Source organism: Nocardiopsis sp. M1B1 (assembly GCF_052466615.1).
Genome location: NZ_CP196194.1, coordinates 1,259,395 through 1,317,065 on the forward strand (window position 1 = coordinate 1,259,395; position 57,671 = coordinate 1,317,065).

Annotated in this window: 45 protein-coding genes and 3 rRNA genes (1 of these 48 running past the window's edge); 35 read left to right on the forward strand and 13 right to left on the reverse strand. The window is 71.3% G+C overall.

The features are described 5' to 3' along the window. Both ACSTA4_RS05650 and ACSTA4_RS05655 read right to left on the reverse strand, forming a co-directional pair. Positions 1-1,071: the 5' portion of a glycosyl hydrolase family 18 protein gene (locus ACSTA4_RS05650; RefSeq protein ID WP_444962661.1), read on the reverse strand. It extends 888 nt beyond the left edge of the window; 1,071 of the gene's 1,959 nt are visible here — the first part of the coding sequence; its start codon is at positions 1,069-1,071; its stop codon lies beyond the left edge, outside the window. Between the two features lie 420 nt (positions 1,072-1,491). Beyond that, positions 1,492-3,171, reverse strand: coding sequence for a glycosyl hydrolase family 18 protein (locus ACSTA4_RS05655; protein WP_444962662.1), 1,680 nt, complete (start codon positions 3,169-3,171; stop codon positions 1,492-1,494). Positions 3,172-3,857: 686 nt separating this feature from the next. On the opposite strand from ACSTA4_RS05655, the gene ACSTA4_RS05660 reads away from it, so the two are divergent. The 7 genes from ACSTA4_RS05660 to ACSTA4_RS05690 all read left to right on the forward strand — a co-directional run bounded on the left by ACSTA4_RS05660 (position 3,858) and on the right by ACSTA4_RS05690 (position 10,829). Continuing rightward, positions 3,858-4,379 carry a MarR family winged helix-turn-helix transcriptional regulator gene (locus ACSTA4_RS05660; RefSeq protein ID WP_041552213.1) on the forward strand — a complete coding sequence of 174 codons (522 nt, stop codon included), beginning with the start codon at positions 3,858-3,860 and terminating at the stop codon, positions 4,377-4,379. Positions 4,380-4,450: 71 nt separating this feature from the next. Beyond that, positions 4,451-6,178: an acyl-CoA mutase large subunit family protein gene (locus ACSTA4_RS05665; protein WP_444962663.1), complete on the forward strand. Its 1,728-nt coding sequence runs from the start codon at positions 4,451-4,453 to the stop codon at positions 6,176-6,178. 181 nt (positions 6,179-6,359) lie between these two features. Next, positions 6,360-7,322 (forward strand): tetratricopeptide repeat protein, encoded by a 963-nt coding sequence (locus ACSTA4_RS05670; protein WP_248773745.1) that lies wholly within the window; start codon positions 6,360-6,362, stop codon positions 7,320-7,322. A 131-nt stretch (positions 7,323-7,453) separates the two neighbouring features. Continuing rightward, on the forward strand, positions 7,454-8,182 hold the full coding sequence (locus ACSTA4_RS05675) for a cytidylate kinase-like family protein (RefSeq protein ID WP_444962664.1): 729 nt from the start codon (positions 7,454-7,456) through the stop codon (positions 8,180-8,182). A 302-nt stretch (positions 8,183-8,484) separates the two neighbouring features. After that, positions 8,485-9,891 (forward strand): NAD-dependent malic enzyme, encoded by a 1,407-nt coding sequence (locus tag ACSTA4_RS05680; protein WP_212641280.1) that lies wholly within the window; start codon positions 8,485-8,487, stop codon positions 9,889-9,891. 52 nt (positions 9,892-9,943) lie between these two features. Next, positions 9,944-10,522 (forward strand): YqgE/AlgH family protein, encoded by a 579-nt coding sequence (locus ACSTA4_RS05685; protein WP_444962665.1) that lies wholly within the window; start codon positions 9,944-9,946, stop codon positions 10,520-10,522. A gap of 64 nt (positions 10,523-10,586) precedes the next feature. Continuing rightward, entirely contained in the window at positions 10,587-10,829 is a 243-nt protein-coding gene (locus tag ACSTA4_RS05690) for a DUF3039 domain-containing protein (protein WP_019611444.1), read from the forward strand. A 220-nt stretch (positions 10,830-11,049) separates the two neighbouring features. Here the strand turns inward: ACSTA4_RS05690 and ACSTA4_RS05695 are convergent, their stop codons facing one another. Together ACSTA4_RS05695 and ACSTA4_RS05700 are read right to left on the reverse strand one after the other, a co-directional pair. Continuing rightward, complete coding sequence (locus ACSTA4_RS05695; protein ID WP_444962666.1) at positions 11,050-12,948, reverse strand: HtaA domain-containing protein; 1,899 nt, start codon at positions 12,946-12,948, stop codon at positions 11,050-11,052. 252 nt (positions 12,949-13,200) lie between these two features. Further along, positions 13,201-14,706 carry a cell wall protein gene (locus ACSTA4_RS05700; RefSeq protein WP_444962667.1) on the reverse strand — a complete coding sequence of 502 codons (1,506 nt, stop codon included), beginning with the start codon at positions 14,704-14,706 and terminating at the stop codon, positions 13,201-13,203. A 248-nt stretch (positions 14,707-14,954) separates the two neighbouring features. Between ACSTA4_RS05700 and ACSTA4_RS05705 the strand changes: the two genes are divergently transcribed. From ACSTA4_RS05705 to ACSTA4_RS05740, 8 genes are all read left to right on the forward strand, one after another. After that, positions 14,955-16,097, forward strand: coding sequence for a heme/hemin ABC transporter substrate-binding protein (locus ACSTA4_RS05705; RefSeq protein WP_444962668.1), 1,143 nt, complete (start codon positions 14,955-14,957; stop codon positions 16,095-16,097). Next, positions 16,094-17,392 carry a FecCD family ABC transporter permease gene (locus tag ACSTA4_RS05710; RefSeq protein WP_444962669.1) on the forward strand — a complete coding sequence of 433 codons (1,299 nt, stop codon included), beginning with the start codon at positions 16,094-16,096 and terminating at the stop codon, positions 17,390-17,392. Before ACSTA4_RS05705 ends, ACSTA4_RS05710 begins: the two co-directional genes overlap by 4 nt. Then, on the forward strand, positions 17,389-18,270 hold the full coding sequence (locus ACSTA4_RS05715) for a heme ABC transporter ATP-binding protein (protein ID WP_444962670.1): 882 nt from the start codon (positions 17,389-17,391) through the stop codon (positions 18,268-18,270). The genes ACSTA4_RS05710 and ACSTA4_RS05715 overlap by 4 nt, the downstream gene beginning before the upstream one ends. 41 nt (positions 18,271-18,311) lie before the next feature. Continuing rightward, positions 18,312-19,121, forward strand: a complete 810-nt coding sequence (locus ACSTA4_RS05720) for a class E sortase (RefSeq protein ID WP_248773750.1) — start codon at positions 18,312-18,314, stop codon at positions 19,119-19,121. A 9-nt stretch (positions 19,122-19,130) separates the two neighbouring features. After that, positions 19,131-19,361, forward strand: coding sequence for a hypothetical protein (locus ACSTA4_RS05725; RefSeq protein WP_248773751.1), 231 nt, complete (start codon positions 19,131-19,133; stop codon positions 19,359-19,361). Positions 19,362-19,519: 158 nt separating this feature from the next. Next, the gene (locus ACSTA4_RS05730) at positions 19,520-21,244 is read left to right on the forward strand and encodes a DEAD/DEAH box helicase (RefSeq protein ID WP_248773752.1); all 1,725 of its coding nucleotides are present in this window, start codon (positions 19,520-19,522) and stop codon (positions 21,242-21,244) included. 135 nt (positions 21,245-21,379) lie between these two features. Next, entirely contained in the window at positions 21,380-22,366 is a 987-nt protein-coding gene (locus tag ACSTA4_RS05735; protein WP_444964105.1) for a zinc metalloprotease, read from the forward strand. Positions 22,367-22,433: 67 nt separating this feature from the next. Then, on the forward strand, positions 22,434-23,441 hold the full coding sequence (locus tag ACSTA4_RS05740; RefSeq protein ID WP_444962671.1) for a tryptophan--tRNA ligase: 1,008 nt from the start codon (positions 22,434-22,436) through the stop codon (positions 23,439-23,441). Between the two features lie 50 nt (positions 23,442-23,491). Here ACSTA4_RS05740 and ACSTA4_RS05745 read toward each other — a convergent pair whose 3' ends face one another. Next, positions 23,492-24,061: a nicotinamidase gene (locus tag ACSTA4_RS05745; RefSeq protein ID WP_212641270.1), complete on the reverse strand. Its 570-nt coding sequence runs from the start codon at positions 24,059-24,061 to the stop codon at positions 23,492-23,494. Between the two features lie 133 nt (positions 24,062-24,194). Then, positions 24,195-25,496 (reverse strand): nicotinate phosphoribosyltransferase, encoded by a 1,302-nt coding sequence (locus tag ACSTA4_RS05750; protein ID WP_444962672.1) that lies wholly within the window; start codon positions 25,494-25,496, stop codon positions 24,195-24,197. A gap of 133 nt (positions 25,497-25,629) precedes the next feature. Between ACSTA4_RS05750 and ACSTA4_RS05755 the strand changes: the two genes are divergently transcribed. From ACSTA4_RS05755 to ACSTA4_RS05805, 11 genes are all read left to right on the forward strand, one after another. Beyond that, the gene (locus ACSTA4_RS05755) at positions 25,630-26,064 is read left to right on the forward strand and encodes a Mov34/MPN/PAD-1 family protein (protein WP_017567443.1); all 435 of its coding nucleotides are present in this window, start codon (positions 25,630-25,632) and stop codon (positions 26,062-26,064) included. Between the two features lie 95 nt (positions 26,065-26,159). Further along, positions 26,160-26,438: a MoaD family protein gene (locus tag ACSTA4_RS05760; RefSeq protein ID WP_248773757.1), complete on the forward strand. Its 279-nt coding sequence runs from the start codon at positions 26,160-26,162 to the stop codon at positions 26,436-26,438. A 7-nt stretch (positions 26,439-26,445) separates the two neighbouring features. Then, positions 26,446-27,393, forward strand: coding sequence for a PLP-dependent cysteine synthase family protein (locus ACSTA4_RS05765; protein ID WP_047868524.1), 948 nt, complete (start codon positions 26,446-26,448; stop codon positions 27,391-27,393). Between the two features lie 347 nt (positions 27,394-27,740). After that, positions 27,741-28,493, forward strand: coding sequence for an MBL fold metallo-hydrolase (locus tag ACSTA4_RS05770; protein ID WP_444962673.1), 753 nt, complete (start codon positions 27,741-27,743; stop codon positions 28,491-28,493). A 74-nt stretch (positions 28,494-28,567) separates the two neighbouring features. Continuing rightward, positions 28,568-29,287, forward strand: a complete 720-nt coding sequence (rph, locus tag ACSTA4_RS05775) for a ribonuclease PH (protein ID WP_013151440.1) — start codon at positions 28,568-28,570, stop codon at positions 29,285-29,287. A gap of 56 nt (positions 29,288-29,343) precedes the next feature. After that, positions 29,344-29,949 (forward strand): RdgB/HAM1 family non-canonical purine NTP pyrophosphatase, encoded by a 606-nt coding sequence (gene rdgB / locus ACSTA4_RS05780; RefSeq protein WP_444962674.1) that lies wholly within the window; start codon positions 29,344-29,346, stop codon positions 29,947-29,949. A 696-nt stretch (positions 29,950-30,645) separates the two neighbouring features. Next, a 16S ribosomal RNA gene (locus tag ACSTA4_RS05785) occupies positions 30,646-32,178 on the forward strand. A 318-nt stretch (positions 32,179-32,496) separates the two neighbouring features. Next, positions 32,497-35,594, forward strand: a 23S ribosomal RNA gene (locus tag ACSTA4_RS05790). A 94-nt stretch (positions 35,595-35,688) separates the two neighbouring features. Further along, a 5S ribosomal RNA gene (gene rrf, locus ACSTA4_RS05795) occupies positions 35,689-35,804 on the forward strand. The 16S, 23S and 5S rRNA genes sit together here, the layout of an rRNA operon. Positions 35,805-36,059: 255 nt before the next feature. Then, positions 36,060-36,698 (forward strand): class I SAM-dependent methyltransferase, encoded by a 639-nt coding sequence (locus tag ACSTA4_RS05800; protein WP_444962675.1) that lies wholly within the window; start codon positions 36,060-36,062, stop codon positions 36,696-36,698. A 215-nt stretch (positions 36,699-36,913) separates the two neighbouring features. After that, complete coding sequence (locus tag ACSTA4_RS05805; RefSeq protein WP_444964106.1) at positions 36,914-40,267, forward strand: transglycosylase domain-containing protein; 3,354 nt, start codon at positions 36,914-36,916, stop codon at positions 40,265-40,267. A 204-nt stretch (positions 40,268-40,471) separates the two neighbouring features. On the opposite strand, the gene ACSTA4_RS05810 is transcribed toward ACSTA4_RS05805, so the two are convergent. The 3 genes from ACSTA4_RS05810 to ACSTA4_RS05820 all read right to left on the reverse strand — a co-directional run bounded on the left by ACSTA4_RS05810 (position 40,472) and on the right by ACSTA4_RS05820 (position 43,768). Next, on the reverse strand, positions 40,472-41,563 hold the full coding sequence (locus tag ACSTA4_RS05810) for a prenyltransferase (protein WP_444962676.1): 1,092 nt from the start codon (positions 41,561-41,563) through the stop codon (positions 40,472-40,474). After that, positions 41,563-42,282 (reverse strand): class I SAM-dependent methyltransferase, encoded by a 720-nt coding sequence (locus ACSTA4_RS05815; RefSeq protein WP_026338750.1) that lies wholly within the window; start codon positions 42,280-42,282, stop codon positions 41,563-41,565. The genes ACSTA4_RS05810 and ACSTA4_RS05815 overlap by 1 nt, the downstream gene beginning before the upstream one ends. Positions 42,283-42,394: 112 nt before the next feature. Further along, a complete protein-coding gene (locus ACSTA4_RS05820; RefSeq protein ID WP_444962677.1) occupies positions 42,395-43,768 on the reverse strand; it encodes a glycosyltransferase family 4 protein in 1,374 nt (457 codons plus the stop codon). 480 nt (positions 43,769-44,248) lie between these two features. On the opposite strand from ACSTA4_RS05820, the gene ACSTA4_RS05825 reads away from it, so the two are divergent. After that, positions 44,249-44,860, forward strand: a complete 612-nt coding sequence (locus tag ACSTA4_RS05825; RefSeq protein ID WP_274976482.1) for a TetR family transcriptional regulator — start codon at positions 44,249-44,251, stop codon at positions 44,858-44,860. Between the two features lie 34 nt (positions 44,861-44,894). Here the strand turns inward: ACSTA4_RS05825 and ACSTA4_RS05830 are convergent, their stop codons facing one another. Further along, positions 44,895-46,349, reverse strand: coding sequence for a sigma-70 family RNA polymerase sigma factor (locus ACSTA4_RS05830; RefSeq protein ID WP_444962678.1), 1,455 nt, complete (start codon positions 46,347-46,349; stop codon positions 44,895-44,897). 133 nt (positions 46,350-46,482) lie between these two features. Continuing rightward, positions 46,483-47,481 (reverse strand): quinolinate synthase NadA, encoded by a 999-nt coding sequence (nadA, locus tag ACSTA4_RS05835; protein ID WP_444962679.1) that lies wholly within the window; start codon positions 47,479-47,481, stop codon positions 46,483-46,485. Between the two features lie 139 nt (positions 47,482-47,620). Between nadA and ACSTA4_RS05840 the strand changes: the two genes are divergently transcribed. The 6 genes from ACSTA4_RS05840 (at position 47,621) to ACSTA4_RS05865 (ending at position 53,042) form a co-directional block, all read left to right on the forward strand. Next, positions 47,621-48,352, forward strand: coding sequence for an NUDIX hydrolase (locus ACSTA4_RS05840; RefSeq protein WP_047869876.1), 732 nt, complete (start codon positions 47,621-47,623; stop codon positions 48,350-48,352). Between the two features lie 180 nt (positions 48,353-48,532). Next, positions 48,533-49,204 carry an HAD family hydrolase gene (locus ACSTA4_RS05845; protein ID WP_248773766.1) on the forward strand — a complete coding sequence of 224 codons (672 nt, stop codon included), beginning with the start codon at positions 48,533-48,535 and terminating at the stop codon, positions 49,202-49,204. A gap of 191 nt (positions 49,205-49,395) precedes the next feature. Continuing rightward, positions 49,396-50,505 carry an ABC transporter ATP-binding protein gene (locus ACSTA4_RS05850; protein ID WP_274978060.1) on the forward strand — a complete coding sequence of 370 codons (1,110 nt, stop codon included), beginning with the start codon at positions 49,396-49,398 and terminating at the stop codon, positions 50,503-50,505. Beyond that, the gene (locus tag ACSTA4_RS05855; RefSeq protein WP_274978061.1) at positions 50,502-51,395 is read left to right on the forward strand and encodes an ABC transporter permease; all 894 of its coding nucleotides are present in this window, start codon (positions 50,502-50,504) and stop codon (positions 51,393-51,395) included. The genes ACSTA4_RS05850 and ACSTA4_RS05855 overlap by 4 nt, the downstream gene beginning before the upstream one ends. A gap of 2 nt (positions 51,396-51,397) precedes the next feature. Next, on the forward strand, positions 51,398-52,075 hold the full coding sequence (locus ACSTA4_RS05860) for an ABC transporter permease (RefSeq protein WP_444962680.1): 678 nt from the start codon (positions 51,398-51,400) through the stop codon (positions 52,073-52,075). 64 nt (positions 52,076-52,139) lie between these two features. After that, complete coding sequence (locus ACSTA4_RS05865) at positions 52,140-53,042, forward strand: ABC transporter substrate-binding protein (protein WP_444962681.1); 903 nt, start codon at positions 52,140-52,142, stop codon at positions 53,040-53,042. A 172-nt stretch (positions 53,043-53,214) separates the two neighbouring features. Here ACSTA4_RS05865 and ACSTA4_RS05870 read toward each other — a convergent pair whose 3' ends face one another. Together ACSTA4_RS05870 and sppA are read right to left on the reverse strand one after the other, a co-directional pair. Continuing rightward, the gene (locus tag ACSTA4_RS05870) at positions 53,215-53,673 is read right to left on the reverse strand and encodes a flavin reductase family protein (protein WP_444964107.1); all 459 of its coding nucleotides are present in this window, start codon (positions 53,671-53,673) and stop codon (positions 53,215-53,217) included. 14 nt (positions 53,674-53,687) lie between these two features. Next, positions 53,688-55,376, reverse strand: coding sequence for a signal peptide peptidase SppA (gene sppA, locus ACSTA4_RS05875; protein ID WP_444962682.1), 1,689 nt, complete (start codon positions 55,374-55,376; stop codon positions 53,688-53,690). 125 nt (positions 55,377-55,501) lie between these two features. Between sppA and ACSTA4_RS05880 the strand changes: the two genes are divergently transcribed. Together ACSTA4_RS05880 and ACSTA4_RS05885 are read left to right on the forward strand one after the other, a co-directional pair. Further along, a complete protein-coding gene (locus tag ACSTA4_RS05880) occupies positions 55,502-56,170 on the forward strand; it encodes a hypothetical protein (protein WP_444962683.1) in 669 nt (222 codons plus the stop codon). A 153-nt stretch (positions 56,171-56,323) separates the two neighbouring features. Further along, positions 56,324-57,652: a M16 family metallopeptidase gene (locus tag ACSTA4_RS05885; protein WP_248773771.1), complete on the forward strand. Its 1,329-nt coding sequence runs from the start codon at positions 56,324-56,326 to the stop codon at positions 57,650-57,652. The last annotated feature ends 19 nt before the right edge of the window (positions 57,653-57,671 follow it).

Sequence of the window (57,671 nt, forward strand, 5' to 3'; positions counted from 1 at the left end):
GTGCTCGGACCAGGTCCAGCCGCCCAGGGAGATGTTGACCTTGAGGTCGGGGTACATCTCCTTGAGCTCGCGCAGCTGGTTGAAGTTGCCGCGCAGGTCCTGGTCCCAGGTGTCGCCGACCCCGTCGACGCTGTCGGCGGCCCCGAAGGAGCGGCCGTAGTCGGCCCAGGCGTCGCCCTGGCCGAGCTGGTTGGCCATGAAGCACTCGCCGTTCGCGTTGATGTTGCCGAAGGCGTAGTTGATGTGGGTGAGCTTCTCGGCGGTGCCCGAGGTGACCATGTCGTTCACCAGGTAGTCGCGGCCGTAGATGCCCCACTGGGTGAAGTAGGCGACCCGGCGTTCCTGGGGCGGGTCGGTGGGGCCGCCGCCGTCCGCGTCGGTGGTGGCGGTGACGGCGCCGCTCTCAGGACCCCTGTTGTTGGAGGTGTCGTAGGCGCGCACGGTGAACGTGTGCTCGGTCTGGGGCGCCAGCCCGGTGACGGTGGCGGTGGTGCCGGTGACCGCGCGGACGACCTCCCCGCCGGAGAGGACCTCGTAGCCCGCAACCCCCGCGTTGTCGCCCGCCGCGCCCCACTCCAGGGCCACGGTGGTCGAGGTGGTGCCGGTGACGGCCAGGCCGGTCGGCGCGGTGGGCGGCTCGGTGTCCTCCTCGCCGGGCTCGCCCGAGCAGCTGCCGCCGTTGACCGTGCAGTCCACGGGAGCGGTGTCGCCGCCGCCGTGGGTGCCGTTGAACCCGATGGAGTAGCTGCCGCCCGCCGGGACGGAGGCGCCCCACGAGGGCGGGGTGATGGTGTAGGCGTCACCGGAGCGGCTGAGGGTGGCGTTCCACAGGCTGGTGATCGCGGTGCCGGAGGGGAGCCGGAAGCCGACGCTCCAGTCGGTCAGCGCCGAGCCCGAGCCGTTGGCGATGGTCAGCTGCCCGCCGTAGCCGGTCTCCCAGCGGCTGGTCTCCACGTAGGTGACGGTGACGCCCGCGGTGTCGGCCGACGCGGCCGGGACGGGTGCCAGTGCGAGGGGTAGGACGACCGCGGCGGCCAGTGCCGCGATTCGTTGGCGAAGTCGTGCTCTCACGGTTGCTCCTGGTGCGTGAGCGGTGTGGGGGTTGGCCTTCCGCCGCTGGGGCGGAGGGCTGCGGGGTGTGCGCCCAGGGAGTGCGGTGTCGCGAGCTGACCGGTGGCGGGCTCGGTGGCGCGCGTGAGAGGTGGCGTGTGCGCGGCAGGGGCATGGCGGGCCTCCGACCTGGGGGAGGAAGGGGGAGGGCGGTGTGGTGGCCGGTGCGGACCGTCGCACATCGGTCCGCACCGGCCGTGGCGGCGGTGCTCCCCGGATCAGAGCACCGACGCCGCTCGGTCCCGGTCCGGGATCGCCGGACCGGAAGTCTGTCGGCTGCGGTAGCGGGGCGCGTTCCGGGTGCCCGGGTCGCGCACGGAGCCCGTCCCCGCCGCTCCCGCGCCCCCGGAGGGCGCGCGGTCGCGGCGGGGCGGACGGCTCCTAGTCGCTCAGCGCCGTGTCGATGGCGGCCATGAGGCTGCCCTCGGCGTCGTCGCCGTCGATGGACCAGACCATGACCCCGCCGAGGCCGTTGTCCTGGGCCCAGTCGGTCTTCTGCGTCATGGCGGTCTCGTCGTCGTAGTTCCAGAGCGTGCTGCCGTCGTAGATCCAGGCGGTACCGGCCTCGTCGTTGCGGAAGAGCTCGAACTCGCCGGACGCGACCTTCTCCTCAAGGACCTTCCAGTCCTCGGTGCCCGCCGCGTACGTCCCCTGCGCGGGGCCCGTCGCGGTCTGGAAGAGGCCGTCGCCGTCGGGGCCGGGCTCCACGCCCGTCCACCCCTGTCCGTAGAACGGCACGCCCAGGACGAGCTTGCCGGGGTCCACGCCCCGGTCCAGGTAGGCCTGGACGATGAGCTCGGTGGAGATCACCGGCTGGGGGTCGCGGGCGTCCACGACCAGGTTGGACTGGTGGTTGGTCGTGCTCTCCCAGGTGCCGTGGTAGTCGTAGCCCTGCACCGTGACGAAGTCGAAGTCGGTCATGAGCTCGTCCAGCTCGTACCCGGCGTCCAGGCGCCAGCCTCCCGCAGGCATGAACGCGGTCAGCTCGTAGTGGCGGTCGGTCTCCTCGCCGAGCGCGTCCAGCTGGTCGCGGAACTCCTGCACCAGGGCGGTGAAGTTCTCCTTGTCCTCGGGCCGGACGGTGTTGTGCGGGTGGCCGCCGGAGCCGGGCCACTCCCAGTCCAGGTCGATGCCGTCGAAGACCCCGTAGGCGGCGCCCTCGCCGCCCGCGCCGTCGACCTCGGGCAGGTCACCGCGCAGGTACAGGTCGACGCAGGAGCTGACCAGCCTCTCGCGGGACTCCTCGGTCAGGGCCGCGTCGGAGAAGTACCGGGACCACTCCCAGCCGCCGAGGGAGATGTTGACCTTGAGGTCGGGGTACATCTCCTTGAGTTCACGCAGCTGGTTGAAGTTGCCGCGCAGCTCCTGGCCGGGGTCGTCGGCGGTTCCGTCGACGCTCTCCGCGGCGGGAACTGGGTGCGCGTAGTCGGCGACGGCGCCCTCCTGGCTGGTCCCCTCGTCCGTGGCGCACACGCCCTCGGCGGTGACGTTGCCGAACGCGTAGTTGATGTGCGTGAGCTTCTCCGCGCTGTCGCTGTCGACCAGGTCGCGGACGTGGTAGTCGCGCTCCCCGGCGCTCCACTGGGTGTAGTAGGCGACGCTGTAGCTGTCGTGGGAGGGGCCGCTTCCGTCGTCCCCGGCGCAGGGGGAGCCGTTGACCAGGCAGTCCACGAGGTCGGTGGCGCCGTCGGAGTGCAGCCCGTTGAAGCCGAACGAGTAGCTGCCGCCCGCCGGAACGCTGGCGCCCCAGTGCGGCGGGGTGATCGTGTATCCGCCGGGGGTGCCCGCGAGGGTGGCGTTCCACAACTCGTGGATGCGGCTGCCGTCGGGGAGCGAGAACTCGACGGCCCAGTCGTCGACGGGGGCGTCCGAGGCGTTGTGGACGGTGATCTGGCCGGTGTAGCCGGTGTTCCACCGGGCCGACTCCGTGTAGGTGACCGTCAGGCCGGCGGGGGCGGTCTCCTCGGCGGCCGCGGCCGGGACCGCGGTCGCCGCGAGCGGGGCGAGCAGCACGGCGGCCGCGGCGGCCGCGAGGCGGGTACTGAAACGTCGTGCTCTCACGTCGTGGCATCTCCTGGTGCGGGGGCGGGGGTCGGGGGGACGGACGACCGTGCTCCTGGAGCGGATGACCCTGCTCTCGAAGCGCGTGGACTCTGCTCTCAGAGCGCGTGGGATGGGCTGCGGTCGTGTGCGGGGGATCGCGGGGAGAGCCGCGGTCCGTCAGCGGGGTTCGGCGGCCTCCCTGGGGGTGGTCCACGGGCCAAGTGAGGACAGGTCGTCACCTTGAGCCTCTGACGTGGGGGGATAAATTTTTAGGAAACTTAACTAATAATTCCGCGCTCCGTCAAGACCCGGTGGGGACTCTCCGCTCGCCCCCGCGTGCGCGGCGGCGGGCTCCACGCGCCCTCCGCCGGAGGACCGGCGGATTTGCCGAGTTGGCGGGGTGGACCAGTTCCGGGCGCGGAACCTGTCCCTTTGTGGCCACGGAAAAGTCTTGTCTTCTTTCCTGTCCGCTGTTATGTGCTCTGTGTGATTCTTGCTCCGGGCCTTCTCCCGGTCCCGTGAACCCCCCATGTCACGCCCGCCTCGGAGTGCCGGTTCCGTCACTTCGGTTGGCCGGGGCGGACGCCCGGGCCGTGCTCGGGGCGGCGTCCGGCGGCCGGGCCGCGCGGGAGTGGGGGCGGGCCCCCTTCCGGTCGGGCGGGCGGGCCCTTCCCGCTGGCTAGAGTGAACCCGTGGGTAACCCGTTGAATCTCCCGTTCGACCCGATCGAGCGGGCACACGACAACTGGACGCGCAGATGGGGGCCCTCGCCCGCCATGGCGGCGGTCACCTCGGTCATGCGCGCGCAGCAGATCCTGATCGGGGAGCTGGACGGCGCCCTCAAGCCGTTCGGCCTGACCTTCGCCCGCTACGAGGCGCTCGTCCTGCTCACCTTCAGCGGTTCCGGCTCGCTGCCCCTGGGCAAGATCGGTGAGCGCCTCATGGTGCACCCGACCAGCGTCACCAACACCATCGACCGGCTGGAGGGGCAGGGCTTCGTGCGCCGCCGCCCCAACCCGAGCGACGGTCGCGGCGTGCTGGCCGAGATCACCGACGCCGGGCGCCGGGTCACCGAGGAGGCGACCGGGGCGCTGCTGTCCATGGACTTCGGCCTGGGCTGTTACTCCGACGAGGAGCTGTGGCGCATGCACGAGATGTTCACCCGGCTCAGGGTGGACTTCGGCGACTTCCCCGAGCCCGTCGCGGAGGCCGCCGAGGGCCGCTGACCGCCCGCCGCGCCCCGGCGCCGCGGGTGCCCTCCCTGTACATCATTAGTTGGACGTCCTACTATCTCGGTATGGCGAACACCACGAGCGGCCCCAGCGGCGGCGGGGCCCAGGAGATCGAGGCCGGACGCGAGCGCTGGCAGCGCCGCTACGACTCGGCGCGCACGCGCGACGCCGACTTCACCTCCCTGTCCGGGCGCACCCTGGAACCCGTCTACGGCCCCCGTCCCGGCGCCGAGGTCCCCGGTTTCGAGCGCATCGGCTGGCCGGGGGAGTACCCCTACACCCGCGGCCTCCACGCCACCGGCTACCGGGGGCGGGCGTGGACCATCCGCCAGTTCGCCGGGTTCGGCAACGCGCGCCAGACCAACGAGCGCTACAAGATGATCCTGGCCTCGGGCGGGGGCGGGCTCTCGGTCGCCTTCGACATGCCCACCCTCATGGGCCACGACTCCGACTCCCCCCACGCGCTGGGCGAGGTCGGCCACTGCGGCGTGGCCATCGACTCCGTCGCCGACATGGACCTGCTCTTCGACGGGATCCCGCTCGGCGAGACCACCACCTCCATGACCATCAGCGGTCCGGCCGTCCCGGCCTTCTGCATGTACCTGGTGGCGGCCGAGCGCCAGGGGGTGGACATCCGCACCCTCAACGGCACGCTCCAGACCGACATCTTCAAGGAGTACATCGCCCAGAAGGAGTGGCTCTACCCGCCGGAGCCCCAGCTGCGGCTGATCGGCGACCTCATGGAGTACTGCGCGGCCGAAATCCCCGCGTACAAGCCGCTGTCGGTGTCGGGCTACCACATCCGCGAGGCCGGGGCCACGGCCGCCCAGGAGCTCGCCTTCACCCTCGCCGACGGCTTCGGCTACGTCGAACTCGGCCTCTCCCGCGGACTGGACGTCGACACCTTCGCGCCGGGGCTGTCCTTCTTCTTCGACGCGCACATCGACTTCTTCGAGGAGATCGCCAAGTTCCGCGCCGCCCGCCGCATCTGGGCGCGCTGGCTCCGGGACGTCTACGGCGCCAGGACCGAGAAGGCGCAGTGGCTGCGGTTCCACACCCAGACCGCCGGGGTCTCCCTGACCGCCCAGCAGCCCTACAACAACGTCGTGCGCACCGCCGTGGAGGCGCTCTCGGCGGTCCTGGGCGGTACGAACTCGCTGCACACCAACGCCCTGGACGAGACCCTGGCGCTGCCGACCGAGCAGTCCGCCGAGATCGCCCTGCGCACCCAGCAGGTCCTCATGGAGGAGACCGGGATCGTCAACGTCGCCGACCCGCTCGGCGGGTCCTGGTACCTGGAGTCGCTCACCGACGAACTGGAGGCCGAGGCGGAGCGGATCTTCGCGCACGTCCTGAGCATGGGCGGGGGCGAGGGCGCCGAGCACGCGATCGGCCCGATGACCTCCGGCATCCTCGCCGGGATCGAGAACGGCTACTTCAGCTCCGAGATCGCCGAGTCCGCCTTCCAGTACCAGCAGGCGCTGGAGAAGGGCGACAAGAGGATCGTGGGCGTCAACTGCCACACCAACACCGTCTCCGGTGAACTGGACATCCTCCGGATCAGCCACGAGGTCGAGCACGAGCAGAAGCGCGCGCTCGCCGAGCGCCGCGCCGCCCGCGACGGCGCTGCCGTGGACCGGGCCCTGGCCGCCCTGCTGGCGGGCGTGCGCTCGGACGGGGGCAACCTCATCCCGCTGATCATGGACGCGGCCCGCGCCGAGGCCACGCTCGGCGAGATCTGCGCGACCATGGGGGAGGAGTTCGGGACCTACACCGAGGACCCGCGCTTCTGACCCGCGTGGGGCGGCCGGGGGCGCGACCCCTGACATGCCTCCCCGGGGCGCCCGGGCGGTGCCCCCTCGGACCCCCGCCCGCGGGCGCCCCGCGACGCGGGGGACCGGAACCCGCGCGCGTCCGCACGGACTCGTCCACAGGCGGTCCACGTCCCGCCCGCGCATACGGCAGGATGGAGGCATGCAGCCTTCGGACTTTTCACCGAACAGTGCCGTGGACCTCGGCGCGCGCAAGGCGGCCATGGAACGCGAGGCCAAACAGCGCGCGGCGGAGTCGGCGGGTCGATCCAACCCCTACGCCGTCAACGTCGACGAGGCCACCTTCCAGGCCCAGGTCCTGGAGCGGTCGATGTCGACCCCGGTCGTGCTGGCCGTCCTCGCGGGCTGGTCCGAGCAGTCCAAGCAGGTCGAGGACGCCCTGGACAGGATCTCCGCGGCCTCCGGCGGCACCTGGTTCCTGGCCAAGGTCGACAGCGAGGCCAGCCCGCAGCTGGTCCAGGCCCTGCGGGTGCCCACCACCCCGATGATCGTCGTGGTGATCCAGGGCCAGCTCCTGCCCGGTCCGGCGGGCCCGGCCACCGAGGAGCAGCTCACCGCCTGGCTGGTCGAGGCGTTCGCCGCCCTCAAGGAACAGGGCGCGCTGCCCCCGGGCCACCCCGGCACCATCACCGGTGAGCCCGGCGCCGAGGGCGCACAGGGCGCGCAGGCGGCCCAGCCCGAGGAGCCCCAGGGCCGCCCCGTGGACGTCGAGGCCCAGGAGGCCCTGGACCGCGGCGACTTCGAGGCCGCCGCGGCCGTCTACGCCAAGGCCGTGGAGGCCGACCCCGGCGACACCGAGTCCAGGGCCAAGCTCGCCCAGGTCCGGCTGGTCGGACGCCTCCAGGAAGTGGACGCGGGCGCCGCCCTCCAAGCCGCGGCCGACCGGCCCGGGGACGTCGCCGCACAGACCACCGCGGCCGACGTCGAGATGTACGGCGGCAGGTTCGAGGACGCCTTCGGCCGCCTCGTCGACACGGTCAGGCGCACCGCCGACGAGGACCGCGACAGGGCGCGCACCCACCTCCTCGGCCTGTTCGAGCTGCTGCCCCCGGGCGACCCGCGGGTCAACGCCGCCCGCCGCAAGCTCACCTCCGCGCTGTTCTAGGGGCCGTGGTCGCTGGGAGGGCCGCCGACCACGGCTCTCCCGCCGGCCACGGGACATAACCCGCGCACAACGGGTACAACCCGGTCAGGAGACGGGCTCACGGCCCGTCGCGGAACTGACAGGTTTACCCCATGGCGACCGACGACACCCCCGACAGACGCGGCGAACCCCTGGTCACGATCTCGGCCACCTACGGCGCGGGAGGCAGCGCGGTGGGCCCCGCCGTCGCCGCCCGGCTCGGCGTGGCCTTCCTCGACCGGGCCGTGCCCAGCGCGGTGGCCGCCCGCATCGGCTGCTCGCTCGACGAGGCGCTCCAACGCGACGACCGCGCCCCCGGCAGGCTCGAACGCCTGCTCTCCAGCGCCGCGCGCCTGCCCACCGTCACCCTCGGCAGCGTGGACACCGCCCTCATCGGCAGCACCGACGAGGAGGGCCGCCTCCTCTACGACCACGAGTTCGTGGAGCAGACCGAACGGGTCCTGGGCGAGGTGGCCCGGCAGGGCGGCGTCGTCCTCGGCCGCGCCGGGGCCGTGGTCCTGCGCGACCGTCCCGGCGCCCTGCACGTGCGCCTGGACGGCGACCCCGACGCCCGCCTGCGCCGGGCGCGCAGGCTGTGGGAGTCCGGCGACCACGGCGAGTGGACGGGAGCCGACTCCGACGAGCCGCCCAACGCGCGCCTGCTCGACGACAACGACCGGGCCCGGGCGGCCTACGTGCGGCGCTTCTACCGCGCCGACCCCGCCGACCCCGGCCACTACCACCTGGTGCTGGACGCGGTGTCGCTGTCGCTGGAGGCCTGCGTGGACCTCGTCGTGCGCGCCGCCCGCGACCGCGCGGCCGCCCCCTCCGAGGGCGCCTGAGCCGCCGCGCATTGCCCGCCGCGACACCCGCGCGCTGGCGTAATTTATGCGATTTTTTACCAGCGCGGTAATTGTCACCTTGTGCTGACGGTTGGGGCTTGACTCAGGTAAGGTAAGGCGACTCGGTCACGGGTCACCCCCCGCCCGGAACCGGGGTCCGAGTGACGGTGCGCGAGCACCGCGCCCACAGGACACACGGCACCCCCCATCCCGCGTACGCGCGCAGGCGGCGCCGTGCACCGGCGAGCGCCCCGGCGGGGCGCCCCGGACGCACCACACCAGCCAGAGCCAAGGAGCAACACGTGGCCACCCTTCCCAGCGTTTCCTACTCCATCACCGTCCGCCTCGAACTGGACGCTGGGGGCAGTGCGGTCGGCAGTCTCACCAACGCCGTCGAGCAGGTGGGCGGCATGATCACCGCGCTGGACGTGGCCGCCGCCGGACACGAGCGCATCCGCATCGACGTCACCTGCGCCGCCCGCGACACCGAGCACGCCCAGGCCATCGTCGACGCCCTGGGCGCCGTCGAGGGCGTGGTCGTGCACAAGGTCAGCGACCGCACCTTCCTCATGCACCTGGGCGGCAAGATCGAGATGAAGTCCAAGGTGCCGCTGCGCAACCGCGACGAGCTCTCCATGGCCTACACCCCCGGCGTCGCCCGCGTCTCCCAGGCCATCGCCGCCAACAAGGACGACGCCCGGCGCCTGACCATCAAGCGCAACAGCGTCGCCGTGGTCACCGACGGCTCCGCGGTCCTCGGCCTGGGCAACATCGGCCCCGAGGCCGCCATGCCCGTCATGGAGGGCAAGGCCGCCCTGTTCAAACGCTTCGCCGACATCGACGCCTGGCCCATCGCCCTGGACACCCAGGACGTGGACGAGATCGTGCGCACCGTGCAGGTGCTGGCCCCCGGGTTCGGCGGCATCAACCTGGAGGACATCTCCGCCCCCCGCTGCTTCGAGGTCGAGGCCCGCCTGCGCGAGCTGCTCGACATCCCCGTCTTCCACGACGACCAGCACGGCACCGCCATCGTCGTGCTCGCCGCCCTGCGCAACGCCCTGCGCGTGGTGGGCAAGAAGCTCGGCGAGGTCCGCATCGCCATGTCCGGCGCGGGCGCGGCCGGAACCGCCATCCTCAAGCTGCTCATGCACGCCGGGGCGCGCGACGTCATCGTCAGCGACGTGCACGGCGCCGTGCACGCCGGGCGCGAGGACCTGGACGCCAACCTGCGGTGGATCGCCGAGCACACCAACCCCGAGGGCTACAGCGGCGACCTGCGCGGCGCCGTGGCCGGGGCGGACGTCTTCATCGGCGTCTCGGCCCCCAACCTCCTCGACGGCGACGACATCGCCGAGATGAACGAGGACGCCATCATCTTCGCGCTGGCCAACCCCGACCCCGAGGTCGACCCGGACGTGGCCCGCCTGCACGCCTCCGTCGTGGCCACCGGCCGCAGCGACTACCCCAACCAGATCAACAACGTGCTGGTCTTCCCCGGCTTCTTCCGCGGTCTGCTGGACGCCCAGAGCCACGACGTCACCTCGGACATGATGGTCGCCGCGGCGGAGGCCCTGGCCGACGTCGTCACCGAGGACGAGCTGGGCCCCAACTACATCATCCCCAGCGTGTTCCACTCCGACCTGTCCACCCACGTGGCCACGGCCGTGCGCGAGGTCGCCCAGCGCGGCCAGGCGGCCGCACAGGCATAACGGCCCGGAAACACCGGCGGTCCGCCCGTCGTTCCGGGGTAGGTGGGAGGGCATGGACCAGCCGATGACCGGGCGCCTCCTGGTGGCCGCCCCCATGCTCCAGGAGGACTCCTTCCGCCGCTCGGTGGTGTTCGTCGTGGACGACGCCGCCGACGGCACCCTCGGGGTGATCCTCAACCGCCCCCTGGGTATGGCCGTGGACGAGGTCGTCACCGACTGGGGCGCCTACGCCAGCGAACCGGCGGTGGTGTTCTCCGGGGGTCCCGTGGGCCTGGGCTCCGGCATCGCCCTGGGGGCGGCCGGTCCCGGCGAGCCCCCGCCCGGCTGGTCCCCGCTGGAGGGCCTGGACCCGGAGCTGGGCCTGGACGGGATCGGCGTGGTCGACCTCGACGGCCCCGCCCGGGTGCTCGGCGGGGCGCTCGGCGCGTTCCGCGTCTTCGCGGGTTACGCGGGGTGGAGCTCGGGCCAGCTGGCCGGGGAGGTCGAGGAGGGGGCCTGGTACGTCGTCGATGCGGTCGCCGACGACGTCTTCACCACCGCGCCCGAGGGGCTGTGGTCGCGGGTGCTGCGCCGCCAGGGCGGGGACATGGCGCTCCTGTCCACCTTCCCTGACGACCCCACCATGAACTGAGCAGCCGGGGCGGGGCGCGGCACCCTATACCGTGGAACGCAGACGTCGAAAGGTGTGAGGCACGATGGCGATGGACATCCTCAACAAGGTCCTCCCGGACAGCGAGACCAAACCGGACATCTCCCACGACGGCGGGGACCGGGAGCGGTTCGCCCACTACGTGCAGAAGGACAAGATCACCGCGAGCGCCGTGACCGGCGACCCCGTGATCGCCCTGTGCGGCAAGGTGTGGGTGCCCAACCGCGACCCCAAGAAGTTCCCCGTGTGCCCCGAGTGCAAGAAGGTCTACGAGGAGATGATGAAGTAGCCCTCCCGCCCGGACGGCCGACGCCCCCCCGGGGAAGCGGCCGCGTGTCCGGCGCGGACCCCGCCGTGCCCGGTCACCGCGCGCGGCGGGCACGACGAAGGCCTTGACACACCGCGTGTGCCAAGGCCCTCGTGTCGCCCGGGGGTCCGACCGGTCCCGAGGCGGACCCCGCGGACCCCGCCCCGCCCCGCGCGGGCGCGCGGGAACCGGTCAGGCGGCCCTAGGCGGCGGACTCCTCGTCCCCGTCGGGGGCGGAACCGCGCCTGCGGGCCGCGTACACCGCCGCGCCGCCCGCGCCGACGGCCACCGCGGCCGCGGTCAGCAGACCGGCCAGCGCGACACCGGTGTTGGGCAGGCCCGGAGTGCCGCCGCCGTCCCCGTCACCGGGACCGGGCGTGGGACCGCCGTCTCCGTCACCGCCTCCGCCCGGAACCTGGACCTCCTCGTCCACGCTCACGGTCAGCGAGACCGGGTCCAACTGCTCCCCGGCGGCGTAGAAGTCCGCGAACGCGGGCACACCCTCGGCGGTCAGGGTCGCGGGGATCGGCTCCCAGCTCAGGACGCCCTCCTCCAGCGCGTAGTCCACACCGGTCAGGTCCAGCTCGGCCAGCGCCACGTCCTCGTAGACCACCGTGTCCTCCCCGCTCAGCGGCTTGCTCGTCACGTCGGCGTACAGCACGCCCGCCGCGCCGTCGATCGTCACGCGCGGGTCGCTGACCGTCATGCTCAGCAGCGGGTCCGCGCCGTCGTGGACGTGGCCCTCGAAGAGCACCGTGCCCTCGAACGCGATGTCGGCGGTGGACGCGGACAGGTCCACCTCACCGCTGCCGTCGGTGAACGCGAAGGTCCCGTCCTCGTTCTGGCTGGCGCCGTCGCTCGGGGTGATCTCGCCCCGGGCGATGTTGCCGGTGATGTAGTCGCGGAAGGACTCCTTGACGCCCCAGTCCGCGCGGCCGTTGTGGACGGTGAGCGGCCCCTCGGCGGGGTCGGTCGGCTCGTCGGTCGGGTCGGTCGGGTCCGTGGGCTCCTCGGTGGGCTCCTCCACGGTGGTGAAGGAGACCGGAGTCCACACGTCCTGGTCGCGGTTGGCGATGTCGGTGTGGTCGTTGAACACCGCCACGTAGCACTGCGTCCGCGCGCAGTCGTGAACGGTGCCGTCCGCCTCGTAGGAGCCGGTCACCTGGAGTTCGGCGCTGAAGGAACCGTCCTCGCCGGGGGCGTCGGCCCCGCGCAGCCACACCGCGCCGGTGTGGTGGGCCGGGTAGGAGCCGGCGGACTGCGGGGCGGCGGTCAGGGCCGCGTAGACGCCCTGGCCGGGGCGGAAGCCCGTGCCCTCGACGGTGACGGTGTCGCCCGCGGGGTCCAGGTCGCTGGCCGGGGCCACCGTGACGCGCGGGTCGTGCACCGGCTCGCCGGGGCCGCCCGGGTCGGTGACGTCGTCGATCCCGGCGGTGAAGGAGAGCGGGTCCATCGGGGCGCCCGCGGCGTAGAAGCCCGCGAACGGCTCCACCGCGTCGGCGTGCAGCGCGCCCGCCGTGGAGGTGAAGGTGATCTCCTCGCCCTCCACGGCCACCTCGGCGCCGGTCAGTTCGGTGACCGCGACCTCGCCGTACTCGACCAGGTCGCCCGGGGGCAGGTTGGGGTTGGCGCCGCCGAACTCGCGGCTGGTGACGTCGGCGAAGACCGTGGCGGTGTCGCCCTCGAACACCACCCGGGGGTCGGAGACGCGCACCTCCAGGACGGGGCCCTGGCCGTAGTCGTGGCCGGTGAAGACGACCGTCCCGGAGAAGCTCACGTCACCGGAGGCGTCCTCCTTGGAGACCGTGCCCCCGGCGGTGGGGAAGTCGACGGTGCCGTCGGCCAGGAGGGTCGCCCCGTCGGAGGCCTCGTAGCCGCCGTGCGCGATCGGGCTGCCCACGTAGTTGCGGAAGGACTCCTTCACGCCCCAGGAGGCGGAGCCCCCGGCGAGGGGGAGCACCTCGTCGGCCGAGGCGGCCGGGGCGGCGGCCACGGCGAACGTGCCGCCCAGGGCGGCCGCGCCCGCATAGGCGGTGAGGAGGCGCAGCGCCCGGCGGAGTCCGCCCGGTGCCGTGCTCCCTCGGGTCGGGGTGGTGGTCATCGTCGGTCCAATCAGTGAGGGGGATGGTGATGGTCGGTCCCCGGCGACTGCCGGGACCTGTGGTGCGGCGGACCCCTGCGGAGCGGGTGCGGTGGGGTGTGCCTGGGGTGCGGGGGGTGGATGGGGCGCCGCGGCGGCGTGCCGAACGGGGGTTCGGCGCGGGCGCCGCGGGTTCCCGCCGTGCCCGCCGGGGGACGGGCGGGCACGGCGGTCTCGGGGGCCGGAAGCCCGTACGGAGGACCGGCCGCGGGTTCAGTCCGTGTCCGCGGGGGCTCCCCGGGCTCGGCGGCGGGTGGCTACCAGTGCCGCCGCGCCGGTCAGGACGGCCACAGCGGCGGCCAGGACCAGGCCGTACAGCGCGCTGCCGGTGCGGGGCAGGGGGGCGGAACCGCTGCCCGGGCCCCCGCCGGCCGCGGCGTCACCGGTACCGCCCGAGCCGCTGCCCGGACTGCCGCCGGACCCGCTGTCTCCCGAGCCCCCGGAGCCCCCGGAGTCTCCTGAGCCGCCGGAGCCCCCTCCGTTCCCGGAGCCGCCGCCGAAGGAGACGGGGACGAACACGTCCTGACCGCGGTCGCTGGAGCGGGTGTGGTCGTTGCGCGTGACCACCGCGCACTCGGTTCCGGGGTCGGCGCAGTCGGTGTTCTCGTCGCTGGCCCTGACCCTCAGTTCGACGCTGAACCCCCCGTCGGCGCCGCCGCCGCTGTAGGGGACGGCCAGCCCCTCCCCGTAGGGCGGCGGGTTGCTGGAGACCCAGACCGAGGCGCCGCTCGACCCCTCCATGTCCACACCGCCGATGCAGGGGCTGGGCGCCTGGTCGGGCCCGGCGCCGCTGGTGTCGCACAGGGCCACGTAGATCCCCTTGGCGGTGTCGTATCCGGAGCCGGTGACCGTGACGGTCTCGCCCTCGGGGTCGAGTCCACTGGTCTTGGAGACGCTCAGGGTCGGGTCGCCCGGCTCACGGGGCACGGGGGCCGCGGGCGCGGCGGGTGCGGCGGCCTGCGGCCGGCTCTGCGGGCCGGTTCGGGGCTCGGTCCGCGGTGCGGGGGCCGAGAAGGCCACCGGGACCCGGCCCACGACCGCGTCGGGGGCCGGTGCCGAGGGCAGCGCCACCGGGGCGCTCCTGCCCGGTCCGGCGAGGACCTCCGGAGCCCGCGGGGAAGTGTCCCCGTCCCGGGGGCCGGCGGCCGTCCCCGCCGGGTCGGCGTCGGTCGCGCCGGTCGTCTCCGCCGGGGCGCGGTCCTCCCCGGAGGACTCCGTGCCCGCGTCGGGCTCCGGAGCCGGGGGAGCGCCCCCGGCGGGGGCCTCGCCGTCCGGCTCGGCGCCGGTCTCCACCAGGCGCACCTCGAAGGGGGCGTCGGAGGCGTCCAGGTCGGCGTCGGCGGCGAACCCGGTGCCGGTGTCCAGGCTGAGGCTGAAGGTGCCGCGCTCGTCGACCTCGACGGTCACCGCGTTCGCGGTGTCGGCGACGGGTTCGCCCTCCGCGTCCGGTACGGCCCAGGTGGCGGCCTCCAGCAGGGAACCGGGCTCGTGCCCGATCCCGGAGACGGTGACGGTGTCACCCCCGGGGTCCAGGCCCCGGGTCCGGTCCACGGTGGTGACGCGTGGACGGACGGGGTCCCGGTCGGGGGAGGGGTCGGGCACGGGCTGGGCGAGCGCCGCCGCCGGGGCGGACAGCACCAGCGCGGCGGTGACGGCCAGGGGCGGGACGAGCCCGCGGCGCCGCCCGTTCCTCGGGCGGAGGGAAAGCGCTGCTTGCATCGGGGGCCTTCGCGTTCGTGCGGGTTCGGTCGGGGTCCACCACCCGCGTGAGGGAAACTTCGGTGAGGTTATGCTTACCTTGGCGAAGTGAGCCTTACCTAACCTGAAGTTCGCGCCGGAACAGTTGAACACCGAACCATCGGGCTTGTCAAGATGATGACGAGGTGTCATAAAAAGCGTTGTCGCATCCCGCTCTCCCGGCGACAGCGCCCGTGCCCCCGGCACACGGAACCCCGAAAGCGACCGCCATGCCCCACACCGTCCCCCGGCCCCTCCCGCGCGAACGCTCCCGTCCCACCGGCCCCCGACCCACCGCCTCGCGAGTCCGCCCCACAGCTCCCCGCGCCCTCGCCGCCGCCTGCGCGCTCGTGCTCGCCCTGGCCGGGTGCACCGGCGGCGCCTCCGCGGACGGGGACCCCGCCGCCTCCGGCGACGCGCCCGGCATCCCCGACCTCGCCGAGAACCGCCTCCAGATCCTGGAGGAACCCGCGGAGCCCCGACTGCCCGTGACCGTCGACTCGGTGGTCCTGGACCCCTACCGCACCAGCTCCGACCCCCTGGAGTACGAGCGGGTCGAGGTCACCGACACCAGCCGCGTCCTCCCGCTCACCGGCAGCCTCGCCGAGATCGTCTTCACCCTGGGTCTGGGCGACGACGTCGTCGGCCGCGACGTCGGCGCCACCTTCGAGGAGGCCGCTCACCTGCCCACGGTCAGCGAGGCGCACGAGGTCTCCGCCGAGAGCGTGCTGTCCCTGGAACCCACGGTGGTTCTCGCCGACACACAGACCGGACCGCCCGAGGCCATCGAGCAGATCCAGAACTCCGGCGTCCCCGTCGTCATCGTGGAGGAGGCCTGGTCCATCGACGAGATGTACCCGCGCTTCGAGCGCGTGGCCGAGGCCCTCGGCGTCCCGGCCAGCGGCACGGCCCTGGCCGAACGCACGCGCGAGCAGATGGCCGAGGTCCGCGCCGACTCCACGGCGGTCAGCGGCGACCCCCTCGTCGCCTTCCTCTACCTGCGCGGCACCGCCGGGGTCTACCTCCTGGGCGGACCCGGCTCGGGCGCCGACGCCATGCTGGCCGAGATCGGCGCCCGCGACGCCGGGGTCGAGATGGGCCTGACCACACCCTTCACCCCCATCACCACCGAGGCTCTCATCGCCGCCCAGCCCGACGTGCTCCTGGTGATGACCAAGGGGCTGGAGTCGGTCGGCGGGATCGAGGGGCTCGTCCAGATCCCCGGCGTCGCCCAGACCCCGGCCGGCGCCGCGCGCGCCGTCGTCGACTTCGAGGACGGCGTCCTGCTCAACTTCGGCCCCCGCACCCCGCAGGTCGTCGCGGCCCTGGCCGACCAACTCGCCTCCGTCAGCGCGGGGGAGGGGGGACGGTGACCGCTCCCGGCAGGCCCGCGGACGGCGTCGCGGGCGACGCCCAGGGCCTCCCCGAAGGGTCCGCCCGAGCGACCGACGGCACGCCCTCCCCCGGGCCGGGCGGAACCAGCGCCTCCGAACCCGCTCCTCCCGCAGCCCCGTCAGGCACATCGTTCACCCCGGCCACCCCGCAGGCCCCTTCCGGAGCAGCCGCTGCCACAACCGCACCGGCCGCCTCGAAGGCCACGACCGCACTGGCCGCCCCGCGGGACCGGCGCACCCTGCGCCGTCTGCGCGCCGTGCTCCTGTTCGCCTCGCTCGCGGGCGGCCTCGTCGCGGTCGCGGTCGTCGCCGCCGGTGCCGGGGCCTACCCCATCCCGCCAGGCCAGGTCGCCGCCTCGCTCCTGCACGCCCTCGGCCTGGAGGCGGGCACCCTGCCCGACCGGATCGGCCACACCGTCCTGTGGGACGTGCGCCTGCCCCGCGTCGTCCTGGCCGTCATGGTCGGCGCCGCCCTGGGCGCGGCGGGCGCCATGATGCAGGGCGTCTTCGGCAACCCCTTGGCCGAACCCGGCGTCATCGGCGTCTCCTCCGGTGCGGCCGTCGGCGCGATCGCCGTCATCTTCACCGGTCTGACCGTCCTCGGCCACTGGACGATCATCGCCTCTTCCTTCGTGTTCGGCCTGGCCACCACCCTGTTCGTGTACGTGTTCGCGCGCTCGCGCGGACGCACCGAGGTCGTCACCCTGCTGCTCACCGGGATCGCCGTCAACGCGATCGCCGGTGCGGCCATCGGCCTGATGACCAACTTCTCCCAGGACGCCGAGATCCAGACCATCACCTTCTGGCAGCTCGGCAGCGTCTCCACCGCCACCTGGGCCAAGGTCGCCGCCATCGCCCCGTGCCTGCTGCTCGGGCTGTCCGTCATCCCCTTCCACGCGCGCCGCCTGGACCTGCTCGCCCTCGGAGAGGGGCCCGCCCGCCACCTGGGCGTGGACGTGGAACGCACCCGCCTGGTCCTGATCTGCGCCATGGCCCTGCTCACCTCGGCCGCCGTCGCCTTCGCCGGGATCGTCTCCTTCGTGGGCCTGGTCGTCCCGCACATCATCCGCATGGTCACCGGGCCCGGGCACCGGGTCCTGCTGCCCGCCAGCGCCCTGGGCGGCGGCCTGCTCCTGCTCGCCGCCGACCTGCTCGCCCGCACCGTCGCGGCCCCCGCCGAGATCCCCCTGGGCGTGGTCACCGCGGCCCTGGGCGGGCCGTTCTTCTTCTACCTGCTGTACCGCACCCGTGCCCGGCAAGGAGGCTGGTCGTGAGCGCCCTCGTCCGACTGCGGCGGCGGGTCGCCGCCGCCGCCTCCCCGCTGTACGGGCCGCCCGCGCGCCCAGCCCCCGTCCCGCCCGGAGAGGAGATTCTCCGGGCCGAGGGCGTCACCGTCCGCCGGGGCGGCCGCGCCCTGCTCGACGGGGTCGGCCTCACCGTGCGGGCCGGGGAGCTGCTGGCCCTGGTCGGGCCCAACGGGGCGGGCAAGTCCACACTGCTCGCCGCCCTCTCGGGGGACGTCACCGGGGCGCCCGGCCGGGGGGATGCCGACGCCGGGACCGTCCGCGTCCACGGCCGCCCGCTCACCGACTGGACGCCCCCCGAGCTGGCGCTGCGCCGCGCGGTCCTGCCCCAGGAGGCGTCGGTCAGCTTCCCGTTCCCCGTCGCGGACATCGTGTCCATGGGCCGCGCCCCCTGGGCGGGGCTGGCCGCCGCGGCCGAGGACGAAGCCCTCACCGCCGCCGCGATGGAGAGCACGGGCGTGTCCGACCTGGCCGAACGGCGCTTCCCCACCCTCTCGGGGGGCGAGCGCGCGCGGGTGATGCTCGCCCGCGTCCTGGCCCAGGACACCCAGCTGCTCCTGCTGGACGAGCCGACCGCCGCCCTGGACATCCGGCACCAGGAACTCGTACTGGATCTGACTTCCCAACTCGCGGAGCGCGGCGGTGCGGTTATCGTGGTCCTGCACGATTTGGGGCTTGCGGCAGCCTACGCCCATCGTGTGGCGATACTCTCCCGAGGGCGGGTCGCCGCTCAGGGCTCCCCCGCCGACGTGTTCACCGCGTCGCTGCTCAGCTCCGTCTACCAGCACGAGGTCGAAGTCCTACCGCACCCGCGTACCGGAGTCCCGCTGGTCGTCCCCCTCAGATAGGGGACGGGTGCACACGGAAGCGTCCACAGGAGTAGGTCGTATTGGTGTCCACAACTGAACGGCAGTTCCACGAGGGTTCCCCCCGGCCCGGACGCGGGGAGGGGCGTGGACGTCGGGCCTCCGGCGGCCGACGGCGCCGCCGCCCCAGGCCCAGGGCCACCCCCGGCGACGTCGTGCGCGGCATCGTCCGGTTCTTCGGCGAGATCATGCTGACCGCCGGACTGCTCATGCTCTTCTACGCCGGATACGAGGTGTACGGCTCCCAGTGGGAGACCGACCGCGAACAGCAGGACCTGGCCCAGGGGCTGGAGGAGGCCTGGTCCGCCGAACAGGCGGCAGCGCAGGCCGGTCCGGACTCCGAGCCCCTGCCGGGCAGCGCCGACAGCCGCCTGTACGTGCCGAGCCTGGACCTGGACTGGGTGGTGGTCAACGGCACCACGCAGGACGACATCCGCTACAGCCCGGGCCACTACACCGAGTACCCCAGCGCCCCCGGCGGCGAGGGCAACTACGCCGTGGCCGCCCACCGCACCCCCGGCCTGTTCTGGGACCTGGACCTGCTCCAGAACGGCGACGTCATGGTTCTGGAGGACGGGGAGAACTTCTACACCTACGAGGTCTTCCGCGACGAGACGGTCCTGCCCACCGACGTGTGGGTGATCGAGCCGGACCCGTTCGACGACGCCACCGACGAGGAGCCGGGCAGGTCCCTGCTCACCCTCACCACGTGCGCGCCCAAGCTGAACAACACGCACCGCCTCATCGTCTGGGCGGAGCTGGTGGAGACCACGCCCAAGTCCGAGGGGATGCCCGACTCGATCGCGCACATGGCTCCCCAGGCCAGCGAGTAAGGAACGCGAATGTACGGTCTGATCTGGCGTGTCCTGCCCGGCCCGTGGGTCTCCAAGCTCATCCTGGCGCTCGGACTGGTGGTGGGCGCCGCCCTGCTGCTGTGGTTCTTCGCCTTCCCGGCGATCTCGCCGCACATGCCCTTCAACGACGGCGCCGTCGACGTGGAGGGCTCCCAGACCGGGAGCGGCGCGGAGTCCGGGGGCGGCGGGGAAGCGGGGACGGACGGGGCGTCCGGGTAATCCGGGACGCGTGTGGACGACGGGGCGACCGGCGGGAACCGGCGGCCTTCCGGGCGGCCGGGACACGCCGTGTGCGCGGCGCCACTGGCCTGCCTCCCGGAACGGTCCACGGTGCCCGCTAACCTCGTGGGGGTGATTAACGGGGGACGGTTCGCAGCATGACGGTGACGCAGACCACGACGGAGGACCGGCTCAGAGGCCTCCGCGCATGGCAGCGGGAGGCGTTCGAGGAGTACTTCCGCCGGGAACCGCGGGACTTCCTCGCCGTGGCCACCCCCGGTGCGGGCAAGACCACCTTCGCCCTCACCCTGGCCAGCGAACTCCTCCAGCGGCATACGGTGCGCGCCATCACCATCGTGTGCCCCACCGACCACCTCAAGAAGCAGTGGGCCGAGGCGGCCGCCCGGTTCGGCATCGCCATCGACCCCGACTTCCGCAACGGGCAGGGCGCCCTGGGCCGCCAGTACGTCGGCGTGGCCGTCACCTACGCCCAGGTCGCCGCCCACCCGATGCTGCACCGCAACCGGACCGAGGCGCGCAAGACCCTCGTCATCTTCGACGAGGTGCACCACGCCGGGGACGCCCTGTCCTGGGGCGACGCGGCCCGTGAGGCCTTCGACCCGGCGGGGCGCCGCCTCTCCCTGACCGGAACCCCGTTCCGGTCCGACATCAACCCCATCCCCTTCGTCGACTACGTCCAGGACAGCGCCGGGGTTCGCCGCTGCTCCTGGGACTACAGCTACGGGTACGGGCCCGCCCTGTCCGACGGGGTCGTGCGCCCCGTCATCTTCATGGCCTACTCCGGTGAGATGCGCTGGCGCACCCGCGCGGGCGACGAGCTCGCCGCCAGGCTGGGCGAACCCCTCACCCAGGACGCGCTCTCCCAGGCGTGGCGGGCCGCCCTGGACCCCAAGGGCGACTGGATCAAGCGGGTGCTCCAGGCCGCCGACCGCCGCCTGACCGAGGTCCGCAAGACCCACCCCGACGCGGGGGCCCTGGTCATCGCCAGCGACCACGAGAACGCCCGCGCCTACTCACGCATCCTGCGCCAGATCACCGGCAAGGGCGCCACGGTCATCCTGTCCGACGACCCCGGGGCCTCCAAGAAGATCTCCCGGTTCGCCGCGGGCGACGACCGCTGGATGGTCGCGGTGCGCATGGTCTCCGAGGGAGTGGACGTGCCCCGGCTGATGGTGGGCGTGTACGCCACCTCCACCAGCACCGCGCTGTTCTTCGCCCAGGCCATCGGCCGTTTCGTGCGCGTGCGCCAGCGCGGCGAGGTCGCCTCGGTCTTCCTGCCCTCCGTGCCCACCCTGTTGGAGTACGCGGGCGAGATGGAGCGCGAGCGCGACCACGTACTCGACCGGACCCCGGGGGAGGGCGACGAGTACCCGGAGGAGGACCTGCTCCGGGAGGCCAACAAGAAGCGGGACACCCCCGACGCCGGGGAGGAACTGCCCTTCGAGACCATGGAGTCGGCGGCGGAGTTCGACCGCGCCCTCTACGACGGGGCCGAGTACGGCGGCGCGCCGGGCTCCACTGAGGAGGAGGACTTCCTGGGCCTGCCCGGCCTGCTCGACCCGCAGCAGGTCTCCCAGCTCCTGCGCAAGCGCAAGGCCGACCTCAAGGCGAGCGAGATCAAGGCCCGCAAGGTGGAGGAGCCCGCCGAGGAGGACGGGCCCACCCACCAGGTCCTGGCCGACCTGCGCCGCGAGCTGAGCGGCCTCGTGGGCGCCTGGCACCACCGCACCGGCAAGCCGCACGGGGTGATCCACAACGAGCTGCGCCGCGCCTGCGGCGGGCCGCCCGTCGCGCAGGCCACCCCGACGCAGATCCGCGAGCGGATCGCCAAGATCCGCGTCTGGGCCGTCGGCGGGCGGTAGACCACCCGAAACGGGCAAACACTTCGCAAGCTCGCGCATGTCCCATAAGCCCTTCGTGTCCGCTTCATTACCTTGTGTGAGATGAGCGGACACAGCCCTCGCGGCGGCTCAGCCGCGCTCTGCACCGGACTGCTGATGTGCGGGTTCGCCCTGGCCGGAATGGTCACGGTCACGGCGCCCGGCAGCGTAGCGACCGACTCCCCGCGCGCCCAGTCGGCGCAGGGGGAGTCCGAACCGCTGGAGCCCTGCCTGCCCGGCGCCGCCAGGGTCACCGACCCGGACGCGGCCGGTCGGCCCACCGGCGGCAGCGAGGTGACGCCGCGTCAGGCGGCCCTGTACGAACAGCAGCTCCAGGAGGCGCTCGTGCCCCTGCGGGGACAGGAGCTCCAGCCGCCCCACACCGTCCCGGTCGTGGTGCACGTCATCTCCGCCGAGGACGGCCGCGGCGAGGTCAGCGACGAACGCGTCCAACGGCAGATCGACGTCCTCAACGCCGCCTACGGCGGCGACACCGCCGCGGACCCGGCCCAGGCCGCCGAGGCGGCCCGCCGGGCAGGGGACGCGGGCACCGCCGCACCCACCGACACCGGCTTCCGCTTCGAGCTCAGCGAGGTCACCCGCACCACCAACGACGAGTGGTTCACCAGCTTCGCCGAACACCGCGACACCGTCCACGCCGAACTGCGCCAGGGTGACGCGGCGACCCTCAACATCTACACCTCGAACCTGGGCACCGGCCTGCTCGGCTACTCCTCCTTCCCCCAGGACTACGAGGACGCGCCCGAACAGGACGGCGTGGTGATCTCCCACGACACCCTGCCCGGCGGCGACCGCGACCGGTTCAACCTCGGCCACACCGGTACCCACGAGGTGGGCCACTGGCTCGGGCTCTTCCACACCTTCCAGAACGGCTGCTCCTCGCCCGGCGACTACGTGGACGACACCGCCTACGAGCGCGAGGCCGCCTCCGGCTGCCCCGAGGGCCGCGACACCTGCCCCGAGCAGGAGGGTGAGGACCCCGTCACCAACTTCATGAACTACAGCGACGACGCCTGCATGACCCACTTCACCGAGGGCCAGGCCGCGCGCATGGTCGAGCACTGGGCGGCCTTCCGCGCCTGACGCGGCGGCGCCCCGCGGCGCGTGGCCGGGACCGTGCGCGGGCCCGGCCGCCGCTAGGCTTGGTCCCATGGCAGCGAACACGTACCTGACCGGGATCAAGCCCACCGGCGACTTCCACCTGGGCAACTACATCGGCGCGATCAAGCCCGCCCTGAGCGCGTCCACGGCCTACGACACCTACTACTTCATCGCCGACTACCACGCGCTCAACACGATCAAGGACGCCGACGAGCTCCGCCACAGCATCCGGTCAGGCGCTGCCACCTGGCTCGCGTGCGGGCTCGACCCCGAGCGGACGATCGTCTACCAGCAGTCCCGGGTGCCCGAGACCTTCGAGCTCACCACCATCCTGAGCGCCCTGACCCCCAAGGGCCTCATGAACCGCGCGCACGCCTACAAGGCCGCCCGCGACCGCAACAACGAGGCCGGGATCACCGACCTGGACGCCGGGATCAACATGGGGCTGTACAACTACCCCATCCTCATGGCCGCCGACATCCTCGTCATGGAGGGCACCCACGTCCCCGTGGGCCGCGACCAGTCCCAGCACATCGAGTACACCGCCGACATCGCCGGGTACTTCAACCACCGCTTCGGCGGGGCCTACAGCTTCCCCGTCCCCAAGGGCGTCATCGACGACAGCGACGCGAGCATCCTGCCCGGCGTCGACGGCCGCAAGATGAGCAAGTCCTACGACAACCACATCCCGCTCTTCCTGCCTGAGAACAAGCTCAAGAAGGCCGTGCGCCGCATCCCCACCGACTCCACGCCGGTCGAGGACCCCAAGGACCCCGACAGCTCGGTGCCCTTCCAGCTGCTCACGCACTTCGCCGACGCCCAGAAGGTCTCCGAGGTGCGCAAGCGCCTGGAGGCGGGCGGCATGGGCTGGGGCGACCTCAAGAACGAGCTGTTCGAGGCGATCAACGCCGAACTGGGCCCCAAGCGGGAGCGCTACGAGGAGCTGATGGCCGACCCGGCCCGGATCGACGCCGTCCTGGCGGCCGGGTCCGAGCGCGCCCGCGAGCGCGCCCGCGCCGTCCTGGAGCGCGTGCGCGCCGCCGTCGGCGTCGTCTGACACGCGGGGGCGGCGGCGCGCGCCGCCGCCCCCGGCCCCCGGACGGGGCCTCAGCCGACCAGCGGCTCGCCCTCCAGCTCCACGCCCGCCTCGCGCAGCCGCTCCAGCGCCGCGTCCACGGTCGGGCGCGACACCCCGGCGGTCAGCCCGAGCAGCACCCGCGTGCGCAGGCCCTCGGCCACCGCGTCCAGGGCGGTCGCCTTCACGCAGTGGTCCATGGCGATGCCCACCACGTCCACCTCGTCCACGCCGCGCTCGCGCAGCCACGAACCCAGCGTGACCCCGCCCTCCCCGGTCACGCCCTCGAAACCGCTGTAGGCGGCCGTGTAGTGCCCCTTGTCGAAGACCTCCTCGGCCAGCGAGGCGTCGAAGCCGGGGTGGAACTCCACCCCGGGCGTGCCCGCCTCGCAGTGGCGCGGCCAGCTGTCCACGAAGTCGGGCTCCTCCGAGAAGTGCTTCCCCGGGTCGATGTGGAAGTCGCGCGTGGCCACCACGTGGTCGTAGTCGCTCGCACGGGCGTACTCGGTGACGGCGGCCGCGGTGCTGGCCCCGCCCGCCACCCCCAGGTTGCCTCCCTCGCAGAAGTCCTTCTGCACGTCCACCACGATGAGCGCCCTCACAGCGGCACCCCTTTCCTTGTCGTCGGATCCGCCCGGGTCCGTGTACCACCGCCGGTCCGACCCGCGCCGACCCCCGTGTCGGAGGTCACCCGGCCGGCCGTTCGCCGGTGCGCGGGCCCTCACGCGTCATCCTCTAGTGGAACACCGTCGGCAGCGCGGCCTCGCCGCGCGACATCCGCAGGGCTTCCTCGGGCAGTTCCGCCACCGCCGCCCGGTGTCGCTCCCGGGCCTCGTGCACGCTCTCGTGGCCCACCACCACGCCGTCGGCGACCAGGGGCCGCAGCAGCGGGCGCGTTCCCACCTGCGGGGACGGAGGGTGGGGGTAGACGTCCTCGGACACGGCCGTCCCCTTGTCGTCCAGCCGCCGCGACGCCCACTTGCGCCCGCCCCGGCTCGGCTTGCCCACCGAGCGCTTGGCCACCGGCTCCAGCGGTGCGTCCTCCTCCAGACCGCGCGCCCGCGCCACCAGCTTGTACACCAGGGACACCGTCGGCGCGCCCGAACCGGTCACCAGGGAGGTACCCACCCCGTAGCCGTCCACCGGCGCCACCGCCAGGGCCTGGATGGAGTGCTCGTCCAGGTCCCCGGTCACCACGATGCGGGTGTCCGTCGCGCCCAGGGAGTCCAGCTGCGCCCGCACGCGCCCGGCGTGGGCGGCCAGGTCGCCCGAGTCGATCCGCACCGCGCCCAGCCCGGGCCCGGCCAGCTCCACGGCGGTGCGCACCGCGCGCTCCACGTCGTAGGTGTCCACCAGCAGGGTCGTCCCCTCGCCCAGGGACTCCAGCTGCGCCTTGAACGCGTGCCGCTCGCTGTCGTGCAGCAGAGTGAACGCGTGCGCGGCCGTTCCACCGGTGGGCACGCCGTGGGAGCGCCCGGCCTCCAGGTTGGAGGAGGTGGCGAACCCCGCGACGTAGGCGGCGCGGGCCGCGGCGACCGCGGACCGCTCGTGCGTGCGCCGCGAACCCATCTCGATCAGCGGCCGACCGCCCGCCGCCACCGCCATCCGCGTCGCGGCCGAGGCGATCGCGCTGTCGTGGTTGTACACCGACAGGGCCAGCGTCTCCAGGAGCACGGCCTCGGCGAAGGAGGCCTCCACCACCAGGATCGGCGAGCCGGGGAAGTAGGCCTCGCCCTCGCCGTAGCCCCACACGTTGCCCGAGAACCGGTAGTCGGCCAGCCACTCCACGGTGCGCTCGTCCACGACCCCGTTGTCGGACAGGAAGTCGAGTTCCTCCGTGCCGAACCGGAACCGCTCCAGCAGCTCCAGGAAGCGGCCCGTTCCGGCCACGACCCCGTACCTGCGCCCCTCCGGCAGCCGTCGGGCGAACATCTCGAACACCGAGTGACGGGCGGCGGCGCCGCTGTGCAGCGCCCCTTGGAGCATCGTCAGTTCGTAGTGGTCGGTGAGCAGCGCGCTGCTGCTGTCCTCGCTCATGCGCACGAGCCTAATCCGTGCCGGGTGGGACGGACGAGGTCGCCCCCACCAGCACCTGGCCGCCGCGGCCTCGGCGTTCGCCAACAATACCCATTTGGTTGGTAGGGAACCAGATGTAGGTACCCTGGTGAGCATGCTGAGGATTGATCGCGCGATCTACGACAGGATCGTCGCACACGCCCGCCGCGACCACCCGGACGAGGCGTGCGGCGTCGTGGCCGGACCCGAGGGCTCCGACAGCCCCGAACGCCTCGTCGAGATGGTCAACGCCGAACGGTCGCCGACCTTCTACCGGTTCGACTCCCTCGAACAGCTCAAGGTCTGGCGGGAGATGGACGACCGCGACGAGGAACCCGTCGTGATCTACCACTCCCACACCGCGACCGAGGCCTACCCCTCGCGCACCGACGTCTCCTACGCGTCCGAGCCGGGCGCCCACTACGTGCTCGTGTCCACGCGCGAGCCCGACACCGTCGAGTTCCGCTCCTACCGGATCGTCGACGGCCAGGTCACCGAGGAACCGGTGGAGGTCACCGGGCCCGGCGACGGCGCCGCGACCGCCCCTTAGGTTCCACACCACACCGGGCGGCGCCCAGGAATGGGCACCGCGCGCCCCCTGTTGGCAATGAACGCACACCAACGACCGCTAACGGAGAAACCCTCATGGCCATCGAGGTCCGCATTCCGACCATCCTGCGCAACCTGACCGGCGACGCCAAGGTCGTCGAGGGGTCCGGCGACACCCTCGGCAAGCTGTTCGCCGACCTGGACAGCCGCTACCCCGGCATCGCCGAGCGCCTGGTGGCCGACGGCAAGCTGCGCCGCTTCGTCAACGTCTACCTCAACGACGAGGACGTGCGCTTCGTCGGCGGTCTGGAGGCCGAGCTCTCCGACGGCGACAACGTGACGATCCTGCCGGCCGTGGCCGGCGGAAGCCGCTAGGCCGCACATGCGCTACGACTCCCTGCTCGACTCCCTCGGCGGCACGCCGCTCGTCGGCCTGCCCCGGCTCTCGCCCTCGCCGCAGGTCCGGCTCTGGGCGAAACTGGAGGACCGCAACCCCACCGGCTCGATCAAGGACCGCGCCGCGTTCTTCATGATCGAACAGGCCGAGAAGGACGGGCTGCTCTCCCCGGGGTGCACCATCCTGGAGCCGACGTCGGGGAACACCGGCATCTCGCTGGCCATGGTCGCCAAGCTGCGCGGCTACCGCATGGTCTGCGTCATGCCGGAGAACACCTCCGCCGAGCGCAAGCAGCTGCTGGCCATGTGGGGCGCCGAGGTCCACTTCTCCGAAGCCGCGGGCGGCTCCAACGAGGCCGTCCGCGTCGCCAAGGAGATGGCCGCGGCCCACCCCGACTGGGTGATGCTCTACCAGTACGGCAACCCGGCCAACGCCCGGGCCCACTACGAGACCACCGGGCCCGAGATCCTCGCCGACCTCCCGGGGATCACCCACTTCGTGGCGGGGCTGGGCACCACCGGCACCCTCATGGGCGTGGGCCGCTACCTGCGGGAACACCGGCCCGACGTGCAGATCGTGGCGGCCGAGCCCCGGTACGGCGAGCTGGTGTACGGGCTGCGCAACCTCGACGAGGGGTTCGTGCCCGAGCTCTACGACGAGTCCGTGCTCACCACCCGCTTCTCCGTGCCCTCCGAAGCCGCCCTCAGGCGGACCCGGGAACTCCTGGACAAGGAGGGCATCTTCGCGGGAGTCTCCACCGGCGGCGCCCTGCACGCCGCGCTGGGCATGGCCCGCAAGGCCGAGAAGGCGGGGGAGAGCGCCGACATCGCGTTCGTCATCGCCGACGCCGGGTGGAAGTACCTGTCCACCGGCGCCTACGAGGGCACGCTGGAGGAGGCCGAGGAACGCCTCGACGGCCAACTCTGGGCCTGAGCTCCGGGGTCTGGACGACCCGCCCGGCGTCCGCCGCGACCCGTACGGGAGCGGCGGTCCGGGCCCGGTGGAGGCCGGCACCTTCGGGTGCCGGCCTCCGCGCCGTTCTGAACACCGTGGAAACACGCCTCGAACAAACAAGACATACGTCGTCAAGCGGTGTGAAAAATTCACACGTGATCGAGGTCGCGTGAGACGCGGGCCACATTTTGTACCACCCGGGCGGGCATTGGGGTACACCCGTAACAACGGGACATCCGCAGAACCAGCCGCCATCCGCACTCCGCACAGACTCTCGGCGGGAGTGCCACGGACGCCGCGCGGCCCATCGAGAAGGCGACGACGACGTGCGACTCACGATTATCGGGTCCTCGGGGAGCTTCCCCGGGCCGGACAGCCCGGCTTCCTCCTACATGCTCGAAGCGGACGGCTACCGCCTCCTGCTCGACATGGGCAACGGCGCGCTCGGAACTCTCCAGCGGCACGTCGACATCTACTCCGTCGACGCCGTCTACCTGAGCCACCTGCACGCCGACCACTGCTTCGACCTGTGCTCGTACTGGGTGGCCAGGGCCTACCACCCTGGCGGCGCCAAACCCCGCATCCCGGTCTACGGGCCCGCGGGCGTGGCCCAGCGGATGGCCGAAGCCTACGGTCTGGAGCCCGACCCGGGCATGACCGAGGTGTTCGAGTTCCACGAGCTCTCCCCCGGCCCGTTCCGGATCGGCCCCTTCCAGGCCCGTGTCGACCACGTCAACCACCCGGTGGAGGCCTTCGGCATCCGCCTGGAGCACGGCGGCGCCTCCATGGCCTACTCCGGCGACACCGGGGTGTGCGACTCCCTGGTGGACCTGGCCGCCGACACCGACCTGTTCCTGTGCGAGGCCGCCTTCCAGGACCACCTCGACCACCCCAAGGACATGCACCTGACGGGCAGCGAGGCGGGCGAACACGCCAGCCGGGCCCGCGCCCGCAGCCTGCTGCTGACCCACCTGGTGCCGTGGAACGACGACGACGTCACCCTCACCGAGGCGCGCTCCACCTACGACGGGCCCATCGGCCTGGCCCGCAGCGGCCAGGTGCACACGGTCGGCGGCTGACCGGGGACGGGGGTCGGCCGCGCGGTCGCGCACTCCAGCACCGCGGGGCACTCCACGGATATACGCTCTTGTCCATGGCCCGACCTGACGGACGCGTTCCGACCCAACTCCGCCCTGTGACCATCACCCGCAACTGGCTCCGCCACGCGGAAGGCTCCGTACTCGTCGAGTTCGGGGACACCCGCGTGCTGTGCGCCGCCAGCGTCGAGGACGGCGTCCCGCGCTGGCGCCGGGGCACCGGCGAGGGGTGGGTCACCGCCGAGTACGCGATGCTGCCCCGCTCCACCGACACCCGCGGCTCCCGCGAGTCGGTCCGCGGCAAGATCGGCGGCCGCACCCACGAGATCTCCCGCCTGGTCGGCCGCTCCCTGCGCGCCGTCGTGGACTTCAAGGCGATGGGCGAGCACACCATCACGCTGGACTGCGACGTGCTCCAGGCCGACGGCGGCACCCGCACCGCCGCGATCACCGGCGCCTACGTGGCGCTCGCCGACGCGATGAAGTGGCTGCGCAAGCGCCGCAAGCTCAAGAACAACCCGCTGACGGGCTCCCTGGCCGCGGTCAGCGTCGGCGTGGTCCAGGGCCAGCCCCGGCTGGACCTGAACTACCTGGAGGACTCGGTCGCCGACACCGACATGAACGTCGTCATCACCGGCGACGGCAAGTTCATCGAGGTGCAGGGCACCGCCGAGGGCGCCCCCTTCGACCGGGACCTGCTCAACCAACTGCTCGACCTCGCGGTCTCCGGCTGCGGGGAACTGACCGCGATCCAGAAGAAGGCACTATCGGAGTGACCGCCACCCCACGGGCCGGTGCCCGTACCGGCGGTGTGCCCCGGGGAGGGGGAACCGTGAAGATCGTCCTGGCCACGCGCAACGCGAAGAAGGTTCCGGAGATGCGGGCCATCCTGGCCGACGCCGGGGTGGAGGCGGAGGTGCTCTCCCTCGACGCCTTCCCGGACGCGCCGGAGGTGCCCGAGACCGAGGCGACCTTCCTGGGCAACGCGCTGCTCAAGGCGCGGGCCATCGCCGAGCACACCGGGCTGCCCGCCGTCGCCGACGACTCCGGCATCGCCGTGGACGAACTGCGCGGGATGCCCGGAGTGCTGTCCGCGCGCTGGGCCGGCCGCTTCGGCGCGGGCGACCAGGACCGGGCCAACCTGGACCTGGTCCTGGACCAGATGGCCGACACCCCGGCCGAGCGCAGGGGCGCCGCGTTCGTGTGCGCGGCGGTGCTGGTGATGCCGGACGGGACCGAGGCCGTCGCCGAGGGCGTGCTGCGCGGCCGTCTGGTGCGCGAGCGCCGCGGGGAGAACGGCTTCGGGTACGACCCGGTGTTCGTCCCCGAGGGGGAGAGCCGCACCACGGCGGAGCTGTCCCCTGAGGAGAAGAACGCGATCAGCCACCGGGGGATCGCCTTCCGCGAGCTCGCCCGGGAGCTGGCGGACATCCTCTGAGGCCCCGGACGTGTTCCGGGGGCCACGTCGGCCCCGTCCCCGGGGCGGCCCCGCCCCGGGGACGGAAAATCTCGACCTCCCATGTTTGGGCCCGCGGGCCCCGGGAAGGGTCAGTGACAGACGACAAGCAAGCCGACGAACGACCAGGCCCCGGACTGGAGTCCCCTCCGAGTCCAGGCGGATTTGACGCCGCCGCTGAGGTTGCCTAAACTCGATCGGGTCGCTGCGGGACGGCGAGACACCCCACGGGGTTGACTCGGAACCGGACCGCTGTCCTGACCTTCTCTCCAGAGCTTCGATGGTTCGAGCATGTGCTCGGGGCATGTAGGCTCGGGGAGTTGCCTCGAAAGAGGAACCGGTCTTCTTGATCCGGTGCAATTTCGCAGAAACCGCCGATTTGGCGGGGCGCGGAACACCTGATAAAGTAAAGACACAACAAAGCGGAAACGCACAACGCCTTCGGCGGAAAAGCGACACTCTCATCGAGTGGGCTTGTAAGCGAAGAGCTGTTGTTTCTTGAGAACTCAACAGCGCGTGTTTGATTTTCTTTAAGCCATGTTTGTTTTGGCCCCGTCACACAGAACCATCCCGGTTCGTGTGCGGAGGTTCCTTTGATTAGCCGGGGTAACCCGGTTGGTCAGGATTACTTCTAGGTTTACCCACCCAGGCCTCACAGCCGGGTTGGGTTGAGTGACCTTTATGGAGAGTTTGATCCTGGCTCAGGACGAACGCTGGCGGCGTGCTTAACACATGCAAGTCGAGCGGTAAGGCCCTTCGGGGTACACGAGCGGCGAACGGGTGAGTAACACGTGAGCAACCTGCCCCTGACTCTGGGATAAGCGGTGGAAACGCCGTCTAATACCGGATACGACCCGCCACCTCATGGTGGAGGGTGGAAAGTTTTTCGGTCAGGGATGGGCTCGCGGCCTATCAGCTTGTTGGTGGGGTAACGGCCTACCAAGGCGATTACGGGTAGCCGGCCTGAGAGGGCGACCGGCCACACTGGGACTGAGACACGGCCCAGACTCCTGCGGGAGGCAGCAGTGGGGAATATTGCGCAATGGGCGAAAGCCTGACGCAGCGACGCCGCGTGGGGGATGACGGCCTTCGGGTTGTAAACCTCTTTTACCACCAACGCAGGCTCGAAGTTCTCTTCGGGTTGACGGTAGGTGGGGAATAAGGACCGGCTAACTACGTGCCAGCAGCCGCGGTAATACGTAGGGTCCGAGCGTTGTCCGGAATTATTGGGCGTAAAGAGCTCGTAGGCGGCGTGTCACGTCTGCTGTGAAAGACCGGGGCTTAACTCCGGTTCTGCAGTGGATACGGGCATGCTAGAGGTAGGTAGGGGAGACTGGAATTCCTGGTGTAGCGGTGAAATGCGCAGATATCAGGAGGAACACCGGTGGCGAAGGCGGGTCTCTGGGCCTTACCTGACGCTGAGGAGCGAAAGCATGGGGAGCGAACAGGATTAGATACCCTGGTAGTCCATGCCGTAAACGTTGGGCGCTAGGTGTGGGGACTTTCCACGGTTTCCGCGCCGTAGCTAACGCATTAAGCGCCCCGCCTGGGGAGTACGGCCGCAAGGCTAAAACTCAAAGGAATTGACGGGGGCCCGCACAAGCGGCGGAGCATGTTGCTTAATTCGACGCAACGCGAAGAACCTTACCAAGGTTTGACATCACCCGTGGACTCGCAGAGATGTGAGGTCATTTAGTTGGCGGGTGACAGGTGGTGCATGGCTGTCGTCAGCTCGTGTCGTGAGATGTTGGGTTAAGTCCCGCAACGAGCGCAACCCTTGTTCCATGTTGCCAGCACGTAATGGTGGGGACTCATGGGAGACTGCCGGGGTCAACTCGGAGGAAGGTGGGGATGACGTCAAGTCATCATGCCCCTTATGTCTTGGGCTGCAAACATGCTACAATGGCCGGTACAATGGGCGTGCGATACCGTAAGGTGGAGCGAATCCCTAAAAGCCGGTCTCAGTTCGGATTGGGGTCTGCAACTCGACCCCATGAAGGTGGAGTCGCTAGTAATCGCGGATCAGCAACGCCGCGGTGAATACGTTCCCGGGCCTTGTACACACCGCCCGTCACGTCATGAAAGTCGGCAACACCCGAAACTTGCGGCCTAACCCCTTGTGGGAGGGAGTGAGTGAAGGTGGGGCTGGCGATTGGGACGAAGTCGTAACAAGGTAGCCGTACCGGAAGGTGCGGCTGGATCACCTCCTTTCTAAGGAGTCTTTACAGGTCGGCATTACTTCTACAGCCGGCCGGACTCGAAAGTGGACCTGGTGCTGCGTGCAGTATCCAGGATGGCTCAAAGACGAATCGAACTTGACCTCGGGCGACTAGAAGCGTCCGGGGGCGCGCTGTTGGGTGTCTGAGGAAACAACCTCTGCTCCGGTTTGGAGTGGGTGTTGGTTCCCGCGGACCGCCTCTGAGAACTCTCGGTTCCTTGCCGTTGTGGCTGAGGATGTGAGTGGTGTTGGGGTATGCGGTTGGTGTTTTGATTTGTGAATAGTGTGCGCGAGCATCTTATTATCTGTAGTGGCCAAGTGATAGTGGCACACGGTGGATGCCTTGGCACCAGGCGCCGATGAAGGACGTGGGAGGCCGCGATAGGCCACGGGGAGCTGTCAACCGAGCTGTGATCCGTGGGTGTCCGAATGGGGAAACCTAGCCCGAGTTGTGTCGGGTTGCCGCCATCTGAATGTATAGGGTGGTTGGTGGTGACGCGGGGAAGTGAAACATCTCAGTACCCGTAGGAAGAGTAAACAACAGTGATTCTCCTAGTAGTGGTGAGCGAACGGGGAAGAGGCTAAACCGTAGGCGTGTGATAGACGGCAGTCGTTGCGTTTGCGGGGTTGTGGGATGCGTCTGTCTGGGTCTGCCGATCCAGAGCGCTGAGTGGTTCTTGTAGCTGAAACCGTTGGGAAGCGGTACCGGAGTGGGTGAGAGTCCCGTAGGTGTAGGAAGAACCTAGGTGTTGGATGTATTCCCGAGTAGCGCGGAGCCCGTGAAAGTCCGTGTGAATCTGGCAGGACCACCTGCTAAGCCAAAATACGTCCTGGTGACCGATAGTGCACTAGTACCGTGAGGGAAAGGTGAAAAGTGCCCCGGTGAGGGGTCGTGAAATAGTACCTGAAACCGTGTGCTGTCAAGCCGTCAGAGCTGAACTTCGTGTTTGGTGATGGCGTGCCTTTTGAAGAATGAGCCTGCGAGTCATGGTGTGTGGCGAGGTTAACCCGGGTGGGGTAGCCGTAGGGAAACCGAGTCTGAATAGGGCGTTTGAGTCGCATGCTGTGGACCCGAAGCGGAGTGATCTACCCATGTCCAGGGTGAAGCGGGGGTAAGACCTCGTGGAGGCCCGAACCCACCAGGGTTGAAAACCTGGGGGATGAGGTGTGGGTAGGGGTGAAAGGCCAATCAAACTCCGTGATAGCTGGTTCTCCCCGAAATGCATTTAGGTGCAGCGTCGCGTGTTTCTTGCTGGAGGTAGAGCTACTGTTTGGCTGATGGGCCCGACAAGGTTACTGACGTCAGACAAACTCCGAATGCCGGTGAAGTGAAGCGCGGCAGTGAGACTGCGGGGGATAAGCTTCGTAGTCGAGAGGGAAACAGCCCAGATCATCAGCTAAGGCCCCTAAGCGTGTGCTAAGTGGGAAAGGTTGTGGAGTTGCTGAGACAACCAGGAGGTTGGCTTAGAAGCAGCCATCCTTTAAAGAGTGCGTAATAGCTCACTGGTCAAGTGGTTCTGCGCCGATAATGTAGCGGGGCTAAAGCACACCGCCGAAGCTGTGAAGCTCAAGACTAGATTCTTGGGTTGGTAGGGGAGCGTCGTGCGTCCGGTGAAGCTGCCGAGTGATCGTGTGGTGGAGGGCGTGCGAGTGAGAATGCAGGCATGAGTAGCGAAAGCAACGTGAGAAACGTTGCCGCCGATTGACTAAGGGTTCCTGGGGCAGGTTAATCCGCCCAGGGTGAGTCTGGACCTAAGGCGAGGCCGACAGGCGTAGTCGATGGATAACGGGTTGATATTCCCGTACCCGTGCACGAGCGTCCAGTACTGAATCAGGTGATGCTAACCACGCTGACTCCTTCTTCGACCTTCGGGTTGAGGTTGGTTGTTGGTCTGGGAACCGAGCTTGTAGTAGGTAAGTGATGGGGTGACGCAGGAGGGTAGCTCTACCCGGCGGTGGTTGTCCGGGGGTAAGCGTGTAGGCCGGTGTGTTGGCAAATCCGCACACCATGAAGGTTGAGACGTGATGCCGAGCCGTTTTTGGTGAAGTGAGTGATCCCATGCTGTCGAGAAAAGCCTCTAGCGAGTTCGTGTGTGGCCAGTACCCTAAACCGACGCAGGTGGTCAGGTAGAGAATACCGAGGCGTTCGGGTGAACCATGGTTAAGGAACTCGGCAAATTGTCCCCGTAACTTTGGGAGAAGGGGAGCCCTGTCTGGTGACGGATCTTGCATCCTGAGCTGGGTGGGGTCGCAGATAGCGGGGGGAAGCGACTGTTTATTAAAAACACAGGTCCGTGCGAAGTCGTAAGACGCTGTATACGGACTGACGCCTGCCCGGTGCTGGAACGTTAAGAGGACTGGTTAGTGGGGGTTCGCCCCTGCGAAGCTGGGAATCTAAGCGCCAGTAAACGGCGGTGGTAACTATAACCATCCTAAGGTAGCGAAATTCCTTGTCGGGTAAGTTCCGACCTGCACGAATGGCGTAACGACTTCCCCACTGTCTCAACCATGGGCCCGGTGAAATTGCACTACGAGTAAAGATGCTCGTTTCGCGCAGCAGGACGGAAAGACCCCGGGACCTTCACTATAGCTTGACATTGGTGTTTGGGATGGTTTGTGTAGGATAGGTGGGAGCCGGTGAAGCTGTCACGCTAGTGGCGGTGGAGGCGTTGGTGAAATACCACTCTGACTGTTTCGGGCATCTAACTTTGGACCGTGATCCGGTTCGGGGACAGTGTCTGGTGGGTAGTTTAACTGGGGCGGTTGCCTCCCAAAGAGTAACGGAGGCGCCCAAAGGTTCCCTCAGCCTGGTTGGTAATCAGGTGTTGAGTGTAAGTGCACAAGGGAGCTTGACTGTGAGACGGACGTGTCGAGCAGGAGCGAAAGCTGGGACTAGTGATCCGGCACCGGCGTGTGGAAGCGGTGTCGCTCAACGGCTAAAAGGTACCCCGGGGATAACAGGCTGATCTTCCCCAAGAGTCCATATCGACGGGATGGTTTGGCACCTCGATGTCGGCTCGTCGCATCCTGGGGCTGGAGTTGGTCCCAAGGGTTGGGCTGTTCGCCCATTAAAGCGGCACGCGAGCTGGGTTTAGAACGTCGTGAGACAGTTCGGTCCCTATCCGCTGTGCGCGTTGGAGACTTGAGAAGGGCTGTCCCTAGTACGAGAGGACCGGGACGGACGAACCTCTGGTGTGCCAGTTGTCCTGCCAAGGGCATGGCTGGTTGGCTACGTTCGGGAGGGATAACCGCTGAAAGCATCTAAGCGGGAAGCTTGCTTCGAGATGAGGTCTCCTGCCTCCTTTGAGAGGGTAAGGCTCCCTATAGACGATGGGGTTGATAGGCCGGGTGTGGAAGCCCTGTGAGGGGTGGAGCTGACCGGTACTAATAGGCCGAGGGCTTGTCCGCTGCAGATAATTGGATGTTCGCGCACACTTTTCACGGAGTTTCGCCGTGGATAGCTCCCCTGTGAGGGGTTGAGTTGTTCGTGGCGGTGTGGTTTCCGTGGTGGTTATTGCTGGAGGGTCACACCCGGTCTCTTTCCGAACCCGGTCGTTAAGTCTCTTTGCGCTGATGGTACTGCCCTGTGGTGGGGTGGGAGAGTAGGTCGCTGCCACGGTTTTTCTTGAAGGGGGTCGCCTGTGGGCGGCCCCCTTTTTTTGCTGGGGTTTGTGCGTTTGTGAACGTGGGGGTGGGTGTGTGGGGGTGTGGGTGCTTGGGTGGGCCCCCCTTGTTTCCAGTCAACCGGATGCGGGCCGGGCAGGGCTAGAGCCTGTCCCGTGCTGTGGACAACCAGCCGCTCCCTCCAAGAGATGATGGTTCGCCCGCGCGAACCACTGTCCGTTTCTGTTTTCGCCGGTGGGACAATTTCCGCATGACGAAGACAATCCCCTCAGCGCTTCTGACCGCCGCGGAGGCCGCGAAGGGTTTCATGCCCACGGACGAGGGCACCGCCCTCTTCGAGACCGCTGTCGACTACGCCCGGGTCGGGCCGATCGTGGAGATCGGCACCTACTGCGGCAAGTCCACGATCTTCCTCGGCGCGGCCGCCCGTGCCACCGGGGCCAAGGTCCTGACGGTCGACCACCACCGGGGCTCGGAGGAACACCAGGAGGGCTGGGAGTACCACGACGCGTCCCTGGTGGACGAGGCGACGGGCAGGTTCGACACCCTTCCGCACTTCCGGCGCACGATCACCGAAGCGGGCCTGGACGACGAGGTGATCGCGCTCGTGGGTCGGTCCACCGATGTCGCGGCTGTCTGGGGCACCCCGCTCGGCATGGTCTTCATCGACGGCGGCCACAGCGAGGAGGCCGCCCAGAACGACTACGCTGGCTGGAGTCCGCACGTCGCCCCCGGCGGGGCCCTCGTCATCCACGACGTGTTCCCCAACCCCGAGGACGGCGGCCGGCCGCCCTACAACATCTACCGGAAGGCCCTCGACTCGGGGGAGTTCGAGGAGATGCGCGCGGTGGGCTCCCTGCGGGTGCTCGAACGCACCCGGGAGAAGTGAGCGGGCTAACAGTCTTTCCGATACACAACTGCCCTGGGTAAGCCTTGGGTAAGAAGTGACAGTACGCTTACCTGCTCGGACTTGACATGGTTACGGGCGGGTATCGTGGCCTGGAGGGCTGAGCGATGGCGGCGTTATTCCCCGAATTACCGCTTCGGTCCTGACTCGAACTGAACGATCCGGGGCACTTGCGCGTCCAACACCAGGACGGCAGGGTGCCGGACGTGATTTGCCATGGGGGCGGGGAACTGAGCGAGAGCACACACGGCGAAAGCGGGGCGGGTGGACAGCGTCCCAAGGACACGCCGGACAACAGGAACACCTCTGCCGAAGAGCTGTCCAACAAGCACACTCCCGAGAGTGGAGTACCCACCAACGAGGGGAATCAACCCACTCATGACACTCCTGGAGGAGAGGAAAGCGTAGGAGAGCAGCCCGAACCGGAGTTCATCAACCCGGTCACCTTCAAGACCAGCGGTACCTTCCTCCGTGACAAGGTCGCCCAGAGCCTCGCGGAACAGGGCTTCGGTTCCGACGACACCGGCGACGACGCCGCGGAGGAGACCTCCGGCGTCCCCGCCGACGCGCACGGTTCCGATGCCGCCGACGCCTCTCCCGCAGCCGGCTCCCCCGCCTCGGCCGGCCGCGCGGGCGTGGAGGAGTCCGACGCGCGTGAGGACGGCGCCCGGGGGGACGGACGGTCCTCCCAGGCGGACCCGCCCTCCGCGGCCGACGACACGTCCGTCGACCAGGACGGTACGGCCGGCGCCGACGAGCCCCCATCGCCGGTGTCCGACCGGACCGAGCCGATCTCGCTCGACTCCGTCCGCGCGGCCGCCTCCGCGGAGGCGGCGCAGACGTCCGACGACGCCTCCGGGAACGCCGACACCGAGGAGGGTGGGACGGACCTCTGGAGCCCGCGCGGGCAGGAGCACACGGGAGTTCCCAAGAGCCCCGTGGCCGGAACCGTGACCGACGTCCAGGACTTCGAGGACGGGTCCGCCGGGGCCGCCACGTCCGCTGTGCCCGCCGCTCCGGACGCCGTCGCTCCGGACCGTGACGGAGAGCAGAGGATCGACGAGTCCTCCGCGGCCGAGACGGCGTCCCTGTGGCCCGAGCCGCGTCGCCTCTCCTCCTACGTGGCCGAGTCGCCCTCCGAGGGGCAGGACCGGGGCGCACGCCGCGGTGCCACCGCGGCCGGTGCCGCGGCGGCGGCCGGAGCGGCCGCCGCCCACTCCGGGGCGCATGGCGGCCCCACCGGCCCTGGTGACACCACCAGTTCCAGCAACTCCGGCGGCCCCAGCGGTCCCACCGGCCCTGGCGGCCCCAAGGGACCGGCTGGTCCCGGCGGTACCGGGCCCGGCGGACCCAAGGGCCCGGGTGACCCCAAGGCCCGGGGCAAGAAGAAGAACGGCGCCGGTCAGAAGGCCAAGAAGCCCCTCTGGTGGAGGATCCTGCGGGTCTTCCTCATCGTCACCGGTGTGTTCTTCATCATCGGGTGCGGTGTCTTCGCCTTCTTCTACAGCACCGTGGAGGTCCCGGACGCGGCCAAGGCCGACGTCCTGGAGGAGGGTTCCACCTTCTACTTCGCCGACGGCGAGACCGAGTTCGCCTACCGGGGCACCCACCGGGAGATCCTGTCCTACGACGAGATGACCGCGGGCGGCGAACACGTCGTCGAGGCGGTCATCTCCGCGGAGGACCGCGGTTTCTGGACCGAGCCCGGAGTGTCCGTGAGCGGCACCGCCCGCGCGGTGTGGTCCACCGTCACCGGCCAGCAGGTCCAGGGCGGCTCCACCATCACCCAGCAGATGGTGCGCAACTACTACGAGGGCATCTCCCGGGACGTGTCCATCACCCGCAAGGTGCGGGAGATCATCATCGCCCTCAAGGTCGACCGGAGCGAGTCGAAGGAGTGGGTGATGGAGCAGTACCTCAACACCATCTACTTCGGTCGCAACGCCTACGGAGTCCAGGCCGCCTCGCAGGCGTACTACCACAAGGACGTCCAGGACCTGGAGCCCGCCGAGGCCGCGTTCCTGGCCGCCGCCATCCAGCAGCCCACCCCCTTCGGTGAGGCCGATGTGGAGACCACTCCCTCGATGGAGCGGCGCTGGGAGTACGTCGTCAACGGCATGGTCACCACGGAGGCCATCACCCAGGCCGAGGCCGACGCGATGGAGTTCCCGGCGCCCGAGCCCGAGCGGCCGAGCGAGGGCACGGACCTGAGCGGCTACAAGGGCTACATGCTCCAGGAGGCCATGAACGAGCTGGAGCGGCTCGGCTACACCGAGGACCAGATCAACCGCCAGGGCTACAGGATCGTCACCACGTTCAACCAGGACATGATGGACGCCGCCTACGCCGCTGTGGAGGAGATGGTCCCGCCCGAGGACCGGCCCGAGGGCGTCAACGTCGGTCTGACCACCGTCGACCCGGCGACCGGCGAGGTCCTGGCCTTCTACGGCGGGCACGACTACTGGGAGAACCAGTACGACAGCTCCTTCCTCGGCGCCGCGCAGACCGGTTCGGCGTTCAAGCCCTACGTGCTCGCCACCGCACTGGAGCAGGGCTACAGCCTCAACTCCACGGTGGACGGGCGCGGTCCGCGCACCATCGCGGGCTCGCGCATCCAGAACGCGGGCAACTCGGCGGGCGGCATCATGACGCTCACGCAGGCCACCCAGGTCTCCAACAACCTCGGTTTCATCGAGCTGGCCCAGGAGGTCGGTTTCGAGAACGTGCGCGACACCGTCTACGCCGCGGGGTGGCCCGAGGGGAGCGTTCCCGACAGCCAGCTGGTTCCGGTCATGCCGCTGGGCGCCTCCAGCGCCCGCACGGTCGACCAGGCCAGCGGGTACGCCACCTTCGCCAACGGCGGCGTGCACGTCGAGACGCACGTGGTGCGGGAGATCATCGACTCCGAGGGCGAGAACGTGCGCCCGGAGGTGGAGAGCAACAGGGCCCTGGAGGAGGAGACCGCGGCCGACGTCACCTACGCCCTCCAGCAGGTGGTCAACGGCGGTACCGGTACGGCGGCGCGGCTGGCCAACCACCCCACCGCGGGTAAGACCGGTACCACCGACGGCAGCGTCGCGGCCTGGTTCGTCGGCTACACCCCGCAGCTGTCCACGGCGGTGGGGATCTACAGCGGCAACAACGAGAGCTTCAGTATCCCGGGATACGGCTCCCTGTCGGGCGGTACGCTCCCGGCGTCGCTGTGGAACCGGTACATGAGCACCGCGATGGAGGGTTACGAGCCGGGTTCGTTCCCGAGTCCGGCCTTCAGCGGCACCACCGAGAACTGGGCTCCGGACGTGTCCACCGAGCAGCCCCAGCAGCCGCAGCAGCCGGAGGCGCCCGCGGAGCCGGAGACGCCGGCCGAGCCGGAGGTGCCCACCACGCCCGAGACACCCGTGGAACCGGAGGAGCCCACCACACCCGAGTGGCCGGAGATCCCCGGCCCCGGGACCGAACCGGGCCCCGGTGAGGGCGGCGGCGGAGAGGAAGGTGGCGGCGGTGGCGGCGGTGGTGAGAGCCCGCCGGCCAGACGCGACGACCTCTGGTGAGGCCCGGTTCCGGTGGTGACCGGAGCCGGTGAGAACGGGGGAGGGCCCGGCGGCGCGCCGCCGGGCCCTCCCCCGTGTTCCGGGTCCTCGATGTCGGGCCCGCCGCCGGTCGGCGGAGTGGGCCCTGTCGGCCCGAACCGGCCTCGGCCCGCGGGGGCGGGCGCCCACCGGGGGCTGGAGGTGGTGCGGGTCCGGGAGCGCCTCCTAGTCGGAGGGGCCCCCGTCCCAGGTGTGCAGGAAGACCCGCGAGCCCGGCGTGGTCCCGGTGAGCGCGTCCGCCGCCAGGATCACGGCGGCCGACGTCCACGTGCTGCGCTCCACCGGCCAGCGCACCTGCTCGGCGAACTGGTAGCCCGTCCAGTACACGCCGTCGTCGGCGTCGCGCAGGTGCTGCACGTCCCGCAGGAGGCGCACGCCCGCGTCCACGTCGCCGACGGCGGCCAGGGCCAGCACCAGCTCCGAGGTCTCCGCCGCGGTCACCCACGGCTGGTCGCTCACGCAGCGCACGCCCAGCCCGGGCACCACGAAGCGGTCCCAGCGCTCGTTGATGCGCTCCTTGGCGGCGGCGCCGCGCACGGCGCCGCCCAGGACGGGGTAGAACCAGTCCATCGAGAAGCGGCCCCGGTCGGCGAACAGGTCCTCGTGCCCGTTGATGAGCACCGCTAGGCGGTCGGCGGCGGCCGTCCACGCGGGGCGGGAGCGGCCCAGGCGCGCGGCCAGGGCGGCGCCGCAGCGCAGCGCGTGGTGCACGCTCGCGCACACCGTCAGCAGGGCGTGGTCCCCCGGGGCGCCGTTCTCCGAGCGGGCCCACAGGATCTCGCCGTGCTCGCCGCGCAGGGCCAGGACGAACTCCAGGCCCTCCTCGACCACCGGCCACATCCGCTCGGCGAACGCGGTGTCGCCGGTGACGAGCAGGTGGTGGAACAGGCCCACCGCGGGGTAGGCGGCGTGGTTGGCCTCGCGCAGCGGCGTCACGGGGACGCCCTGGCGGAACTTGGCGGGCCATCCGCCCCCGGGCGCGCGGCTGTCGGCCAGCCACAGGTAGGCGCGCCGGGCCGCCTCGGCGTGTCCGGGCGCGCTGCGGCCGGTCACGGTCAGGGCCATGGCGCACTCCACGTGGTCCCACACGTCGGTGTGCCCGCCGGGGAACCACGGGATGGCCCCGCTGTCCTCCTGGCAGCGTGCGAGGTAGGAGGCGGAGCGGTGCAGCTGCTCGGCGTCGAGCACGCCGGGCAGGCTCAGGGCGTCGTGGGGGGCCGGTCCGGTCGTGGGCGCGGGCGCGGGGGTGGCGGACATCAGGCGTCGTGCGGTTTGCGCACGTACACGACCACGCTCTTGCCGATGACCGGGTTGAGCAGGCGCTCGGCGACGCGGGTCACGGCGGGGGCCTTGAGCATGTCCCACACCAGCATGTCGTGGTAGGCCTTGGCGAGCGGGTGGTCGTCCCGGTCGGTGCCCACCGCGCACTTGATCCACCAGTAGGGCGCGTGCAGGGCGTGCGCGTGGTGGTGCGGGCCGATCTCGAAGCCGGTGGCTTTGAGCTTGGCCTCCAGTTCGGCGCGCGTGTAGATGCGGATGTGCCCGCCCTCGTTGGTGTGGTACTCCTCCGACAGGGCCCAGCACAGGCGCTCGGGCAGGAAGCTGGGCACGGTCACCGCGGCGATGCCGCCGGGCCGCAGCACCCGGAAGAGCTCGGCCATCGCGGCGGTGTCGTGCGGGATGTGCTCGAAGATCTCGGCCGCGACCACGCGGTCGAAGCTGGCGTCGTCGAAGGGCATGTCCAGGGCGTCGCCCTTGACGGTCTCGGCCCTGGCCTCCTCGGGAGCCTCGCCCTCGTGGCGCATCGCGGCGAACATGGTCTCGACCTCGGCGAGGTCGGCGACGTTCTGGTCGAAGGCCACGATGTCGGCGCCGCGCCGGTAGACCTCGAAGGCGTGGCGGCCGCCGCCGCAGCCCAGGTCGAGCACGCGGTCGCCCGGGCCGACGGGGAACAGGTTGAAGTCGACGGTGATCAGTGGAGGCTCCCTGGGGATCTGGCTCGGGGATCTGGGCTTGGGGCTCCGCGGCCGCGGACGCGGGGCGGTGGGTCGCGCGCGGCCCGCGGGGGCGGCGCGCGGTCCGGGCCGGTCAGGCGCCGTTGGCGCGGGCCCGCTCGGGTGCCGGCGCGGACGCGGGCTCGGCGGGCCCGGGTCGCGTGTCGCCGTCGGCGGGGCGGTTCCCCCGCACGGCGTCGACGGTGGAGGCGTAGCGGCGCGCGGTCAGTTCGGCGACGGCCCTCCAGGTGAAGCGCTCCTGGACCCGGCGCCAGGCGGCGGCGCCCATGCGTTCGCGTTCGGCGTCGTCGTCGAGCAGGGCGGCCAGCGCCTCGGCGAGCACCTCGGGGTCGCCCGGGGGCACCAGGCGCCCGGCGTCCCCGTCGGTGCCCACGACCTCGGGCAGCGCTCCGGCATGACTGGCCACCAGCGGAGTGGCGCAGGCCATGGCCTCCACGGCGGGCAGGGAGAACCCCTCGTAGAAGGACGGGACGACCGCCACCTGGGCGCTGGCGATGAGTTCGGCCAAGGCGGTGTCGTCGATGCCGCTGACGAACTCGACGCGGTCGCGCAGGCTCAGCTCGTCCACCAGCTGGTCGGTGGGGCCGCCGGGTTTGGGTCTGCTGACGACGGTCAGGGTGATGTCGCGTTCGGTGGCGAGTTTGGCCGCGGCGCGCAGCAGGACCGCCACGCCCTTGAGGGGGCTGTCGGCGCTGGCGGTGCACACGATGCGTCCCGGTACGCGCTCCAGCGCGGGGCGCGGGTGGAAGTGGCGGGTGTCCACGCCCAGCGGGGTGACCTCCATGGCGGCGGGTGCGACGCCGAACTCGCGGGCGATGTCGTCGGCGGAGGACTGGGAGGGCACCAGGATTGGGTCGAGTCGGCGGGCGACCCTGGCCTGCATGCCCACGAACCCGTACCAGCGGCGCTTGGTGAGCTTGTGCAGGCCCCGGGCCTCGGCCAGTTCGATCCTGCGGTCCACGCTGATGGGGTGGTGGATGGTGGTGACCAGGGGCAGTCCGGCGGACCTGATGCCGAGCAGTCCCCAGCCCAGCGTCTGGTTGTCGTGGACGACGTCGAAGTCGTTCAGGCGGCGGCGCAGTTCGCGGTTGGCGCGCAGGGAGAAGGTGAGGGGCTCGGGGAACCCGGCGGTCCACATGGTGGCGACCTCCAGGGCGTCGATCCAGTCGCGCCACTCGCGCACGGGCGGTGCCTTGAAGGGGTGGGCGTCGTTGTACAGGTCCAGAGAGGGGACCTTCTCCAGGGTCACGCCCTCGTCCAGGGCGGGGTAGGGCTGGCCGGAGAGGACGGTGACCTCGTGGCCCAGGGCGGCCAGTTCGCGTGAGAGGTGGCGGACGTACACGCCCTGTCCGCCGACGTGCTGCTTGCTGCGGTAGGACAGCAGGGCGACGCGCAGGGGGCGCTCGGCACGGGGCCGTGGGCTCGGTGTGGTGCCCGACTGGGTCAAGAGTCCACCTCTTCGTTGGGTCGCGGGCCCGGTCGCCGTGGGCGCGGACGCCGTCGGCCGGTGACAGGCGTGCGCGTGCCTATGTTACTCGGCAGTTGTGTTCGGACCGGCGTCGGGCCGGTTGGTAAGGGATCCTATGTCGGGCGCCCCGCGGCGGTGCTCCGGCGGGGCGCGTCGCCGTGTTCGGCGCGGCGGGCGTCCGGACGGCCGGAGGAGAGACGGTGTTCATGCGCGGTACACAAATGAGAACAAATTCTACAAAGCCTGCCAGGCGATCCGAAAACCCCGGTCCGCTTTTCGTATTGCTACTGCTACGTCGTGCGATGAGGTGAGGATCATGGGCTTGGTCGGCCGTCTTCGGGGGAATCGGTTGGATAACGTGTTCTCGTAACAGCCGCCGCCGCTGGGTGGGCGTCGGCGACGGGCTTCAGCGCCGCGGCGAGCGGGCAGCGCGCGGGCTGACGACGAAGGGGAGATCCTGTGCCGGTGCAGGCGGCGAGCGGAACGATGTCACGAAGTCAGACCCAGCGCCGCAAGCGCATCGTGCAGACCGCGGCCGCGCTGGCCGTGCGCGGTGGTGTGGAGGCCATGCAGATGCGTTCGGTGGCCGAGCGTGCGGGTGTCGCCCTCGGCACGCTCTACCGGTACTTCCCCTCCAAGATGGACCTGGTGGTGGCCGTGGTCACCGAGGAGCTGGACCTGCTGGAGGGCGGTATCGTCCGCCGTCCGCCCACCGCCGACACCCCCGCCGAACGCGCTGTCGACGTCCTGCTGCGGGCCACGCGCGGGCTGATGCGCGAGCCGGAGCTGGCCGACGCGCTGGTGCGCTCGCTCATCATGGCCGAGGTCAAGATCGAGCTCGACCTGCGCATCTCCGACCTGGTGTGGCGGGTGGCCACCGGCAACCTGGAGGGCGCCGAGGAGGAGGGCGGCACCGGGGTGGACCGCGACAGCACCGGCTACGTCCTGGTGGGCTCGCTGACCAGCGTGTGGATCTTCGAGCTGGTGGAGGTCCTCAAGGGGCGCCGCGACGTGGACGAGGTGGAGCGGCGGCTCCAGGCCGCGGCCGAGCGCCTGCTCGCCCCGTTCTGACCCGCTCACCCCCCGCGTTTGCGGGGAACCGGCGTCAGCCACCGCCGAAGAGCAGGCCGAGCAGCCCGTCGAGCAGACCTGTGCCGCCCCCGTCGTCGTCCCCGTCCTCCTCGGGCGGGCCGCCGGGGGCGTCGTCGTCTCCGGGCTCCTCCTCCCGGGGCGGGTCCGGAGCGCCGTCGGGCCCTTCACCTCCGGAGGGCGGGTCCGCCTCCTGCGGGGGCGGTGCGGGCGTGTTCCGCTCCGGAGCCGGGTCGGGGGCCTGGTGCCCGCTGCCGCCGCCGTCCTCCTGCCGCGGCTCCGTCTCGGCCCCGGGCCCGGCGGGCTCCGTCGGCGCGGACGGGGGCTCCGCGGTCGGTCCGGCCTCCGGTTTGGTGTCCGCGCTGGTCGCGTCGGTCTCCACCTGCGGGACCAGCGGTCCGCGCTCGGCCTCGTCGGGCCCGGCGCCGATCATCGTGGAGGGGCCGCCCACGGCGCTGGCCCAGCCCCACAGCGCGACCGCCAGCACCACGGTGGCGAGGCCGGAGACGGCGGCCATCGGCCAGCGGCGGCGGGCGGTGCGCCGGTCGTCGGGACCGTCACCGGAGTCGTCGGTCCCGGTAGGCGAACCGGGTCCGGCCAGCGGGGTGACCGCTTCGTCGCGCACCGGGTGGTCGCGTGTGGTCAGCCGGTCGCCGGGCAGGGCGCGGGGCGGCGCCTCGGGGCCGGGCTCGGCCGCCTCGTTCTCCTCCTCGGCCGCCCCGGCGGCGCGGGAGCGGTGCATCGGGTACCCCTCGCCGGTGAGGGGGTGCATCTGCGCGGTGATACGCTCGCGGGCCGCGGCCAGGCCGGGGTCGGTGCAGGTGCGCACCACCGCCTCGCGCAGGCCGGGCGGCGGGCCGGGCGGGCGCAGCAGGGCCAGGGCCTGGGAGACGTCGTACACCTGGGCGCGCCAGGCGGCGGTGCCCGGGCCGCCGGTGTCCCCGGCGCCGCCGGAGGCTCCCGCCTCCCGGGAGGTTCGGGGGTCGGGGACGCGGCGGTCGCCGTCGCGGCCGTCCAGGTTCTCCGCGGCGCGGCGGATCGCCGAGCGCGTCAGCTCGCCGCAGATCTGGGGGTCCAGGCCCAGGACGCGCGCGACCGCTGAGGTGGGCAGCGCGTGCCGCAGGTTCAGCTCCACCAGTTCGCGGTGGCTGGCGGGCAGCCGGGCGAACATGCGGGCCACCGGCTCCTCTGCGGGCACCGTGGCCAGCCGGGTGTAGGGGCTCACGTGGGCCAGGCCGCGGCGCTGGCAGGCCGAGCGGACCAGGGCGTACAGCCAGGAGCCGAGGTCGGCCGGGCCCGCGCGCCGCGAGTCGAGGACGACACCGGCGACGAGGCCGTCGTGCACGGCCTCGGCCGTCTGCCCGGTGTCCTCACCCAGTAGCGACCAGGCGTACCGGTACAGGGACGGGGCGAAGGCGTCGTAGAGCGCCTCGACCGTCGACGGTTCGCCTGGTTCGCTACCTCTGGTCACTTTTCTAACCCCCCGTTCCCCGCGACGGTAGCGAGGGGAGAGGCGACGCGTGGGTGAATCGTCTACCTGTGTCTTGAAGGTAAGACTTCCGTAACCTCGGGGCCGGTTGCGGGATCCGACGGTCGCGGATCGGCTACTCTCCGCCGCGTGACGGCGACCCGATGGCGATCATCCGCTCGACGGAGCGGCGGGCGCGCGCGGAGGTGTCGGCGTCGACCGTGATCTCGGTCGTGCCGAACCGCAGCGCGTTGAGCAGCTTGTCCGCGTCGATCATCTTCATGTAGTGGCACTCGGCGCGCGAGTTGACCGCCTCGAACTCCGTGTGCGGGTTGGCGTTGCGCAGCTGGTGCAGCATGCCGGTCTCGGTCGCGATGAGGACCTTCTTGGCGCTGGTGTTCTCCGCGGCGGTCAGCATCCCGCCGGTGGAGAGGACCTTGACGCGCTCCTGCGGGACGGCGCCGCTGCCCACGAGGTAGAGGGCGGAGGTGGCGCAGCCGCACTCGGGGTGGACGTAGACCTCGGCGTCTGGCTCGGCGGCGACCCGCTCGCGCAGGGTGTGCCCGTCGATCCCGGCGTGCACGTGGCACTCGCCCATCCACACGTGGATGTTGTCGCGGCCGGTGACCCGCTTGACGTGGGCGCCCAGGAACTGGTCCGGCAGGAAGAGGATCTCGCGGTCCTCGGGGATGGAGCGGATGACGTCCGCGGCGTTGGAGGAGGTGCAGCAGATGTCGGTCTCGGCCTTGACCGCCGCGGTGGTGTTGACGTAGGCGACCACGACCGCGTCGGGGTGCTCGGCCTTCCAGGCGCGCACGTCCTCGGCGGTGATGGTGTCGGCCAGCGAGCACCCGGCGGCGGGGTCGGGCAGCAGGACGGTCTTCTGGGGGGCGAGGATCTTGGCGGTCTCGGCCATGAAGTGCACGCCGCAGAAGACGATGGTGCTCGCGTCGACACCGGCGGCCAGGCGGGACAGCGCCAGGGAGTCACCGGTGTGGTGGGCGACGTCCTGGATTTCCGGGCGCTGGTAGTTGTGCGCGAGGATGACAGCGTCGCGCTCCTTCGCCAGGCGGTGGACCTCAGCGGCCCATTCCTGCCTGGTCATGGTGTCCGCCGTGGCGGTGACCGGTGCCATGTCCAACTACTTCCTTGAGGCTGTGGGCAACGCCGCGCGGGCGCCGTGCCGTGGAGGGTCGGTGCGGGCGAGGACAGGTTTTTGTCTGCCAGGCACAAACTTGGTGAAGCTTAACATGACGAGTAACGGAAGGGACAGGGTGGACATCCCTCAGGAAAACGGACAGGTCGCGGCGTCCGTCTGCTCCGCGTCCGACCACGCGGAGCTGTCGGTGCACGAGGCGCTCGCGGTCGTGCTCCAGATCCGCGCCGGAGAACTGTGCGTCCTGCTGTGGCGCAGGGCCCTGCCGCCCTGCGAGGGCGCCTGGGCGCTGCCCGGCGGCAGGCTCGGCCGGGGGGAGAACCTGGGCGCCTCCATCCGGCGCCAGCTCGCCCAGAAGGTCGACGTGAGGGATCTGTCACACCTGGAGCAGCTGGAGACCCGCAGCGACCCCGACCGCGTCCCCCGGCGCCGCACCCTGGCCACCGCCTACGTGGGGCTGGTCCCCGCCGACGTGGACCCGGTCGTGCCCGGCGACACCGGCTGGCACCCGGCCGCCGACCTGCCGACCATGGCCTTCGACCACGCCTCCATCGTCCGCTCCGGACGCCAGCGGCTGCGCGCCAAGCTCAGCTACACCAACGTCGGGTTCGCCCTCGCCCCGCCGGAGTTCACGATGTCGGAGCTGTCCGGCTACTACCGGGCCGCGCTGGGCCACGACGTGGCCGCCACCAACCTGCGCCGCGTCCTGCTGCGCCGGGGCCAGATCGAGGAGACCGGCCGCTCGGTGCCCTCGGGCCGCTCCGGGGGCAGGCCCGCCGCGCTCTTCCGGTTCCGCGAGCGCGGCCTCCAGATCACCGACGCCTTCGCGGTGCTGCGCCCGCCCAGCTGAAGGTCCAGCGGGGGCCCGCCCGGTCCCGCCCCCGAGGGCCGGTCCGCCCGGCCGAGCGCCGAGGGCGGGCCGAGCGGCCGGGAGCGCGCCGCCCGCGCGGTGCGGGCCGGGGCCGCTCCCGGGCCGCGGCCCCTTCCCCCGTCCGGGGACCGTCGTCGGCGGCTTGTACACTCCCTGACCGTGGCAATTCGTACTGCGGTCTTCGACGTCGGCGAGACACTCGTCGACGAGACCCGGATCTTCGCGCGCTGGGCCGACCGCTTCGGCATCCCGCACATGGCCTTCTTCGGGACCATCGGCGGCGTGCTCGCCTCCGGCGGCACCCTCACCGACGGCTTCCGCCTGCTCGTGCCCGGGTTCGACCTCGCGGCCGAGAGCGCGCGCTGGCGCGCCGAGGACCCCGACGGCGAACGCGAGCACTTCGGCGAGGCCGACCTGTACCCCGACGTGCGCCCCGCCTTCGCGGCCATGCGCGCGTCCGGGATCTCCCTGGTCATCGCGGGCAACCAGCCGCCCGAGGCCGGACCCGCCCTGACCGCCATGGACCTTGGCGTGGACGGCATCGGCATCTCCGACGACTGGGGCGTCAAGAAGCCCGAACCCGCGTTCTTCGACCGCGTCCTGTCCCTGGTCCGGGCCGCCAGCCCCGGCACCGAACCCGGCGAGATCGTCTACGTCGGCGACCGCGTCGACAACGACGTCCTCCCCGCCCGCGCCGCCGGGATGCGCACCGTCCTGCTGCGCCGGGGCATCTACGGCTACCGCCACGCCGCCGCCGAGGAGGCGGCCCGCGCCGACGCCGTCCTGGACGACCTCCACCAGCTCGCCGACTGGATCGGCCGTCAGAACTGAGGCGGCACGCCGAGGGGCCGGGTCGTGGGACCCGGCCCCTCGGCGTGCCCGCCGCCTTCGGTCCCGGTACGGTCACGGCCTCCACCCCACGGTTTGACCAGCGCGCCCGGGGGTAACGTGCGAACGGCCTGCCCCTCGCCACACCTCACCTTCCGGACCCTCCGGTTCCCCGAATGGAGACGACACCGCCGATGATCGCGTTCGAGGGCGCCGCCAAGCTCTATCCCGACGGCACGGTGGCCGTCGACCAGCTGGACCTGACCGTCGAGACCGGCCAGACCACGGTCTTCGTGGGTCCCTCCGGAAGCGGCAAGACCACGTCGCTGCGGATGATCAACCGCATGGTCGAACCGACGGGGGGCACCGTCCGCATCGACGGCGAGGACGTGCGCCAGCGCGATCCCGCGGCGCTGCGCCGCTCCATCGGCTACGTCATCCAGCAGGCCGGGCTCTTCCCGCACCGCACCGTGCGCGACAACATCGCCACCGTGCCCCTGCTGCTCGGCTGGGGCCGGGCCAAGGCCAGGGCGCGCGCCGCGGAGCTCATGGAACTGGTCGGTCTGGAGCCCGCCCAGGCCCGGCGCTACCCCCACCAGCTCTCCGGGGGCCAGCAGCAGCGCGTCGGCGTCGCCCGCGCACTGGCCGCCGACCCGCCCATCCTGCTGATGGACGAACCCTTCAGTGCCGTGGACCCCGTCGTGCGCGCCAGCCTCCAGGACGAGCTCCTGCGTCTGCAGAAGGAGCTGCACAAGACCATCGTCTTCGTCACCCACGACATCGACGAGGCCGTCCGGCTCGGTGACCGCATCGCCGTCTTCCGCCCCGGCGGGAGGCTCGCCCAGTACGACACCCCCCAGAACCTGCTGGCCGCGCCCGAGGACGCCTTCGTGGAGTCCTTCATCGGCTACGACCGGGGCGTGCGGCGCCTGTCCTTCTTCCCGGCCGACAGGCTCTCCCCGCGCCAGGACGCCGTCCTGGAGGAGAGCGTGCGCGCGGGCGCCGCGGCCGCCTCGCTCGGGGACGAGCCCTGGGCCCTGGTCGTCACCGGCGACCGCATGCCCCTGGGCTGGGCCAGCGCGCGGCAGCTGGCCGACGCGCCCGCGGACACCGCCCTGGGCTCGCTCGAACTCGCGCCCTTCGGCCACACCTTCGCCGTGGGCACCGACTCCCTGCGCGCCGCCCTGGACGCGGCGGTGCTCTCGCCCGCGGGCCGCGCGGTCGGCGTCGACGCCGACGGCCGGGTGGTCGGCGTGGTCTCGCAGGACGACCTGGGCGCCGCTCTGTGGTCGGTGACCGAGTGATCGCCGAGGCCGTCGCCGGGGTCTGGGGCGCCGGGTCCGCGGCCGGACCGTCCGGCACCGGGGCGCTCGCCGGGGCGTGGGACTGGGTCGTGCGCGTCGTGGACTGGGGCGTCGCGAACTGGAGCCACCCCGGCGACCCGGACCGGGGCGTCCTGCCCCGCCTGACCGAGCACATGCGGCTGTCCTACCTGTCCATCCTCATCGGACTGGCGGTCGCCCTGCCCCTGGGGCTGGCGTGCGCGCGCTGGAAGCGCCTGTACCCGCCGGTGCTGACGGGTGTGAACGTGCTCTACGCGGTGCCCTCCATCGCCCTGTTCTTCCTCATGCTGCCCTACACCGGGTTCAGCGACTGGACGGCCATCGTGCCGCTGGCCCTGTACACCCTGGTGATCCTGCTGCCCAACGTGGTGGACGGGCTGCGCCAGGTCCCCGACCACGTGCGCCAGGCCGCCGTCGCCATGGGCTTCGGCCCGCTGCGGCGCCTGCTGTACGTGGAGATGCCGGTGGCCGTGCCGGTGGTCATCGCAGGGCTGCGGGTGGCCTCGGTGGCCACCATCAGCATGGTCAGCGTCGCCTCGCTGGTGGGCCTGGGCGGTCTCGGCCGGCTCATCCTCAGCGAGGGCTTCCGGCGCCAGTTCGACGCGCCCATCGTGGTCGGCATCGTGCTCACCGTGGTCCTGGCGTTCGTCACCGACGCGGTGCTGGTGCTCGCCCAGCGCCTGCTCACCCCCTGGTCGCGCCGCGACGGCGCCGTACCGCGCCGCAGGCGCCGGGCGGTCGCGGCGGAGGCCGCCGCGGCGGACCCGGCGGCGGACCCGCGGGCCGCGACCCCGGCGGGGGGACGGTCGCCAGCGGACCCGGGCACCGGTGACACGGCGGGGGAGAGGTAACCATGGACATCCTCAACGACCTGGTCGCGTGGTTCGCCGACCCCGCCCAGTGGACCGGCGCCGCGGGCATCCCCGCGCGTCTGGGCGAACACGTCTACTACTCGCTGCTCGGACTGCTGCTGTCCGCCGCCGTCGCGGTCCCCCTGGGGCTGCTCACCGGACACACCGGTGTGGGCGGCTTCCTGACCACCAGCCTCGCCAACTTCGCCCGCGCCCTGCCCACCATCGGCGTCCTGTTCCTCATCGTGCTGGCCGCCGGGATCGGGATCGTGCCCGTGCTGTGCGCGCTGGTGGCGCTGGCCGTGCCCCCGATCCTGGTCAACACCCACGAGGGCGTGCGGGGTGTGGAGCCCCGGCTCAGGGACGCCGCGGTCGGGATGGGCATGCGCGGCCACCAGGTGCTGCTGCGCCTCGAACTGCCCGTGGCCGCGCCGCTCATCCTCATCGGCATGCGCACCGCCGCCGTCCAGGTGGTCGCGACCGCGACCATCGCCGCCTACGTGGGGGTCGGAGGGTTGGGCCGCTACATCGTGGACGGCCAGGCACGCCAGGACCTGACGATGATGCTCGGCGGATCGGTGCTGGTGGTGCTGCTCGCGGTCCTGACCACGCTCGTGTTCGCCGGACTGCGGCGGCTCCTGGTCGCCCCCGGTCTGCGCCTGGCCGCGCCGCAGGGCTAGGGCCGGGCCACACCACAGAACCGGGCCGGGTCACAGGGCCAGGCCACCCCAGAGAGAAGGTTCCATGTACAAGAGAATCGCCCTGCCCCTGGCCGCGCTGCTCCTGACCGGGTGCGGCGCCAGCGACCCCTACGCGGAGGAGGGCGGCGGTGAGTCCGGCGGCGGCTCCGGCGGCGCGGTCGTCATCGGCTCCGCCGACTTCCCCGAGTCCACCCTGCTCGCCGAGGTCTACGGCCGGGCCATGGAGGCCGAGGGCGTGGAGGTCGAATACCAGCTCGGCATCGGCAGCCGCGAGGTCTACTACTCGCAGATCGAGTCCGGCAACCTGTCGGTGTTCCCCGAGTACAACGGCGCGATCCTGGCCTACCTCGACGAGAACGCGCCCACCGGCAGCAGCGAGGAGACCAACCAGAGGGTCACCGAGGCGCTGCCCGAGGGCCTGGAGATCCTGGACTCCTCCAGCGCGGAGAACAAGGACTCGGTCACCGTCACCAGCGAGGTCGCCGAGGAGCACGGCCTGGCCAGCCTGGAGGACCTGGCCGGCGTCGCGGAGGAGCTGACCCTGGGCGGCCCGCCGGAGTTCGAGACCCGCCAGCAGGGCGTGGTGGGCCTGGCCGACGTCTACGGGGTGGAGTTCGGCGAGTTCCGGTCCCTGGAGGTGGCGCTGCTGACCCAGGCGCTCCTGGACGGTGACATCCAGGCGGCCAACCTGTTCACCACCGACCCGCAGATCACCGCGAACGACTTCGTGATCCTGGAGGACCCGGAGAACCTGTTCGGCGCGCAGAACGTCACCCCGCTGGTCAACGGCGAGCAGGTGGACGAGACCGCCCGGGGTGCGCTGAACGCCGTCTCCGCCGCCCTGACCACCGAGGCCCTCACCCAGCTCAACGAGCGGGTGGTCATCGGCAACGAGAACGCCGCCGACGTCGCCCAGGAGTGGCTGGAGCAGGAGGGGCTGGCCTGAGCGGTCGGTTTCGGGCGGTCGGCTTCCGCCGGTCGCGGGAGAGCCGGGGCCGAGGCGGCGGCGGGTTCCGCGCGCCTCGGCCCCGCGGGGGCGAGCCGCCCACGCGCGCCCACCCCCCCCCGGGCCGCGGCCCCGCCGTCCACCGCACCGGCCCGCCTGCTGAACCGGCCGCCTACTCCACCAGCCGGTACCGGCCGGAACGGCGGGCCAGGGCCGGGCCCTCGCCCCGGACCCCCGGCAGGTTGGTGACGTCGGCGAAGAAGACCACGTGGTCTCCGACCAGCACCCGTTGGCGCACGGAGCACTCCAGTGCGGCCAGGGCCTCGTCCAGCACGATCGCGCGGGTGCGCTCGCCCCGGTGGTGGGGCTGGTCCGTCACCAGCAGGCGCGCGCTGGGACGGCCCTCGGCGGAGAACCGCCCGGCCACGGCACGCTGGCCGCCCCCCAGCACGTTGACGGCGAAGGCGCCGACCTCCTCGATCACCTCGGCCATGTAGCCGCTGGCGTCCACGCTGACCGACACCACGGGCGGGTCGGCCGAGACCGACCCGAAGGCGCTGACGGTGGCCCCCACGTCGTCGCGGCCGTCGGCGACGGTCACCACCGTGACGCCCACGGGCAGCAGGGCCATCGCGTCCAGGTACGTCAACGGATCTCCCACAGCCCCGGCATCATCAGCGGGCCGCCGACCGGCAGCCCCATCGCCACGGCCACGTGCTCCAGGGGACCCCAGGCGCTGACCACGGTCTGCGGGCCCGAGGCCCCCACGTCCTCGCTGGACTCGTGCTGGCGGATCCGGTCGAGCGGGTGCGCGCGGGGGAAGGGCCGCAGCGGGAGCGGCCCCGCGCCGGCCTTCTCGCGGGCCAGCCGAACGGCGGTCTCCAGGCCGCCCAGTTCGTCCACCAGACCGCGCTCGTGGGCGTCGCGGCCGGTCCACACCCTGCCCCGGGCCACCTCGTGCACCTGCTCGCGGGTCATTCCGCGCGCGGCGGCGACCTTGCCGGTGAAGTCCTCGTAGATCTCGTCCAGGAGGGCGTTGACCCGCTCCCACTCGGACTCGGTGAAGGGCCGGTCGGTGTCGAACATGCCCGCGTGCTCGCCGGTGCGCACGGAGTCGCTGGTCACGCCGTACTGCTCCTTCAGCGCACCCAGGACCGGTTTGCCGGTGATCACGCCGATGGAGCCGGTCAGCGTGCCCGGCTGCGCGACGACCGCGTCGGAGCCCAGGGTCACGTAGTAGCCGCCGGAGGCCGCGACGTCGCCCATCACGGCCACCACGGGGATGCCCGCCTTGCTGGTCAGCTCGCTCTCGCGGCGGATCGCGTCGGAGGCGGTGGGGGAGCCTCCCCGGCTGTCCACCCGGAACACGACCGCCTTGACCTGGGGGTCCTTGCGCGCGGCGCGGAAGGCCGCCGCCACGGTGTCCGAGCCCATGACGGTGCCGCCGCCCAGGGGCGAGCGCCGGGTCCGGCCCAGGCTGATCGTCCCGGTGGCCGAGATCAGCGCGATGTGGCCCCCGGTGTTGCGGGAGAGCTGCTGGGGTGCGGTGTGCCTGCGGTGGTAGCGGGTGACGAACTGCAGCTGCGGCTCACCGCTCAGCTCCTCGAACAGCCGCGCGTACACCTCGTCCCGGTGGGCGAGTCCGTCGACCAGCTTGTGTTCGACCGCCTCGCGGGCCAGGAACGGGCCCTTGGAGACGAGCGCGCGCACCTCCTCCTCGGGAAGCTTCCGGGCCCGGGAGACGGCCTCGACGACCTGGTCGCCGAGAGAGGTGACGATCCGGTCGCTGGCCTCGCGCTGGGCGTCGGTGTAACCGGTCTCGGTGACGCTGTTCATCGCGTTCTTGTACTCGTGGCGCGCGCCCACCTCGTAGGACACGTCCAGCTTGTCCAGGGCACCCTTGACGAAGGTCGTGCGCATCATCAGGCCGGTCAGGCCGAGCACGCCGGTGGGCGCCATGACCACGCGCGAGAACGCGCAGGCCAGGTAGTAGGGCAGGTTCCCCTCGCCGGTCTCGCCGAAGGAGTCGGCCCAGGCCACCGCGGGCTTGCCCGCCGCGCGGAAGTCGGCGACGGTGTGGCGCAGCTCCTGGACCTTGGCGAATCCCAGGGACCGGGCGTCCACCCGGACCAGGAGGGCCGCCACCCGCGGGTCGCGCGCGCCGCGGCGGATCCCCTCCAGGACGTCCAGGTACTGCTGCCTGCGCCGGTTCATGATCTGGCTGAACGGGTCCCCGGGGGCCTGGTCGGCGACCCCCTCCGTCAGGTCCAGCTCCAGAACCAGCGGCCCCCGGGGGCCCTGTCGGGTCTTCATGATCTTCGCGAGGTCCACCATGGGCCCAGCGTAGTGCTCCGGGGTGTGGAACGCCGTCCGGAACGTGCGGAATAGGGCGATGCGGTCGCCGGGCGCGCTAAGGTCAACGGTGGTTCGAGCACGGGATCCACGAGAGGGACGACGGCATGGCGGGCATCCACGGGCGACGGCGGCGGGCGCGCGCCGCACGCGTCGGCACGGGAACGGTCGCGGCTGCCGCGGCGCTGCTGCTCCTGTCGGCCTGCTCCGGAGGGAGCGAGGCCGAACTGCGGCTCGGCGAGAGCGGGACCCTGCCCGCGGCGGAGCCCCCGGCGCCGGAGGAGTTCGCCACCGAGAGCATCGAGGGCGTGTCCCTGCAGGTCCCCGAGGGCTGGCAGACCCAGAACGAGGGCGGTGTGCTCTGCGTGAGCCCGCCCGGACAGGAGCCCTGCGGGTACGGCTCCGTGCAGCTGACCCCCCACGCGGTCGAGAAGCACCCCCAGGGCTGGCCGGGCGAGGGCGAGGCGTTCAACAAGGAGGGCGGCTGGGCGGCCGACACCGGCAGCTGCCGCAGCCTCAACACCGCCGCCTCCGGGGGCATCGGCGTGGAGGGGGCCGAGCTCGCGGCCCCCGGCTTCACCGACCACGCCGACGGCCTCACCTCGCACCACTCGGTGTGGAACGTGGCGTGCGTCAACGGCGACACCTTCGAGGTGCGCATGTGGTTCCTGCCGGTCAGCGACGTCCTGCTCTACGTGTGGTCGGTCGACTCCCAGTACTCCGCCGTGTACGACGAGATCGCCCTGTCCATGGACACCAGCGACTACCAGAGCTGACCGCCCGGAACTGACCACCGCGGTTTCGGTTCGACCGATTACCCGAACGGGTGTCCCCGCGGTCCGATGAGGCCGTAGGGTCGTACTCGTTACGACGACGGCCGCCCGCGCGGGCGGCGCGGTCGCAGGCGACGTGAATCGGGGGCAGCACTGGTGACCACCATCGGAGCGGCGGGACGTGTCGTTCAGTACACGCTCGACAACGGATTGCGTCTGGTGACCGCTGCGGCCTCCACGGGCCAGGTCGCCTCCGTGAACCTGTGGTACGGCGTGGGGTCCCGGCACGAGGTCCCCGGGCGCACGGGGTTCGCGCACCTCTTCGAGCACCTGATGTTCCAGGGCAGCGGCGGCGTCGCCAAGGGCGAGCACTTCGAGGAGGTCGAGCGGCTCGGCGGCGACATCAACGCCTCCACCTCGACCGACCGCACCAACTACTACGAGACGGTCCCCGAGCACGCCCTGGACCGGATCCTGTGGCTGGAGGCCGACCGGCTGGCGACCCTGCGCGAGGGCATGACCCAGGAGGTCCTGGACAACCAGCGCGACGTCGTCAAGAACGAGCGCCGCCAGCGCTACGACAACCAGCCCTACGGCACCGCCCTGGAGCGCATCCTGCGCCTGGCCTACCCCGAGGGCCACCCCTACCACCACCCGACCATCGGCTCCATGGCCGACTTGGACGCCGCCGACCTCGACTACGTCAAGTCGTTCCACAAGGCCCACTACGGCCCGGACAACTGCGTGCTCACCGTGGTCAGCGACCTCGATCCCGAGGACGTCCGGGGCCGCGTGGAGAAGTTCTTCGGTCCCATCCCGGCCCGCGAGAGCGTCCCCGAGGCGCCCGACGCCGCCCTGGAGGCCCCGCTGGGCGGCCCGGTCCGCGACGCGGTCACCGAGACCGTGCCCGCCGCCGGGGTCTTCCTCGGGTTCCGCGTCGCCCCCTACGGCGAGCGCGGGTTCGACGTCATGCACCTGGCCTCGGCCGTCCTGGGCCAGGGGCAGGGCAGCCGCCTGTACCGCTCCCTGGTGGTGGACCGCCCCATCGCCGCCGACGACGGCGGCGGCGCAGCCGACATCCTGCCGTTCCGCTACACCGACAGCCTGATGCTGGTGAACATGCTCTCCCGCGAGGGCGTCAGCGGCGACGTGCTGGAGGAGGCCATGCGCGAGGAGATCGCCAAGCTGGCCGCCGGGATCACCGAGGAGGAGCTGGACCGGGCCCGCGCCGTCCTGGAGCGCGACCACCTCCAGTCCATCTCCAGCCCCTCCGGGCTCGCCGACAGCATCAGCAGCTGCACCCAGCTGTTCGACGACCCCGAGCTGGCCTACACCTGGCCCCGGCGCTGGGACGACATCACCGCCGAGGAGGTGCGGGCCGCCGCCGAGCGCGTGCTGGTCGACGACAACCTGCTCGTCGTCCGCTTCGACCCCGAGGAGTCCGAGGCCGCCGAGGCGGCCGGGGCCGACACCGTCGACGCCTGATCCGGGTTCCGTTACCGCA

Excerpts from the sequence above, each read along its gene's own strand:
- ACSTA4_RS05750 (WP_444962672.1), bottom strand. The coding sequence starts at position 25,496 with ATGAGCGAGGACAGCAGCAGCGCGCTGCTCACCGACCACTACGAACTG.
- ACSTA4_RS05695 (WP_444962666.1), bottom strand. The coding sequence starts at position 12,948 with ATGACCACCACCCCGACCCGAGGGAGCACGGCACCGGGCGGACTCCGC.
- rph (WP_013151440.1), top strand. The coding sequence starts at position 28,568 with ATGGCCCGACCTGACGGACGCGTTCCGACCCAACTCCGCCCTGTGACC.
- nadA (WP_444962679.1), bottom strand. The coding sequence starts at position 47,481 with ATGGCACCGGTCACCGCCACGGCGGACACCATGACCAGGCAGGAATGG.
- ACSTA4_RS05735 (WP_444964105.1), top strand. The coding sequence starts at position 21,380 with ATGTGCGGGTTCGCCCTGGCCGGAATGGTCACGGTCACGGCGCCCGGC.
- sppA (WP_444962682.1), bottom strand. The coding sequence starts at position 55,376 with ATGGTGGACCTCGCGAAGATCATGAAGACCCGACAGGGCCCCCGGGGG.
- ACSTA4_RS05870 (WP_444964107.1), bottom strand. The coding sequence starts at position 53,673 with ATGGCCCTGCTGCCCGTGGGCGTCACGGTGGTGACCGTCGCCGACGGC.
- ACSTA4_RS05755 (WP_017567443.1), top strand. The coding sequence starts at position 25,630 with ATGCTGAGGATTGATCGCGCGATCTACGACAGGATCGTCGCACACGCC.
- ACSTA4_RS05880 (WP_444962683.1), top strand. The coding sequence starts at position 55,502 with ATGGCGGGCATCCACGGGCGACGGCGGCGGGCGCGCGCCGCACGCGTC.
- ACSTA4_RS05675 (WP_444962664.1), top strand. The coding sequence starts at position 7,454 with ATGGCGACCGACGACACCCCCGACAGACGCGGCGAACCCCTGGTCACG.
- ACSTA4_RS05665 (WP_444962663.1), top strand. The coding sequence starts at position 4,451 with ATGGCGAACACCACGAGCGGCCCCAGCGGCGGCGGGGCCCAGGAGATC.
- ACSTA4_RS05765 (WP_047868524.1), top strand. The coding sequence starts at position 26,446 with ATGCGCTACGACTCCCTGCTCGACTCCCTCGGCGGCACGCCGCTCGTC.
- ACSTA4_RS05670 (WP_248773745.1), top strand. The coding sequence starts at position 6,360 with ATGCAGCCTTCGGACTTTTCACCGAACAGTGCCGTGGACCTCGGCGCG.
- ACSTA4_RS05860 (WP_444962680.1), top strand. The coding sequence starts at position 51,398 with ATGGACATCCTCAACGACCTGGTCGCGTGGTTCGCCGACCCCGCCCAG.
- ACSTA4_RS05705 (WP_444962668.1), top strand. The coding sequence starts at position 14,955 with ATGCCCCACACCGTCCCCCGGCCCCTCCCGCGCGAACGCTCCCGTCCC.
- ACSTA4_RS05690 (WP_019611444.1), top strand. The coding sequence starts at position 10,587 with ATGGCGATGGACATCCTCAACAAGGTCCTCCCGGACAGCGAGACCAAA.
- ACSTA4_RS05865 (WP_444962681.1), top strand. The coding sequence starts at position 52,140 with ATGTACAAGAGAATCGCCCTGCCCCTGGCCGCGCTGCTCCTGACCGGG.
- ACSTA4_RS05730 (WP_248773752.1), top strand. The coding sequence starts at position 19,520 with ATGACGGTGACGCAGACCACGACGGAGGACCGGCTCAGAGGCCTCCGC.
- ACSTA4_RS05810 (WP_444962676.1), bottom strand. The coding sequence starts at position 41,563 with ATGTCCGCCACCCCCGCGCCCGCGCCCACGACCGGACCGGCCCCCCAC.
- ACSTA4_RS05725 (WP_248773751.1), top strand. The coding sequence starts at position 19,131 with ATGTACGGTCTGATCTGGCGTGTCCTGCCCGGCCCGTGGGTCTCCAAG.
- ACSTA4_RS05740 (WP_444962671.1), top strand. The coding sequence starts at position 22,434 with ATGGCAGCGAACACGTACCTGACCGGGATCAAGCCCACCGGCGACTTC.
- ACSTA4_RS05760 (WP_248773757.1), top strand. The coding sequence starts at position 26,160 with ATGGCCATCGAGGTCCGCATTCCGACCATCCTGCGCAACCTGACCGGC.
- ACSTA4_RS05850 (WP_274978060.1), top strand. The coding sequence starts at position 49,396 with ATGATCGCGTTCGAGGGCGCCGCCAAGCTCTATCCCGACGGCACGGTG.
- ACSTA4_RS05685 (WP_444962665.1), top strand. The coding sequence starts at position 9,944 with ATGGACCAGCCGATGACCGGGCGCCTCCTGGTGGCCGCCCCCATGCTC.
- ACSTA4_RS05700 (WP_444962667.1), bottom strand. The coding sequence starts at position 14,706 with ATGCAAGCAGCGCTTTCCCTCCGCCCGAGGAACGGGCGGCGCCGCGGG.
- ACSTA4_RS05800 (WP_444962675.1), top strand. The coding sequence starts at position 36,060 with ATGACGAAGACAATCCCCTCAGCGCTTCTGACCGCCGCGGAGGCCGCG.